This is a genomic window from Allobosea minatitlanensis (assembly GCF_964020775.1).
This window is the reverse complement of the sequence record NZ_OZ224509.1, coordinates 3,173,883-3,228,570: the sequence shown is the minus strand read 5'-3', so window position 1 is coordinate 3,228,570 and position 54,688 is coordinate 3,173,883. Positions and strand designations below refer to the sequence as shown.

The window sequence follows — 54,688 nt, the reverse complement described above, 5'->3', positions numbered from 1 at the left end:
TCCAACTGCTGGAAGCGACCTTCGGCGAAAGCGAGCCGGCCCGCCCTCCGCAGCCGCCGGAGACGTGAGTCCGCCGGCGGCTTTTCCCTGGCGCGAGGCGATGGCCTTCGGGCTCGGCCGCCTCGGCTGGCCGCCGGAGCATTTCTGGGCGGCGACGCCGCGCGAGCTCGCCGCGGCGCTGCGGGCCTGGCGGCGCGAGGCGCCCGGCGGCGCGATCGAGCGCTCCGCCTTCGAGGCGCTGATGGCCGCTTGTCCAGACCGCTGACGAAGCAATCGCAACCCCATTCCGAAGAGGACGGCCATGGCCGACGAAAGCCTCACCGACAGCCTGCGTCTCTCCGACCTGCGGACGATGGATACGCTGACGCAATCGCTCAACCGTTCCTCGGAGAGCTTCGGCAAGTCGATCGTCACCGCCTTCTCGCGCGGCGTTATCGAGGGCAAGCGCTTCGAGGACGTCCTGCGCAGCGTCGGCCGGTCGATGACCGACAGCCTGCTCAAGACGGCGCTGAAGCCGCTGCAGACCGGCCTCTCCAACCTGCTCGGAACCGGGATCAAGAGCCTGAGCGGGCTGCTCAGCGGGGGGCTCGGCTCGCTGGCGGGCGGCGGCGCCTCCCTCTCCGTCGCCCCCTTCGCCGAGGGCGGGATCGTCGCCTCGCCCGCCTATTTCCCGACCGGGCGCGGCCTCGGCCTGATGGGCGAGCGCGGCGCCGAGGCGATCATGCCGCTTTCGCGCGGCCCCGACGGGCGCCTGGGCGTGCGCGCGGCCGGCAGCCCGGCCCGGCCGCTCAGCGTCACGGTCCAGGTCGCGACGCCCGATGCCGAGAGCTTCCGCCGCTCCGAGGCGCAGGTCTCGGCCGCCATCGCCCGCGCCGTCGCGCGCGGCAGCCGGGCGCTCTGAGGAGGGTTGCGATGAGCGATTTCCACGAGGTCCGCTTCCCGATCGACGTGGCGCGCGGCGCGCGCGGCGGCCCGCAGCGCCAGACCCAGATCGTCACCCTGGCCTCCGGCCGCGAGGTCCGCAACAGCCGCTGGGCCGATTCGCGCCGGCGCTACGACGCCGGCCTCGGCGTGCGCTCCTTCGACGCGCTCGCCGCCGTCGTCGCCTTCTTCGAGGAGCGGCGCGGCCGGCTCTACGGCTTCCGCTGGCGCGATCAGCTCGACTGGAAGAGCGGGCCGCCCTCGCGGGCGCCGGCCGCGAGCGACCAAGTGATCGGCATCGGCGACGGCTTCAATGCCGGGTTCCAGCTCTGCAAGGATTACGGCGAGGGCGCCTCGGCCTATCGGCGCCTCGTCGCCAAGCCCCAGGCGGGCAGCGTGCTGGTCGCGGTCGATGGCGTGGCGCAGGCGCCCGAGGCCTTTTCCTGCGAGGCGACGACCGGGCGCGTGACCTTCGCGCCCGATCATCTTCCTCCGCCCGGTGCCGTGGTCACGGCCGGCTTTGCCTTCGACGTTCCCGTCCGCTTCGACACCGATGCGATCGAGCTCGACCTGTCCGCCTTCGAGGCCGGCGAGATTCCGCACATCCCGGTCGTCGAGATCCTGCCCTGAGGCCGCTATGCGCGCGATTCCCCCGATCTGGCCGTCCATCTCGAAGGCGGCGCCACGACCCTGTGCCGCTGCTGGAGCCTGACGCGCCGCGACGGAGTCGTCCTCGGCTTCACCGACCATGACAGGCCGCTGGAGCTCGAAGGCATCGCCTTCGCCGCCGTCACCGGGCTCGAGGCGGCCGAGGCCACGGCCGAGCTCGGCTTCGCGACGGGAGGCGGCGACGTTGCCGGTGCGCTCGCCGCCACCGGGCTGAACGAGGCCGATCTGGCGCGGGGCCTTTACGACGACGCCCGCCTGCGCATCTGGCTGGTGAACTGGGCCGAGCCGGGCCAGCACGTGCTGCTGGACGAGGGCTTCGTCGGCGAGGTCAGGCGCGGCGAGAGCGGCTTCACCGCCGAGGTGAGGAGCTTCGCCAAGGCGTTCGACGAGGAGCGCGGCCGGCTCTATCTGCGCGCCTGCTCGGCCGATCTCGGCGACGCGCGCTGCGGCGTCGCAGTGAGCGCGGCGGCGGCGGTCGTGGCCGCGAGCGACGGGCGCCTCGCCCTCTCGGCCGCGGGGCTGGAGGGCCATGCCGACGGGCATTTCACCGGAGGCCGGCTGGTTTTTACGGCCGGGGCCAATGCCGGCTTCGCCAGCGAGGTCAAGCGCCACGGGCGCGAGGGCGCTCTGGCGGTCTTTCAGCTCTGGCAGGCCGCTCCGCTGCCGATCGCGCCCGGCGACGCCTTCGGCGTGACGCCGGGCTGCGACAAGAGCTTCGCGACCTGCCGGGCGAAATTCGGCAATGGCGTCAATTTCCGCGGCTTCCCGCATATGCCGACCTCCGATTTCATCATCGGCGGCGTCCGGCCCGGCGATGGCGCGCTCGACGGCGGGAGCCTGTTCCGATGAGGCGCGCCGAGATCGTCGCGGCGGCGCGCGAATGGCTCGGCACGCCCTACCACCACCAGGCTTCCCTGCGCGGCGTCGGCTGCGACTGCCTCGGGCTGGTGCGCGGGCTCTGGCGCGAACTCTGCGGGCCGGAGCCCGAGGCGCCGCCGCCCTATTCGCCGCACTGGGCTGAAAGCCTGGGGCAGGAGACCCTGGCGCTGGCGGCGCTGCGCCATCTCGCCCCGGTCCCGCCGGCCGAGGCCAAGCCCGGGGACGTGCTGCTCTTCCGCTGGCGCGAGCACCTGCCGGCGAAGCATTGCGCCGTGCTGAGCGCGCCCGACCGCATCATCCACGCCCATGACGGCGCCGCCGTCGCCGAGGTCGCCTTCACCGGCTGGTGGCGGCGCCATCTCAGCCATGCCTTTTCCTTTCCCGGAGCAACCGACTGATGGCGACGCTTCTTCTGCAGGTGGCGGGCGCGGCCCTCGGCACGGCGCTGGGCGGGCCGCTGGGCGGGGCCGTCGGCCAGGCGCTCGGCGGCCTCGCCGGCGCGACCATCGACCAGGCCTGGCTCGGCGGCGCCGGCGGCAACAAGGTGGTCGAAGGCCCGCGGCTGAAGGAGGTCAACGGGCTGGCATCGACGGAGGGAGCGGCGATTGCGCGCCTCTATGGCCGGGCGCGGCTCGGCGGCCAGCTCATCTGGGCGACGCGCTTCGAGGAGGAGATCCAGCTCTCGATCACCCGCACCAAGAGCGGCGGCAAGGGCGGGCGCTCGCAGAAGACCTACGAGACCAGCTACAGCTACCACGCCAATCTCGCGATCGGCCTCTGCGAGGGGCCGATCGCCTTCATCCGCCGCATCTGGGTCGACGGCCGAGAGCTCGACGTGAACACCGTCGCGATGCGCGTCCATCACGGCGACGAAGCGCAGGAGCCCGACCCGCTGATCCTCGCCAAGGAAGCGGGCGAGGCGCCGGCCTATCGCGGGCTCGCCTATGTCGTCTTCGAGCGCTTTCCGCTGGCGGATTACGGCAACCGGGTCCCGCAGTTCGATTTCGAGGTGGTGCGCGCCGTCGAGGGGCTGGGCGCCATGATCCGCGCCGTGGCGCTGACGCCGGGCGCCGGCGAGTTCGTCTACGACATCCGGCCGGTCAGCCACGAGCCGGAGGCCGGCGTCACCGAAAGCCTGACCCGCCACCAGCTCTATGGCGGCGCGGATGTCGATACCGCGCTCGGCCACCTCGTCGCGCTCTGCCCGAACCTGCGGAGCGTCTCGCTGGTGCTGTCCTGGTTCGGGGACGATCTGCGCGTCGGCTCCTGCAGCGTCGCGCCGCGCGTCGAAGTTTCGCACAAGCCGACGCTCGGCGCCGCATGGTCGGTGGCGGGCCTGAGCCGCGCCGCCGCCCGGCCGGTCAGCCAGATCGACGGCCGCCCAGCCTTCGGCGGCACGCCCTCCGACGAGAGCATCGTCGCGCTGATCCGGCGCCTGCGCTTCGACTACGGGCTGGAGGTGGTGCTCTACCCCTTCCTGATGATGGACATTCCCGCCGGGAACGGACTTCCCGACCCCCATTCGGGCAACTCCGGCCAGCCGCGCTATCCCTGGCGCGGCCGCATCACCTGCGATCCGGCGCCGGGCCGCCCCGGCAGCCCGGAAGGCGGCCCGGGCCTCGCGGCCCAGCTCGCGGCTTTCGTCGGCACCGTGTCGCCGGCCGATATGAGCGCGGTCGGCGGCACGATCCTCTGCGCCCGGCCGGAGGAGTGGTCCTATCGCCGGCAGGTGATGCATTGCGCCATGCTGGCGCAGGCGGCGGGCGGCGTCGAAGGCTTCGTCATCGGTTCGGAGCTGCTCGGGCTGACGCGTCTGCGCGGCGCGGGAGGCGGCTATCCGATGGTCGATCACCTCGTCGCCGTCGCCGCCGATGTCCGCGCGATCCTGCCGGCGGCGACGCTGACCTACGCCGCCGACTGGACCGAATACGGCGCCGATGCCCGCGACGGCGGCGCCGATATCGACTTCCCGCTCGATCCGCTCTGGGCCTCGCCCGCGATCGGGGCGATCGGCATCGACTATTACCCGCCGCTCTCGGACTGGCGGGATTCCGCCGGGCATGCCGACGCCGCGCTGGCTCGCGGGCCGGCCGATCTCGCCTATCTGCGCGAAAGGCTGATGTCGGGTGAAGCCTATGACTGGTATTATGCCGACGAGGCCGGCCGGAGCGCGCAGGAGCGGCTGCCGATCGGCGACGGCGCCTATGGCAAGCCATGGCTGTTCCGCCCGAAGGATCTCGCCGGCTGGTGGAGCAATCCGCATATCCGCCGCAGCGGTGGGGTCGAGACCGGCGCCACCGCCTTCGTACCCGGGGCCAAGCCGATCTGGCTGACCGAGATCGGCGTGCCGGCCGTCGACAAGGGCGCGAATGCGCCGAACGTCTTCCCGGACCTGAAGTCGGACGAGGGCGGGGTGCCGCCCTTTTCGAGCGGCGCCCGCGACGACCTCGTTCAGGCCCGCGCGCTGGAGGCCATCCTGTCGGGCTTTGATCCGGCCCGCGCCGGCTTCGAGGCGGCGCGCAACCCGGTTCACCCGGCCACCGGCATCCGCATGGTCGATCCGGCGCATGTCTTCGTCTGGAACTGGGACGCCCGGCCTTTTCCCGCCTTCCCCGACCTTTCCGGCATCTGGGCTGACGGCAGCAATTTCGAGGCCGGCCACTGGCTCAACGGGCGCCTGGAAGGCACGCCGGTCGACCGGCTCGTGGCGAAGCTGCTCGCCGATTTCGGCCTGCCGCCGGCCGACCGCATCGCCGTCGACGGCTTCCTCGACGGCTATCTGCTCGACCGGCCGCTCTCGGCCAGGCAGGCGCTGGAGCCGCTCGCCCAGGCCTTCGGCTTCGACGCCACCATGAGTTCCGGCGCCCTGCGCTTCGAGGGGCGGGGCGGGTCGGTCTCGTACCGGCTCGGTTCGGACGACCTGGTTCTCGACGGCGACGGAGAGCCGTTCAGCCTGCGCCGCATGCAGGAAACCGAGCTGCCCCTCGAATTGCGGCTGGGCTTCGGCGATGCCGAGAACGACTATCGCAACGCCGCGGCCCGCTCGCGCCGCCTGGCCGGTGCGGCGCGCCGCGAGGTGGCCGTCGAAACCGCGATCGTCACGCGCATGGCCGAGGGGCAGCGCCTCGCCGACCAGCGCCTGCAGGAGGCCTGGGCCGCGCGCGAGACGCTCGAATGCGAGGTCTCGCCCCGCTGCCTCGCCCTCGAGCCGGGCGACGTCGTGGCCCTGCCGGTGCAGGGCGCCGACCGGCTGTTCCGCATCACGCGGATCGCCGACGGGCCGACGCGGCGCCTGTCGGGGCGGCTGGTCGAGCCGGCGATCTACCGGAGCACGGGCATCAAGGGCGGCGAGCGGCCGCCCCGCCTCCCGCCGGCGGTGCCCGGGCGGCCCCTGGCGGTGCCGCTCGCCTTGCCGATCGTCACGGGCCAGCCTCCGGCCCTGCTTTCGCTGGCGGGCTTCGCCGCGCCATGGCCCGGCACCCTGGCGGTCTGGCGCGCGGGAGACAGCGGCCTCTTCGATCTCGCCGGCTTCGTCGAGGCGCCTTCGATCGTCGGCGAGACCTTGACCGACTTCCCCCCGGGGCCGCTCTGGCGCAGCGACCGGAGGGCGGTGCTGGAGGTGAGGCTGCGCGGCGGGGTGCTGTCCTCCGTGCCGGAGGAGCGGGCCCTGGCCGGGGCCAATGCGCTGGCCCTCGTCGACGCCGCCGGCGTCATCGAGCTCGTCACCGTCGCGGAGGCCGAGCTGATCGGCCCGCAGAGCTTCCGCCTTTCGGGCTTCCTGCGCGGGCTGGGCGGTTCGGAAGCGGCCGCGGGGCGGCTCCTGCCGGCCGGGGCGCGCGTCGTCGTGCTCGACGGCGCGGCGGTGACGCTGACGAGCGATCTCTCCGATCTCGGCCGGTCCCTGCGCTACAGGGTCGGCCCGGTGCGGCAGGATGTCGGGGACCCGGCGATGGCGGAGTTCGCCGTCACGGTCGCCGCCCCGGCGCTGCTTCCGCTCGCGCCGGTGCGGGTGAAGGCGCGCCGGGGCGAGGCCGGCATCGCCCTGAGCTGGATCCGCCGCACGCGCATCGACGGCGATTCCTGGGATCTGGCCGAAGTGCCCCTCGGGGAGGAGAGCGAGCGCTACGAGGTCGCGATCCTCGACGGTTCCGCTGCCGTGGACAGAGCGATCGTGAACGAACCCGCATGGATCTATCCGGCGGCGCGCGAGATCCTCGCTTTCGGCGCTGCCCAGTCCGAGATCGCGGTGTCGCTGCGCCAGCGCAGCGCGACGGTCGGCGCCGGGCAGGAATGGCGCGGCCGGGTCGCCGTCGCCTGACCCGGCCGCCGGCCGGGCCTGTGGACGGGGCGGCATGTTCATGGCGTATTCACGCATGCGGGGCTAAGCCATGACGATGTCGCCGGTCGAACCCATCCTTGCGCTCGCGCTCCTGGCTTCCGCGCCGGCTCCCATCCTTCGCGTCGACAATCCGGCGCCGATGTCCTGCCTTTCCTCCGACGAAACGCGGTCGGTGGTCGCCGAGGGCCGCGTCATCCAGCCGGCCGATGCCTCGCGCCATGCCCGCCGCGCCGCGCCGGGCGAGGTCGTGCGCATCCGCCTCTGTCGGCAGGGCGAGGATTTCGTGTATGTGGTGACGACGCTGAAGCGCGACGGCAAGGTCGCGCGCGTGACGCTGGAAGGACAGTCCGGCAAGGTGGCCACCATCCGGTGACGCCGGATTCGAGAACGGAGCGAACCGACCGTGAGACTGCTCGTCGTCGAGGACGACAAGGACCTCAACCGCCAGATCGTCACGGCGCTCGAGAATGCGGGCTACGCCGTCGACAAGGCATTCGACGGCGAGGAAGGGCTCTTCCTCGGCGAGACCGAGCCCTATGACGCGGTGATCCTCGATCTCGGCCTGCCGAAGGTCGACGGCGTCGCGGTGCTGCAGGGCTGGCGCAGGGCCGGCAAGACCATGCCCGTGCTGATCCTGACCGCGCGCGATCGCTGGAGCGACAAGGTCGGGGGCTTCGACGCCGGCGCCGACGACTATGTCGTCAAGCCCTTCCATGTCGAGGAGCTGCTGGCGCGGGTGCGCGCCCTTCTGCGCCGTGCCGCCGGCCATGCCACCTCCGAGCTCGTCTGCGGGCCGGTCCGGCTCGATACGCGCGCCAGCCGCGTCGTGGTCGACGGCAACCCGGTGAAGCTGACCTCCCACGAATACCGTCTCCTCTCCTATCTGATGCACCATCAGGGCCGTGTGGTCTCGCGCACCGAGCTCGTCGAGCATCTCTACGATCAGGATTTCGACCGCGATTCGAACACGATCGAGGTCTTCGTCGGCCGTTTGCGCAAGAAGCTCGGCGTTGAGATCATCGAGACCGTCAGGGGGCTCGGCTATATCGCCGCGGCGCCGGAAAAGGTCTGACCCGGGCTCATGCCGTTCAGGTCCCATCGCTTCTCGCTGGGCGCGCGGCTGTTCCTCTCGGCGGCTTTCTGCTGCGTGCTGATCCTCGTCCTGGCCGGCGTGGGCCTGACCACCTTCTACCGCCGCTCCGCCGAGCGGGGCTTCGACGAGCGCCTTTCGGTCTACATCAAGCAGCTCGTCGCCGATCTCGCCGCGCCGCCCGAGACCGAGCGCCAGACGGTGGGCGACCTCGGCGAGCCGCGCTTCGACCTGCCGCTGACCGGCTGGTACTGGCAGATCGTACGGCTGGACGGCGAGCGGCCGACGATCCGCTCCTCACGCTCGCTGGTCGGCGGCCAGCTTCCCAAGCTGCTCGACCAGGACATCGCGCCGAACAGCCGGGGCCTGCGCGAGAGCTATGTCTCCGGGCCGGACGACCGCCTGCTGCGCATCCTCGAACGCGAGATCGATGTCGGCGAGGACGGGCGCTTCACGGTCGCGGTCGCCGCGCCCGCCGACGAGATCGAGGGCGACATCCAGGATTTCCGCTTCGCGCTGACGATGACCTTCGTGCTGCTCGGCCTGATCCTGGTGGCCTCGACGCTGGTGCAGGTCCGCTTCGGCCTGCGTCCGCTGGTGCGGCTGCGGGCGGCGGTCGGGACCGTGCGCACGGGCGAGGCCCCGCGCATCCTCGGCGACTACCCGCCCGACCTCGCCCCGCTCGCCGGCGAGCTCAACCAGCTCATCGACACCAATCGCGAGATCCTGGAGCGGGCGCGCACCCAGGTCGGCAACCTCGCCCATGCGCTCAAGACCCCGCTCAGCGTGATGATGAACGAGGCGGCGGCCGGCTCCGGCGAGGCGCATCTGGCGCAGACGGTGAAGGCGCAGACGGCGGTGATGCGCGACCAGGTCCAGTATTATCTCGACCGGGCGCGGGCCGCGGCGCTCTCCGGGGCGCTGGGCGGGGTGACCGAGGTCGCGCCCTCGCTGGAGGCCCTGCTGCGCACCTTCATGAAGATCTCGCAGGAGCGCGGCATCCGCGGCAGCCATACCGTGCCCGGCCGCCTGCGCTTCCGCGGCGAGAAGCAGGATTTCGAGGAAATGCTCGGCAACCTGCTCGACAACGCCTTCAAATGGGCGGGCACCCGGGTCGAGGTCTCGCTGGAGCCGGGGACGGGCAACCCCGGCGAGCCTCTGGCCCTGCTCATCGACGATGACGGGCCGGGCCTGCCGGAAGCGGCCATGGCCGAGGTGTTGAAGCGCGGCCGCCGCCTCGACGAGTCCACGCCGGGCTCCGGCCTCGGCTTGTCGATCGTCGTCGATCTCGCCAAGCTTTATGGCGGAGAGCTGGCGTTGTATCGCTCGCCGCTCGGCGGCCTGCGGGCGCGCCTGGTCCTTCCCTCGGTCTAGCCGGGCCGCGTGACCCTTTGTCACCATGAACCGGCGGAGCCGATTGATTATGAACACGCGATGATGATCTGGGCGGTTTTTGCGGCGATGACGGGAGCGGCGATTTTCGCCTTGCTCTGGCCGCTGAGCCGCGTCTCGCTGCAGGGCTTCGCCGATACGGCCGATGCCCGCAGCCTCTATCGCTCGCAGCTCGGCGAGATCGACCGGGATGTCGCCCGCGGCCTGATCGCCGCGGAGGAGGCGGATGCCGCGCGCGTCGAGGCCGGCCGGCGCCTGCTGCGCGCCGCGGGAGACGAGGTCTCCCCGGCCGGCGAGACGGAGCCCTCGCTGCGCCGCCGCCGCGCCAGCTCGGCCCTGATGCTGTCGCTGGTGCCCCTCCTGGCCCTGCTCGTCTACGGCAGCTACGGATCGCCCGATGCGCCCGATCAGCCGCTGGCCGCGCGGCTGGCGAAGGCGGGAGCGCAGCAGGATTTCGCGGTGATCTTCGCGCGCATGGAGGCGCATCTGGCCGCCCATCCGGCCGATGCCAGGGGCTGGACGCTGATCGCGCCGATCTATCTGCGCCAGGGGCGCTACGACGACGCGGCCAACGCCTTCGCCTCCGCCCTGCGCCATGGCAGGGCGAGCGCCGAACTGTGGTCCGGCCTCGGCGAGGCCCGGACGCTGGCGGCCGAGGGCGTCGTCACGGCGGCCGCCCGCGAAGCCTTTTCCGACGCGCTGAAGCTCGACCCGCGCAATCCGCAGGCGCGCTATTATCTCGCTCTGGCGCAGGAGCAGGACGGCGACACGCAGGGCGCGGCCGGCTCGCTGAAGCGGCTTCTGGCCGATACGCCGCCCGACGCCCCCTGGGCGGCGCCGGTGCGGGACCGGCTCGCGCGCCTGGAGGGGGCGGCAGGGGGCGAGGCGATCGCCGCCTTGCCCGAGGCCGAGCGCCAGCAGGCGATCCGGGGCATGGTCGAGGGCCTGGCCGGGCGGCTGGAGGCCGGCGGCGGGACGCTGGCCGAATGGACGCGCCTGATCCGCGCCCGCGCCGTGCTCGGCCAGAAGGAAGAGGCCCGGCAGGCCGTGAAGACGGCCCGCGAAAGGCTGGCCGGGGACGCATCCGCCCTTGCGGCGATCGAGGCGCTGGCCCATGAACTGGCCTTGAAGGAGGCCGCGCCATGACGGCTGCCCAGACGACACGGCAATGGCCCGCCAAGCGGCGCATGACGCGCAAGCAGCGCCGGCTGAGCATGATCGCCGCCGCCGGCGCGGTTCTGGCGCTCGCCGCCGGGCTGGTGCTCTTCGCCATGCGCGACAGCATCGTCTTCTTCTACGGTCCCACCGAGATCGCCGAGAAGGGCGTCGCGCCCGGGACCCGGATGCGGCTGGGCGGGCTGGTGGAGACGGGCTCCGTGCAACGCGGCCCGGGCCAGCGCGTCGCCTTCGCCGTGACCGACGGCAGGAGCACGGTGAAGGTGAGCTATGACGGGCTGCTGCCCGACCTGTTCCGCGAGGGGCAGGGCGTCGTGACCGAAGGCATCTTCGAGGGCGCCGGGCGCTTCAAGGCGGATTCCGTGCTGGCCAAGCACGACGAGACCTATATGCCGCGCGAGGTCGCCGACACCCTCAAGAAGCAGGGGCACTGGCAGGGCGAGGCGGGCGCCGCCGCCCCCGCCAAGCCGTGAGCCGGGCATGATCGTCGAGATCGGACATTATGCGCTGGCGCTGGCGCTCGGGGTTTCCGTCATCCAGGCGCTGGTGCCGCTCTGGGGCCTGTCGCGGCAGGACCGGGCGCTCGCGGCCGTCGGCACCAGCGCGGCGCTGATCGGCTTCGCCCTGGTGGCGCTGTCCTTCGCGGCGCTGGTCGCATCCTATGTCCGCTCCGATTTCTCGGTCGCCAACGTCTTCGAGAACTCGCATTCGGCCCAGCCGCTCCTCTACAAATTCACCTCCGTCTGGGGCAACCACGAAGGCTCGCTGCTGCTCTGGGTGCTGATCCTGACCCTGTTCGGGGCGCTGGTGGCGCTGTCGCACCGTTCGCTGCCGCCGCGCCTGCGCGCCGGCGCGCTGGCGGCGCAGGGGCTGGTCGCGGCGGCCTTCCTCGCCTTCACCCTGTTCACCTCGAACCCGTTCCGGCGGCTTTCGCCCGCGCCGGCCGAGGGGCAGGACCTCAACCCGATCCTTCAGGATCTCGGCCTCGCGATCCATCCGCCGCTGCTCTATATCGGCTATGTCGGCTTCTCGATGACCTACGCCTTCGCGGTCGCCGCGCTGATCGACGGGCGCATCGACGCGATGTGGGCGCGCGCCGTCCGCCCCTGGACGCTGCTCGCCTGGACCTTCCTGACGCTGGGCATCGCCATGGGCTCCTACTGGGCCTATTACGAGCTCGGCTGGGGCGGCTGGTGGTTCTGGGACCCGGTCGAGAACGCCTCCTTCATGCCCTGGCTCGCCGGCACGGCGCTGATCCATTCGACCGTGGTGATGGAGAAGCGCGACGCGCTCAAGGTCTGGACGATCCTGCTCGCGATCCTGACCTTCTCGCTCTCGCTGCTCGGCACCTTCGTCGTCCGCTCCGGTGTGCTGACCTCGGTGCATTCCTTCGCCACCGACCCGGCGCGCGGCCTGTTCATCCTGCTGATCCTGGTCTTCTTCGTCGGCGGCTCGCTCGCGCTCTTCGCCTGGCGGGCGCCGCTCCTGCGCCAGGGCGGCCTGTTCGCGCCGGTCTCGCGCGAGAGCGCGCTGGTCGTGAACAACATCTTCCTCGCCACCGCCTGCGCCACCGTCTTCGTCGGCACGCTCTATCCGCTCGCGCTGGAGATGCTGACCGGCGACAAGATCTCGGTCGGCGCGCCCTTCTTCAACGCGACCTTCGTGCCGGTCGTCGTGCCGCTGCTGCTTTTGCTCCCGATCGGCCAGTCGCTCGCCTGGAAGCGCGGCGACCTGCTCGGCGCGGCCCAGCGCAACGCCGCCGCCTTCGCCATCGCGGCCGTCGCGGCGCTGGCGCTGATCGCCTTCACGCGCGGCGGCCCGGTCCTGGCGCCGCTCGGCGTGGGGCTCGGGCTCTTCCTCGTGCTCGGAGCCGGCTTCGACCTGGCCGAGCGCGTCGTCGCCCGCGCCAGCGGCTGGCCGGCGATGCTGTCGCGGGCGCGGGGGCTGCCGCGCTCGGCCTGGGGCACGGCGCTGGCGCATGCCGGCATCGGGCTCAGCATCATCGGCATCGCGGCGGCCGCCTGGAGCAGCGAGGCGATCGCGGTGCTGAAGCCCGGCGAGCGCCTGACCGCGGGGCGCTATACCGTCGTCCTCGAATCCGTCCTGCCGCGCACCGGCCCGAATTTCCGGGCCGAGGTGGCGCGCTTCCAGCTCTTCTCCGGCGACCGGGAGCTGGCGCCGCTCGAAGCCTCGAAGCGGGTCTACACCGCCCGCGCCATGCCGACCACGGAAGCCGGCATCCATACGGACTGGCTGAGCCAGGCCTATGTCAGCCTAGGCGAGGGCCAGGATGGCGGCCTCGCCGTCCGGCTCTACGACAAGCCGCTGATCCTGCTGATCTGGATCGGCGCGATCGTCATGGCCTTCGGCGGCGCCCTGTCGCTGACGGATCGCCGCTTCCGCCTGGCGGCGCCGCGCCGGGCCGCGCCGGCCGCGGCGGCGCAGCCGGCGGAGTGAGGCGCATGCGCCGCCTGCTCCTGGCCCTGGCCTTCCTCGCTCTCGCCCTGCCGGCCGCCCATGCGGTGCAGCCGGACGAGGTCCTCAAGGATCCGGTCCTCGAGCAGCGGGCGCGCGCGATCTCGAGCGGCCTGCGCTGCCTGGTCTGCCAGAACCAGTCGATCGACGATTCCAACGCGCCGCTGGCGCGCGACCTGCGGCTGCTCGTGCGCGAGCGCCTGACGGCCGGCGACAGCGACAAGGCGGTGCTCGACTTCGTCGTCGCCCGCTATGGCGACTTCGTCCTGCTGCGCCCGCCCTTCAACGCGCATACGGTCCTGCTCTGGAGCGCGCCCTTCCTGATCCTGCTGGGGGGCGCCGCCTTCGCCTGGCGCCGGCGCCGCGGCCCGGCGACGCCCGGGGCGGCCGCGCCCCTGACCGCCGAGGAGCAGCGGCGCCTCGAAGGGCTGCTCAGGGAAAAGCAGGACTGAAGCGTCGGCGCCGCGAAGCCGCTTCAGGCGCCGCCTCTGCGCCCCGCCGGGGCGGCGGAAACCTTACGAAATCGTCATCTTCAGGCCAAAACCGCGTAAGGCGCCCGGCTTCATGGTGATCCTCACGAGCAGGGGACGACAACCCTGTCGCTCCAAGAGGTTCTCATCATGACGACACAAAACACGAACCGGAAGTCCTTCCTGCGGCGCGGCACCCTTCTCGCCGGCACCGCCATCCTCGGCATCGGCCTCGTCGCCGGCATCGCCGACACCGCCTTCATGCAGAACGACCGGGCCTATGCCCAGCCGATCGAGCTCTCGGGCACCCAGACCCAGCTTCCCTCCTTCGCCGACCTGGTCGACAAGGTGAAGCCGGCCGTCGTCTCGGTGCGCGTCAAGACCGAGGTCGCCTCGACCTCCGACCAGCAGAATCTCGACGACCTGCCGCCGCAGCTTCGCCGCTTCTTCCGCGAGTTCGGCGGCGAGGAGGGCGGCCGCATGGGGCGTCCGAAACCGCAGATCGGCATGGCCCAGGGCTCCGGCTTCTTCGTCAGCCAGGACGGCTACGTCGTGACCAACAACCATGTCGTCGAGCATGCGGTCGACGTCCAGCTCGTCACCGACGCCGGCAAGACCCTGGAGGCCAAGGTCATCGGCACGGATCCGCGCTCGGACCTCGCCCTGCTCAAGGTCAAGGACGGCGGCAGCTTCCCCTATGTGAAGCTCGCCGACGCCAAGCCGCGCATCGGCGACTGGGTGCTGGCGATCGGCAACCCCTTCGGGCTCGGCGGCACGGTCACGGCCGGCATCGTCTCGGCGCAGGGGCGCGACATCGGCTCCGGCCCCTATGACGACTTCCTGCAGATCGACGCGCCGATCAACCGCGGCAATTCGGGCGGCCCGACCTTCAACGGCAATGGCGAGGTCGTCGGCGTCAACACCGCGATCTACTCGCCCTCGGGCGGCAATGTCGGCATCGCCTTCGCGATCCCGGCCTCGACCGTCAAGCAGGTCGTCGACCAGCTCAAGAAGGACGGCAAGGTGGCGCGCGGCTTCATCGGCGTGCAGATCCAGCCGGTGACCCGCGAGATGGCCGACGCGATCGGCCTCAAGGAGGCGAAGGGCGCGCTCGTCGCCGAGGCGCAGAGCAACGGTCCGGCCGCCAAGGCGGGCATCCGCCGCGGCGACACCATCACCGCCGTCAACGGCGAGGAGATCAAGGACGCCCGCGACCTGTCGCGCAAGATCGCGAACTTCGCGCCCGGCACCAAGGCCACGATCACCCTCTACCGCGAAGGTCATTCCCGCGACGTGACCTTCGAGGTCGGCCGCCAGCCCGCGGCCTGAGCGTAGCTGGCTGGTCTCCCGGTTTCCTGTCGCCCCAGCCGGGAAGACCAGCCGTCGCGGCGGCAGGCCGGATGCGTATCGTCCGGCCTGCCGTTTTTTGTTTTTGGCGAGCGAGATGAGCGGGCTACACGGAAATGCATCGTCATTCCGGGGCAAGCCGGAGGCCCGAGCCCGGAACCCGGAACCGATGCCTTGTGAGATAAGGGCGATAAGTGATCGCTCATGGCCGCAAGGGGCGCCGGTTCCGGGTTCCGGGCTCTTCGCTACGCGAAGCCCCGGAATGACGGCTGTATTTCCGATCGACCGGAAAGGTTCTAGTTTCGAGCCATGCGACTCCTGATCGTCGAAGATGATGCCGAGGCTGCGGCCTATCTGACGAAAGCCTTCCGCGAGGTCGGCCATGTCGCCGATCATGCGCCCGACGGGCTCGAAGGCTATGCCATGGCCGAGGGCGGCGGCTACGACGTGCTGGTCATCGACCGCATGCTGCCCCGCCTCGACGGCCTGTCGCTGATCCGCTCCCTGCGCGAGCAGAAGGACGAGACGCCGGCGCTGATCCTTTCGGCTCTGGCCCAGGTCGACGACCGCGTGAAGGGCCTGCGCGCCGGCGGCGACGACTATCTGCCCAAGCCCTATGCCTTCTCCGAGCTGCTCGCCCGCGTCGAGGTGCTGGCGCGCCGCCGCGGCGCCCCGGCGGCCGAGCCCACGACCTATCGCGTCGGCGAATTGCTGCTCGACCGGCTGGCCCATCGCGTCACGCGCGAGGGACAGGAGATCGTGCTCCAGCCGCGCGAGTTCCGTCTGCTCGAATATCTGATGAAGCATGCCGGACAGGTCGTGACCCGCACCATGCTGCTGGAGAACGTCTGGGACTATCACTTCGACCCCCAGACCAACGTCATCGACGTGCATGTCAGCCGCCTGCGCTCGAAGATCGACAAGGGTTTCGAGCATCCGATGATCCACACCATCCGCGGCGCGGGATACATGGTCCGTGACGGCACCCTTTGAGGCTCCCCAGCGCAAGCGCTCGAAATTCCTGCCGACGCTGTTCCGCACCACGGCGTTCAAGCTGACGGCGGTCTATCTCGTCATCTTCGCGCTCTTCGCCGCCTTCGTGCTCGGCTATGTCGCCTGGAACGCGCAGCGCCTGCTGAGCGACCAGATCCGCTCGATCATTGACGCCGAGATCCAGGGCCTGGCCGAGCAGGCGCGCCAGGGCGGCATCCGCCGGCTGGTCAACATCGTCGAGCGCCGCTCGCGCGCGCCGGGGGCCTCGCTCTATCTGGTGACGACGCCGGTCGGCGAGCGTGTCGCCGGCAATGTCGAGGCGATCCCGCCCGGCACGCTCGACAAGACCGGCGAGAGCGAGATCGAATACGCCCGCACCAGCGAAACCATCGACACGCCGAGCCATGCGATCGTGCGCGTCTTCGTGCTGCCGGCCGGCTTCCGCCTGCTGGTCGGGCGCGACGTCGAGGAGCGCGACCGGCTCGGCGCGGTGATCCGCCGGGCCATCGGCTGGTCCTTCGCGCTGATCTTCGTGCTCGGCTGCTTCGCGAGCTGGTTCGTGGCCCGGCGGGTGCTCCGGCGCATCGACGGCATGACCGAAACCGCCCACGGCATCATGGAGGGCGACCTCAAGGGCCGGCTCGCCATCGCCGGCACCGGCGACGAGCTCGACCGCCTCGCCCTCAACCTCAACGCCATGCTCGACCGCATCGGCGAGCTGATGGCGGGCATGCAGCAGGTCACCGACAACATCGCCCACGACCTCAAGACCCCGCTGACGCGCCTGCGCAACCGGGCCGAGGAGGCGCTGCGCACCGCCAAGTCGCCCGACGCATTGCGCGCGGCGCTCGACGGCGCGATCGAGGAGGCCGACAACCTCATCCGCGTCTTCAACGCGCTGCTGATGATCGCCCGGCTCGAGGCCGGCCGGGTCAGCGACACCATGGCCGATCTCGATCTCTCGGAGATCGTCTCCGGGGTGGCCGAGCTCTACGAACCGCTGGCGGAGGAGGCGGGGCTCGCGCTCGTCGGCGACGTCGCGCCCGGCCTCCACATCGTCGGCAATCGCGAATTGATCGGCCAGGCCCTGGCGAATCTGATCGACAACGCCCTGAAATACGGCCGCCCGCAGGATGGCGGCGAGGCTGCGGTCACCGTCGCCGCGCGGCGCGTCGGCGAGGAGATCGAGCTGTCGGTCGCCGATCGCGGCGCCGGCATCCCAGAGGCCGATCGCGGCCGGGTGCTGGACCGTTTCGTCAGGCTCGACGACAGCCGCAGCCAGCCCGGTTTCGGGCTGGGGCTGTCGATGGTGGCCGGCGTGGTGCGCCTGCATGGCGGCACGCTCCGGCTGGAGGACAACGCGCCGGGGCTGCGGGCCGTGATCGCGCTGCCGGCGGCCCGGCCCAAGCCTGTGGAAACGCTGCCTCCGCCCGGCTCCGAAAGCTCGACAGCCGCGCCAAACCCTGCTGGCGTGCCATCCCTCTGACGGGAGTGGCGGATATGACGGGGCAGCTCTGTGACAGGCTGGCGGCGGCGCCGGTCCTGCCGGCGAAGGCCAGGGCCGAGGCGCTGCTGGAGCGGGAGCTGATCGAACGCCTCCATGACGAGGAGGCGGCCGCGGCTCTGCAGGCGCATCTGGCGGCGCATCCCCGCTCGGCGGCGCTGGTCGCCGGCGTGCTCGCCCATTCGCCCTTCCTGACGCAGGTGATGCGCTTCGATCCCGAGGGCCTGCTCGCCAGCCTGACGCAGGCGCCGGAGGCGCGCCGCGACGCGCTGCTCGCCGGCATCGCCGCCTTCGGCGCAAGCGGCTGCGAGACCGCCGATCTGATGCGGGAATTGCGCCGCTTCCGCCGCGCCATGGCGCTGCTGATCGCGCTCGCCGATATCGGCGGCGTCTGGGACGTCGAGACGGTCACGGCGGCGCTGACCGCGATGGCCGACATGGGGGTGCGCCTGGCTACCGACCATGTGCTGCGCCAGGCCGCCGATCTCGGGCGGATCACGCTCGCCGATCCGGCCGATCCCGGCCCGGGCTCCGGCCTCGTCGTGCTGGCGCTCGGCAAGCACGGCGCCGGCGAGCTCAATTATTCCTCCGACATCGACATCGTCGTCTTCTTCGACCCCGAGGTGGCGGAGGCGGCCGGCGTCGGCGAGCCGTCGAGCTTCTTCGTCAAGCTGACGCAGCAAATCGCCCGCATCATCCAGGAGCGCACGCCGGACGGCTATGTCTTCCGCGTCGATCTGCGCCTGCGGCCGGACCCGGCCTCGACCCATGTCGCGATCGCGCTGCCCAGCGCCTATTCCTATTACGAGACCGTCGGCCAGAACTGGGAGCGCGCCGCCATGATCAAGGCCCGCCCGATCGCCGGCGACGCCGCGCTCGGCCGGCGCTTCCTCAAGGATCTCTCGCCCTTCATCTGGCGCAAATATTTCGACTTCGCCACCATCGCCGACATCCATGCGATGAAGCGCCAGATCCAGACGGTGAAAGGCCACGAGACCATCGCGGTGGCCGGCCACAATGTGAAGCTCGGCCGCGGGGGCATCCGCGAGATCGAGTTCTTCGTCCAGACCCAGCAGCTCGTCTTCGGAGGCAGGCGTCCGGCCCTACGGGGTCCGCGCACGCTCGACATGCTGAAGGAATTGACGAACGAGGGCTGGATCACGCCGCAGGCGCGCGACGAGCTGTCGGAATCCTATCGCTGGCTGCGCACGATCGAGCACCGCCTGCAGATGCGCGACGACGAGCAGACCCAGACCCTGCCCAGGGCGGCCGGCGAGCTCGACGCCTTCGCCCGCTTCTGCGGCTATGCCAATGCCGCCGCCTTCGGCAAGGAACTGACCGCCCATGCGAAGCGTATCGAAGGCCATTACGCCCTGCTGTTCGAGGAGGGGCCGAGCCTCGCCTCGGAAGCCGGGACGCTGAGCTTCACCGGCTCCGAGCCCGACCCCGAGACGGTCGAGACTTTGGGCAAGCTCGGCTTCCGCGACGGCATGACCGCGGCGGAGACGGTGCGCGGCTGGCATTTCGGCCGCCGTCCCGCCGTCACCGGCGCCCGCGCCCGCGAGGTGCTGACGGAGCTGACCCCGGCGCTCTTGGTCGCGCTCGGCCGCACCGCCGATCCCGACGGCGCGCTCGCCCATCTCGACAACGCCTTCGTCCGCATGCCGGCGGCGGTCGAGCTGCTGACGCTGCTGCGTTCGCATGACTCCCTGCTGACGCTCTTCGCCGAAATCCTCGGCAGCGCGCCGCGCCTCGCCAAGGTGGCCGCGCTGCATCCGCATGTGCTCGACGGGGTCATCGATCCGGCCTTCGGCCAGGCGGTGCTCGACGTCGCCGCGCTGGAAAAGCGCATCCGCACCTATGTCGGCGCGCCGCCGCCGAGCGTCGAGGACGGGCTCGACCGTCTGCGCGATGCCGCCCGGCAGGAGAATTTCCTGGTAGGCGCCCGGCTGCTCTCCGGCGTCTATCCGGCGCAGGGGGCAGGGCAGGCTTATTGCGCCGTGGCCGAAGCCTGCCTGCGCGTCGCCTTCGCCGACACGCGCGCGGCCTTCGCCGCCGATCACGGCATCGTCGCGGGCGCCGAGGCCGTGGTTCTCGGCCTCGGCCGGCTGGGCGCCGGCGAGCTGACGCCGTCCTCCGACCTCGACCTCATCCTGCTCTACGACCGGCCGGAGGAGGCCGGCGGCAGCGACGGCGCCCGCAGCCTCGACCCCGTCACCTGGCATGTCCGCTTCACCCAGCGGCTCGTCGCGGCGCTGACGGTGCCGACGCGGCGCGGCACGCTCTATCAGGTCGACATGCGCCTGCGGCCTTCCGGCAACAAGAGCCCGGCGGCGACGCAATTCGCCAGCTTCGAGGCCTACCATGCCGGCGAGGCCGAGATCTGGGAGGAGATGGCGCTGACGCGGGCCCGCGTCGTCGCCGGCGACGCCGGGCTGGCGGAGCGGGTCGGGGCCTCGATCCGCGCCATCCTCGCCCGCCGGCGCGATCCGGCCCGCGTGGCGGCCGCGGTCGCGCAGATGCGCGCCCTCATCGCCAGGGAGAAGGGCGAGAAGGACCCCTGGGACCTGAAGCTCGCCGCCGGCGGCCTCACCGATCTCGATTTCCTCGCCCAGTTCCTGCTGCTCGCCCATGCGAGCGGGCACCCGTCGCTGATCGTCAACGACACGGCCTCCGTCTTCGCGGCGGCGCGTGCGTCGGGGCTGCTTTCGGAGGCCGATGCCTCGGCTTTGCTGGAGGCGCATCGCCTGATCGGCGACGTCCAGCTCTGGCAGCGCTTCACGGTCGAGGAGGCCTTCGACCCCAAGGCCGTGCCGCCCCGCGTGCTGCAGCGGATCGCCACCGCGGTAGGGCGCCCGGACGTGAAGGTGCTGAAGGCGGAGCTCGACGAGGTCCGCGCCGGCGTCCGCGCGATCTTCACCCGCGTGCTGGGTGAAGCGAGGCCGAGGGGGTAGGCGTCATTCCGGGCTCGCGCCTGCGGCGCGCCCCGGAATGACGGAGAGGTTTCCGGGGCTACGCCGCCTGCGCCGTGACCCGCCCCGCGCCGCCGTCGAGCGGCAGATGCACCATGACGACGGTTCCGGCGCCCATGGCGGAGCGCAGTCGCAGCGAGCCGCCATGCAGTTCGGTGAGCGAGCGGGCGATGGCGAGGCCGAGTCCCGAGCCCTTGTAGCTGCGCACCAGATCGCCCTCGACCTGCTCGAAGGGGCGGCCGACGCGCTCGATCTTCTCCTTCGGAATGCCGATGCCGGTATCCTCGATGAAGATGTTGATGGCGCCCGGCACATGGCGCGTGCGCACCGCGATGCGCCCGCCTTCCGGCGTGAACTTGACTGCGTTGTCGAGCAGATTGCCGAGGATCTGGTAGAGCGCGTGCGGATCGGCGTCGATATGGGTGTCGGTCGGTCCCTCGACCGAGAAGGCGAGCCGCTTGCGCTCCATCTCCGGCTGGACCTTGCGGACGGCCTCGTCCAGCACCGGCCCGAGCGCGATCTCGCTGCGCTCCAGCCGCATCTTGCCGGATTCGATGCGCGACATGTCGAGGATGTCGTCGATGATGCCGAGCAGGTAGCCGCCGCTGGAGCGGATGTCGCGGACGTAATCGGTGTATTTCTCGCCGAGCGGGCCGAACAGCTCGCCCTCCATGATCTCGGAGAAGCCGATGATGGCGTTGAGCGGCGTGCGCAGCTCATGGCTCATATTGGCGAGGAATTCGGACTTGGCGCGGTTGGCGCTCTCGGCGACGGCCTTCTGCTCCAGATAGCGCTCGGCGAGTTCGGCGAGCTGCTGCGCCTGCGCCTCCAGCTTCTGGCGCGAGGCCTTGAGGTCGGTGACATGCATCAGGAGCTGGTGCTCGGACTGGGTCAGCCGCTCCTCCTGCTGCTTGAGCTTGGTGATGTCGGTGCCGACCGAGACCGAGCCGCCGTCCTTGGTGCGGCGGCCGTTGATCTGGAGCCAGCGCCCGTCCGAGAGGCGGGCCTCGTAGGAGGCCGAGCCGCGCAGCGCCCGCGCCGGCTCGCGGTCGATATGGGGCTGGGCGCTCAGCGCCATGATCTCGTCATGGCTGGTGCCGGTGAGCAGCAGGTCGGGCGCGAGCTGGTGGAGCTGCTGGTACTTGGCGTTGCAGAGCACCAGCCGGTTTTCCGAATCCCACAGCACGAAGGCCTCCGAGATCGCCTCGACCGCGTCGCGCAGGCGGGCATCGGCCGTGGCGGTGCGCTCGGCCATGCGGCGCTGCTCGGAGATGTCGACGACGATGCCGACGAGGTGGTGCGACTGGGTGCGGCGGTCGACGACGAGCTCGGCGCGGGCCTTGAGCCAGATCCACTCGTCATCGGCGTTGCGGACGCGGAAATCCTGGTCGATATGGCTGGTCTCGCCGCGGCTGATCGCATCGGCCAGGGCGTAGAGATCGACGTCCTCGTGGTGGATGAAGCTCATCACCTCGCCGAAGGACATGTATTCGCCGCGGCGGTCGTAGCCGAGCAGAGCGTACATCGAATCCGACCAGTAGATCCGGCCGCGGGCGAGGTCCCAGTCCCAGAGCCCGCAATGGCCGCGGTTGAGCGCGGTGTCGATGCGCTCGCGCACGCAGTCGCAATCCTCGTCGGCGGCGCTGGCGCGCTTCGATTGCAGCATGAAGGCGAGCGTCGTCATCGCCAGCACGGCCCCGGCCGCGCCGAACAGGATGCCGAGGCTGGTGCGCCGGTCCTGCCAGAGCGAGAGCGCCCGCGAGACGGGCTGGAGCACCGCGACCTGACCGAGCGGATTGGCGAGGTTGCGGACGATGGCGAGAACCTCGGGACCGCCGGGCAGGGTGATGCGCATCACCCCGGCGCGGTCGCCGAAGACGGTGAGGGGCTGGGCCTGGCCGAGGAAATCGACCAGGGTGCGCGGAGTCTGGCCGATGGCGGGCTCGCTGGCGACCACCCGGCCGTCCGCGCCGCTGATATGGACGATGCGGCCATGCGAGGCGAGGTGCTTCGCGGCGATGGTCGCGAGGATGGCGGCCGGCTCCTTGCCGGCCTGCGTGCCGTTGTCGAGCTCGCGGGCGATCAGCGCCGAGATCACCTCCATGTCGCCGGTGGCGTCGAGGAGGGCGTCCTCGCGCAGCGCCGCCGTCTGGATCGCGGCGCCGGCGCTCAGAATGACGATGAAGAGGCCGACGAGCACGGGGATCGCCGTGCGGAAAGCCGGCTCGAAGCTCTCGAAACGCTGATACAACGGATGGGTGAGCGAGCGCGCTACACCCAGAATCGTATCGGCGCGCACGGATGCGCACTCCGCGTTGGCACGCGACATGCCCGGTCCCCCTTCGGAACTTTACCGTCAGTAAGATCGGGAGACGTGCCGCATCCCCGCGAATCATCGTCAGTTGAATCCCGGCGACTCGGTTTGTCCAGCCTTGAGTTGAGTCAACCGCGCAGAATGCCCTCCAAGGTTGTACCGATCCCTCGAATGAATCCTGTGCGGGTAATGGAACGTTAACGATTTCGGTCGGCGCCCGTTAACGAGTCGGGCGGGCCGCGCCTCGACGCCGCTCCGGGAGCCCGAGCGAACGACCCGCAGGCCCTCGTCGCGAAGGAGGCTGCGCTGGCCCGCTTCGTCTCAGGCCAGCGCCCGTTCGGCGATGTCGGAGACGTCGCGGGAGAGGTTCGGCGTGCGGGCCACCAGGCCGAGCGCCTCCTGGGCCTGCCGCCTGCGGCCGGGCTCCAGCATGCGCCAGCTCTTGAACGAGCCGAGCAGCCGCGAGGCGACCTGCGGATTGGTCCGGTCGAGCGCGATGACGATGTCGGCGACGAAGCCGTAGCCCGCGCCGTCGGCCCGGTTGAACTGGGTCAGGTTGGCGGCGAAGCCGCCGATCAGCGCCCGCACCCGGTTCGGATTGCCGAGCGAGAAGGCGGGGTGGCGCATCAGCTCCCTGACCCGCTCCAGCGTCGCCGGCTCGGCGATGAGGGCCTGCGCCATCAGCCATTTGTCGAGCACCAGCGGCTCGCCGGCATAGGCTTCCGCGAAACGGGCGATCAGCCGCTCGCGCCGCTCGCCGGGGATGAGCGTCATCGCCGCCAGCGCCGCCAGCCGGTCGGTCAGGTTGTCGCCGGTCTCGAACTGCTGCTCGCACAGCGCCGCGCCGTCCGCCGGCGCGGCCAGCGCGGCGAGGCCGAGCAATTCGTTGCGCAGCGCCCGGCGGCCGGCCGAGGCCGAATCCGCCCGGTACGGGCCCTTCGTCTCCAGGGCCTGCCGCAGGCCGGAAAGCCGGGGCAGAAGCGCGCTTCCGATGGCGGTGGAGAGGGCGCGATGGGCGGCGAAGATCGCATCGGGATCGACGGCCTTGCCGATCTCGCGGGCGATGTCGGCCGGGGCTGGCAGGCGCAGCACCTGCGCCGCGAAGGCGGGGTCGGCCAGCGCATCGGCCGCGAGGAAGCCGTCCAGCGCCCGGCCGAGCTCGGCGGCCGTCGCGCCGAGGGCTCCGGAATCGGCGCCCGGGCGGCCGGCTGCGACGAGGGCGCGGGTGGCGATGCTCTGCAGGGCCTGCCAGCGGTTGAAGGAATCGCTGTCGCGGGTGAACTGCCGCAGGAGATCGGCTTCGGACAGGTCGAGCTCCAGCCGAGCCGGCGCCGAGAAGCCGCGCAGCAGCGAGGGGATCGGCGGCTCCGTCACGCCCTCGAAGGCGATCGAGAGCGAAGGGCCGTCGAGCACGACGAGCCCGTCGCCGGCATAGGCGTTGGACTGCGTCCTGAGCGGCAGGTCGCCCTCCGTGCCGACGAGGCCGAGCCTGACCGGCAGCACCATCGGCTCCTTCTCGGCCTGCCCGGGGGTCGGCGGCGTGCTCTGCGCCAGGTCGAGCGTGTAGCGCTGTTCTGCGGCGTCGTAGCGGCCCGAGGCGACGATGGCCGGCGTGCCGGCCTGCTCGTACCAGCGGGCGAAATGCGACAGGTCCCGGCCCGAGCTTTCCGCGAAGCAGGCGAGGAATTCCTCGATCGTCGCGGCGGTGCCGTCGCAGCGCTCGAAATAGAGGTCCATGCCGCGCTTGAAGGCGTCGTCGCCGATCAGCACCTTGAGCATGCGGATCACCTCCGCGCCCTTCTCGTAGACGGTCGGCGTGTAGAAGTTGTTGATCTCCTTGTAGGCGCGCGGCCGGACCGGATGGGCGAGGGGGCCGGCATCCTCCGAGAACTGGGTCGAGCGCAGGGTGCGGACATCGGCGATGCGCTTCACCGGGCGCGAGCGCTCGTCGGAGGAGAATTCCTGGTCGCGGAAGACGGTGAGGCCTTCCTTCAGGCAGAGCTGGAACCAGTCGCGGCAGGTGATGCGGTTGCCGGTCCAGTTGTGGAAATACTCATGCGCGATGATCGCCTCGATCGAGGCGTAGTCGCCGTCGGTCGCGGTCTGCGGATCGGCGAGGACGTATTTGTCGTTGAAGATGTTGAGGCCCTTGTTCTCCATCGCCCCCATGTTGAAGTCGGACACGGCGACGACGTTGAACACGTCGAGATCGTAGTTGCGGCCGAAGACCTTCTCGTCCCAGCGCATGCAGCGCACCAGCGAATCCAGCGCCCAGCCGGCGCGGCCCGCCTTGCCCGGCTCGACATAGACGGCGAGCTCGACCTTGCGGCCGTCGGCGGTGACGTAGTCCTGCCGGACATGGTCGAGCGCGCCGCCGACCAAGGCGAAGAGATAGGCCGGCTTCGGATGCGGATCGTGCCAGAGGGCGAAATGCCGGTCGCTGCCCGGCACCTCGCCGGTGGCGACGAGATTGCCGTTGGAGAGCAGCACCGGCGCCTCCGCCTTCGCCGCCTCGAGCCTGACCGTGTAGACGCTCATCACGTCCGGCCGGTCGAGGAAATAGGTGATGCGGCGGAAGCCGTCCGCCTCGCATTGCGTGCAGTAGACCCGCGAGGAGCGGTAGAGCCCCATCAGCTTGGTGTTGGCCGCGGGGTCGATCTCGGTCTCGATGGTCAGGGTGAAGCCGCGCCGCGGCGGCGCGTGGAGCGTCAGCCCCTGCGGGCCGGCCGCATAGGCGGATGCGTCGAGCGGCTCGCCGTCGAGGCTGAGCGCCTTGAGCGCCAATTCGTCGCCGTCGAGCACGAGCGGCGCATCGGTCTGGCCGGCGGGGTTGGGCCGCAGCGCCAGCAGGGAGCGCACGCGCGTCTGCGTCGGATGCAGGCTGATGTCGAGATCGACCGTGTCGATCAGCCAGTCGGACGGGCGGTAATCCTCGAGGCGGATCAGCGGAGCATCGTCGGTACGCATGGTTCGTCTCTAAAGCCTCTTGGCCGTCATGGCGAGCGGAGCGATCCGAAGGACGGCCCGAGCGTCTCGCCCGATCCTGCCCGAACGCTTCGTCGCCTCGTTTCCGGCCATGACGGTCGAAGCGCTATGAGGAGGCTACCGCCGGCTCGGCATGGCTGACGAGCCGGCAGACCTGCGGCCGCGCGATCCGCACCGCGCGCTCGATCGCGTCGACGGCCGCATGGACGGCGGCGACGTCCAGCGCCGGGTCGACCCGGCAATGATAGTTCACCACCAGCCCCCTGGCGGTCTGGCGCACGCGCACGCTGTGGATGTCGTGGATCGGCCCGGAGAGCCTGGAGGCTTCGCCGGCCAGCGCCTTGCCGATGTCCTCGACCGTTTCCCAGGCGGCGTTGTGGCCGGCGGGCTGGCCGGTCTCCATCGGCTCGATATGGGTCTCGACCTCGGTCTCGCCGCCGAATTCGGCCCGGATGGCGCTTTCCAGCCGCGTCGCGATCTCATGCGCCTCGCCGAGCGGCAGGCCGTGGTCGACCTCCATGTCGAGGCTGACCGAAAGCTTGTCGCCGATCGAGTGGACGGTGACGTGATGCACCGGGATCTTGAGCTTGAGCGCGATCAGCAGCACCCGCTCCAGCGCGGTCTCGTCGTCGACCTGCACCGGATCGGCGGTGATGGTGATCTCCGAGCCGGGCTCGGCCGCCGCGAGCGCCGCGGCGAGCTCGGCCTTGATGGCGGTGACGCGGTCGAGCGGCAGGGTGCGCGAGACGCCGATGCCGATCTCGCCATGGATACGCCCGCCGGCCGGCCTGACGCGCAGCCAGTTGATGCCGACCACGCCGGGTACCCGGCGGGCGGCCTCGCGCAGCTTCTCGCTGACGCCTTCGGGGGCCGTGTCCATCAGCGTGTCGAGGGTGCGCCGCGCCAGCCTGTAGGCCGAATAGGCGGTGTAGGCCGCGATGGCGAAGGCGGCGACCGTGTCGGCCCGCTCGACGCCGTACCAGACGCCGACCAGGCCGAGCAGGACCAGCGCCGAGCCGATGAAATCGGCCGAGAAATGCGTGGCCTCGCCGGCCAGCGCCTCGCTGCCGGTCTCCCTGGCGACCTTGGTCAGCGAGCGCCAGCGGATGGCGTCGACCGTCATCGAGAGCAGCATCACGCCGATGACCAGCGGCGTCACCGCGACATGCTCGACCAGATTGTTCCACAGCCGGTTGCCGGCTTCCCAGAGGATCGCGCCGGCGAGGGTGAACAGGATCGCGGTCTCGACCAGCGCGGCCAGCGCCTCGACCTTGCCGTGGCCGTAGTGATGCTCCTCGTCGGCCGGCTTGTCGGAGGCGCGCACGGCGAACCAGGTGAACAGCGTCGAGCCGACATCGACCAGCCCCTGCAGCGCGTCGGTCAGCAGCGCGAGCGAGCCCGAGATCAGCGCCCCGACGATCTTCGCCGCCGTCAGCAGGATCGTCGCCATCACCGAGAGGATGGCGGCGCGCTGCTTGATCTGCGCGATCTGGGCGGGCGTGGCGCGCTCAGGCGGGGCCGTCGCCGGTCCGTCTTGCGTTGTCGTCATGGCTCGTCCTGTATGGCGTCCCTTGGAACGGCGAAGCTCTTGCCCGATTTAGGGGCCGGATCAACCCTGTTCCCGATCAGCGAGGACGACAGATGCGATATCTCCACACCATGGTCCGTGTGACCGATCTCGATCAGGCGCTGGATTTCTACGTCAACAAGTTCGGGCTAGTCGAAACCCGCCGCATCGAGAACGAGAAGGGCCGCTTCACCCTGGTCTTCCTTGCCGCCCCGGACGACCTGGCCGAAGCCGAGGCCGGCGGCTCGCGCGGCCGCCCGACGCTGGAGCTGACCTATAACTGGGACCCGGAGACCTATACCGGCGGCCGCAATTTCGGCCATCTCGCCTATGAGGTCGACGACATCTACGCGACCTGCGACAAGCTGATGAAGGCCGGCGTCACCATCAACCGCCCGCCGCGCGACGGCAACATGGCCTTCGTCCGCTCGCCTGACAACATCTCGATCGAGCTGCTCCAGAAGGGCGATCCGAAGCCGCCGGCGGAGCCCTGGGCGAGCATGCCGAACACGGGCGCTTGGTGAGCCGGCGGCGGCGGTATTGGGCCGAGGACGGCCTCCATGATATCATCCAGTGATATCATGGAGGCCGCGATGAGCATTCTCGTCCGCGATCCGAAGATCGACCGCATGGTCCGCGAATTGGCGGAGCGTGACGGCATCAGCTTGCAGGCGGCGATCGGCATGGCCGTGGAGCGGGAGCTGAAGCGCCGCGAGGAGCGGCGCCGGCAGATCGAAGAGGCGACCCGCAAGGCGCAGGAGCGGCTGGCGGCCTATCCGACGGTCGATGACGGGATGACGCATAAGGAGTTCTTCGATCGCGAATATGGCGACGCCTGATGTTCCTGGATGCATCGGTCATCGTCGCCAATCTGCTCGAGGAGGCCGAGGCCGTCGCGATCAGGGAGGCTCTGCTCGCCGAAAGCGAGCTGGTCACGTCGCCGCTTGCGATGTTCGAGGCTTCGACACGGCTTGCAGCCGTGAAACGTTTCAGCATTGACGACGGATATCAGGTGGTCAGGGCTTTCCTGGAGGATGCGGACATCCGCATCGTCGCGATCGATGAGGAGGTGGGCCGGATCGCCCACCGCTGCGCCGGCTCCTATCATCATTCGACAGGTCATCCCGCCCGTCTCAACATGGGTGATTGCTTCGCCTATGCCTCCGCCCGCGCCGCGGATGTGAAGCTCGCCTATAAGGGCGATGATTTCATCCATACCGACATCGAGGGCCGGCAATTTGGCTCCTGAAACTGTTCGCGCCGGCGTCTTCTGCCTCGGCATCGCGACGCTCGACTATGTCTACAGCGTCGAGACCCTGCCGACCCGCGGCGAGAAATACCGTTCGCGCGGCCTCGCCGTGGTCGGGGGCGGCTGCGCCGGCAACGCTTCCGTCGCCATCGCCCGGCTCGGCGGCGCCTGCTGGCTGGCGACGCGCCTCGCCGACGACTTCACCGGCGATCGCATCGTCACCGATCTGAACCGCGAGGGCGTCGACACCCGTTTCGCCCGCCGGGTCGCCGGGCTGACCTCGCCGGTCTCGGCCATCCTGGTCGATGCGCAGGGCGAGCGCATGGTGATCTCCCATTCCGACCCGGCGATGCCGGAGGATGCCGGCTGGCTGCCGCGGGAGCTGCCCGCGGGAGCCGGCGCCGTCCTCGCGGATACGCGCTGGGGCGAGGGCGCCCTGGCGGCGCTGCGGCTGGCGCGCGAAGCCGGCGTTCCGGGCGTGCTCGACGGCGACCGCATGCCGCCGCATCCCGACCTCGTCGCCACGGCGAGCCATGTCGCCTTCAGCCAGCAGGCGCTGCGCGAGGTCTCGGGCGAGGAGGATCCGCGCGCCGGGCTCGCCAGGATCACCCGCGGCGGCGCGACCTGGCTTGCGGTGACGCTCGGCAAGGCGGGCGTGCTCCACTGGGACGGCGAGGTCCGCCACAGCCCGGCCTTCGCGGTCGAGACCGTCGACACGCTGGGGGCCGGCGACGTCTGGCACGGGGCCTTCGCCCTGGCGCTGGCGGAAGGGCGGGGCGAGATCGAGGCCATCCGCTTCGCCTCGGCGGCGGCGGCGCTCAAATGCACCCGTTTCGGCGGCCGCGAGGGGGCGCCGGGCCGCGAGGAGGTGGAACGTTTCCTCGCCGGCCGGCGTTGAGTGGGAGCGCTTGCGGGCGTCGTGCAGTCGTCACGCGGTTCGGGCATCTGACCGGGCATGCGCTGCCGCGCATCTGGTCAACCTCAAGGAGAGCCGCATGCTGCCGATCCAGGGTTTGAAGTGCATCTACGACACCACCGGCCGGGGCTGGTCGATCGAGCTCGTGCTCAAGGCCGAGGGCGAGACCGTGCTGCGCCGCTTCGAGGTCGACGGGCCGGACGATGTGGAAATGCTGATCGAGGCGTTCGAGGATTCCTCCGTCAGCGCCTTCGACCCGCAGACCGGCGAGATCGTCTTCGGCTACGAATATCTCGACCTCGACGACGAGGACGATCTCGCCGACGAGGACGAGGATTCCGAGGAGGATTCGGATGAAGACGAATCCACGAAAGCCGAGGACGCGAAGTCCTGAGGCCGGCGCGTCTCGCGGGACGCGGCCGCCGGACCATCGGATTGCGGCGAGAAAACCACTTTTCGGCGAAAATCCGATGCCATAACAAGATTCCGGATCGCGCCGTGCCCGATGGGCCGCGGAGGGGTCCGGCGACGCAGACCACGGCTCCGGCCGGAACGCAGAAGGTCCCGTGTGAACGATAGACCCGACGACAGGCACGACATGTCGGCTCTCGACATTCCGCCGGTGCCGCCGCCCTTCGAGATGCCGGCGGCGACGGTCGGCACCAGCCGCAAGCGCGGCGTCTGCGCGATCAGCGGGCAGGAGATGGCGCGCAAGAACCTCGTCGAGATCGGGACCCTGCGCCCGGCGCTGGTCGAGCACATCCGCAACGACTTCCCGGACCTGCCCGACGATGCGCTGATCAGCCTGAAGGAGCTGGCGCGCTACCGGACGCGCTATGTCGAGGAGATCCTGCGCGAGGAGCACGGCGAATATTCGGACCTCGACCGCGAGGTCGCCGAGAGCATCGCCCGGCAGGAGACCATCGCCGAGAACGTCGAGGACGATTTCGAGGAGCACCGCACGCTGGGCGAGCGCCTCTCCGACAACCTCGCGAGCTTCGGCGGCTCCTGGGCCTTCCTGATCAGCTTCGGCGTCGTCCTGCTCGGCTGGATGGCGCTCAACGTCGCGATGGCGGCGAGCGCCTTCGATCCCTATCCCTTCATCCTGCTCAATCTCGTGCTCTCCTGCCTCGCGGCCGTGCAGGCGCCGATCATCATGATGAGCCAGAAGCGCCAGGAATCGAAGGACAGGCTGCGTTCGGCCAACGACTATCAGGTCAATCTCAAGGCCGAGCTCGAGATCCGCCACCTGCACGAGAAGATGGACCATCTGATCACCCGGCAATGGCAGCGCCTCGCCGAGATCCAGCAGGTCCAGCTCGAGATGCTGCAGGACCAGCAGGCGCGCCTGCCGCGGCCGAAGGTGGTGGTCAAGAAGATCAAGAAGAAGCCGAAGCCCGCCGCCAAGGCGGCCAAGGCGGCCAAGGCCGGCCCCGGCGAGGACGGCCCCGCCGCTTCGCCCTCTCCGGCCGACGCGGCCGAGGGGTGACGGGCGGGGCATCGCCGCTGCACCATTGACAGGGCCCGCGGCAGCCGCTCTCTAGTCGGCAAAAGACCTGACCCGGGAGACCAGCATGATCCGCCACCGACTGCCCCGCCTGCTCGCGGGAGCGGCCTTCGCCGCGACACTGGCCGGAGCGGCGGCTCCCGCCTTCGCCCAGGGCCAGGTCACCGTCTACTGCTCGATCCTCGAGGAGCAGTGCCGCGAGGGCGCGGCGATGTTCGAGAAGGCGACCGGCATCAAGGTCGCGATGGTGCGCAAGAGCACCGGCGAGGTCTATGCGCAGGTCAAGGCCGAGGCCACCAATCCGCGCGGCGACGTCTGGTGGGGCGGGCCGGGCGAGCCGCATCTCCAGGCGGCGGCGGAGGGCCTGCTCGACGTGTACAAGTCGCCGAAGCTGCCGGAACTGCATGACTGGGCGCAGCGCCATGCCGAGCAGGCGAAGTTCCGCACCAATGCGATCTATCTCGGCGCGCTCGGCATCGGCTACAACAGCGACGTCCTGAAGAAGCGCGGCATCGCCGCCCCGAAATGCTGGGCCGACCTGCTCGACGCCAAGTTCCGCGACGAGGTCCAGATCGCCGATCCCGGCTCGTCCGGCACGGCCTATGTCTTCCTGGCGACGACGGTGCAGCGCCTCGGCGAGGAGAAGGGCTTCGACTTCCTCAAGAGCCTGCACAGGAACATCAGCCAGTACACCAAATCCGGCATCGCCCCGGTCAAGGCCACCGCGCTCGGCGAGACGGCCGTCGGCATCGCCTTCATCCACGACATGCTGACGCAGAAGCTCCAGGGCGCGCCGATCGAGACCGTGGCGCCCTGCGAGGGCACCGGCTACGAGACCGGCTCGGTCTCGGTGATCAAGGGCGGCAAGAACCCGGAAGCGGCGCGCAAGTTCGTCGATTTCACCCTCTCGCCCGACGCCCAGAACATCAACGCGAAGCTGAAGATCAACTCGATCCCCTCCAACCGGAATTCGGCGCTCTCGCCGGATGCGCCGAAATTCTCGGAGATCAAGCTGATCGACTACGACACGCCGCGCTGGGGCGCGCCGGAGGAGCGCTCGCGCCTCCTCAAGAAGTTCGACGCCGAGGTCAAGGCGCTGCCGCGCTGAGCGGAACGAGGTTGCGGTTGCGTCGGAGCGCCGCGGCTTCGCGAGCCCGGTAGCACGGCCGCCGCATTGTGCTACTAAGCTGCGATCCGGGCCCGGAGCCTCCGCTCCGGCCCCAGCCATGGGATCGCCGCAGATGCTTCGCGCCACTTCCGTCCTCCGCAAGGCCGCCGTCCGCCCCGAGCGCGTCGCCGATACGCTCGGCCTCGCCCATCGCGACCGCAACCGCGACGGCGTCACCGCCACGACTGCCGGCGGGCTCGACATCGCGATCGCGCTCGACCGGCCGGCGGCGCTGAACGACGGCGACGCGCTGAAGCTGGAGGATGGCCGCCTCGTCCAGATCAGGGCCCTGCCGGAAAGCCTCCTGGAGGTCCGCGCCGAGAATCCGTTGCGGCTGACGCGTCTCGCCTGGCATCTCGGCGGCCATCACGTCCCGGCCGAGATGACGGCCGAGGCGCTCTATGTCCCGAACGATCCGGCGCTGGCCGAGCTGGTGCGCGGGCAGGGCTGCGCCATGACGCCGGTCGAGCGCCCCTTCCAGCCGGAGCCGGAGGTGCACCACCACGCCCATGGCGACGCCTGCGGCTGCGGCCACGACCATCATCATGACCACGAGCATCATCATCACGGCCATGAGCACGGGCACGAGCATCATCATGCCCATCACGGTCAGGAGCAGGCGCATGGGCACGAGCATCACCACGCCCATGGCGATGCTTGCGGTTGCGGGCATGACCACGACCACCACGGGCACAGCCATCACGATCATGGCCACGGCCACGGCACGGCGCATGGCCATAAGGGCCACTCCCACGATCACTGAGACATTCGTCGGTAAGCTCAGGCGCCTCGGGGAACCCTCTCCCATAGGGAGAGGGCAGGGTGTGAGGGGTAGGCCGCTCACCGTATTTGCTGCGAGATGGTCGCTGCTGTATTGAGGCTAGCGCTTTGCTGGTCCAGCGGCCGACACCTCACCCCTACCCCTCTCCTTACAGGAGAGGGGATTCCGCGCTCTGCCGTGCGAAGGTGCAGCCGTCTCTCAGGCGTCGTAGCCCTTGACCTCCGCCAGTGCCGCCATGACGCCGCGCAGCTCAGCCAGCCCGCGCAGCCGGCCGACAGCCGGATAGCCGGGGAAGCTGCCCTTGCCGACGTCGTCGAGCAGTTCGTGGCCGTGGTCGGGCCGCATCGGGATGCGCCAATGCGGGATGCCGGCCGCCTTGCGGCGCTGCTCCTCCGCCATCAGGACATCCACCAGCGCCACCATGTCGGTATCGCCGCCGAGATGCTCGGCCTCCATGAAGGAGCCGTCCGGGTCCTTGGCGACGTTGCGCAGATGCGCGAACCAGATCCTGTCGGCGAAGCGGCGCGCGATCTGCGGCACGTCGTTCTTCGGATTGGCGCCGAGCGAGCCGGAGCACAGCGTCAGCCCGTTCGCCGGGGAATCGACGGCGCCGAGGATATAGGCGATGTCCTCCTCGTCCGAGCAGATGCGCGGCAGGCCGAAGAGAGGCCGCGGCGGGTCGTCGGGATGGATGCACATCCGGATGCCGACGTCCTCCGCCGTCGGGATGATCGCCTCGAGGAAGCGCTTGAGGTTTTCGCGCAGCTTCGCATGCGTCATGCCGGCATAGCGCTCGAGGATGCGGGCGAGGCCGGGCAGGTCGTAGCGGTCGAAGGCGCCGGGCAGGCCGGCCATCACGCTCGACAGCAGCCGGTCGCGGTCGGCCTGGCTGGAGTTCTCGAACCAGGCCCTGGCCCGGTCCATGACCTCGGCGGAATGGCCCTCATCGGCGCCCTTGCGCTTCAGCATGAAATGGTCGAGCGCGACATATTCGTGCAGGTTGAAGCGCAGCGCCGTGCCGCCGCCGGGGAGCTTGTGGGCGAGCTCGGTGCGGGTCCAGTCCAGCACCGGCATGAAGTTGTAGCAGATCACCTTGAGCCCGCAGGCGGCGAGGTTGCGCATCGACTGGCGGTAGTTCTCGAACACGGTTTCGAGATCGCCTTCGCCGATCTTGACGCTCTCATGGATCGGCAGGCTCTCGACCACCTTCCATTCCAGGCCGAGGCTCCCGTCGCCGCGCACGATGGCCTGGCGCTTCTCGATCTCCTCGACGCTCCAGACCACGCCATAGGGAATCTGGTGCAGCGAATTGACGATGCCGGTGGCGCCGGCCTGCCTCGCCTGGGCCAGAGTCACGACGTCGTCCGGCCCGAACCAGCGCCAGCATTGTTCCATGGTCTGATATCCTTCGAGAAGTATCGCTGCTTGGGGGCGGGGAGGTCAGGAGGCGCCGTGGACGAGACCGGAATTGTCGAAGGCGTCCGCATGGTCCTTCGCGATCTTGTCGATCGTCGCGAAGACGGTGCGCAGATGCGCGCGCATCGCCGCCTCGGCGCCGTTCTCGTCATGGCGCATGATGCAGTCGGCGATGATCCGGTGCTCGTTCAGGATCACCTCGGACCAGGACGGCGTTTCGAGCGAGAGGCAGCGCACCCGGTCCATCTGGGCCTTGACGCCCTCGATCATGCTCCAAACGGCGCGATGCCCGGCGATGCGCGAGATTTCGGCATGGAAGACCTCGTCGAGGCGGAAGATCTCGGGCCGGTCCTGCCGCCGGACCGCCTGCGCCTGCTCCTCCACCTGCGCCTCGAGCCGGCGCCGGTCGGCCTCGCCGATGCGCTGCGCGGCGAGCACCACGGTGCGGCATTCCAGCGTCTCGCGGACGAACTGGCTGTCATGGACGGCGGCGAGGTCGATCGGCGCGACGAAGGTGCCGACCTGGGGCACCGCGACCAGGAAGCCTTCCTCGACCAGCCGCTTGAACGCCTCCCGGACCGGGGTGCGGCTGACGCCGAAGCGCAGCGCCATCCGCGCCTCGGACATCGCCTCGCGCGGCTTCAGCGCGCCGCTGATGATGTCGGTGCGCAGCACGCTGTAGATCTGGTCCGTGCTGTGACGGGCTGCGGGATGGGCCATTGCCAAGCTCTCGACGACTAGTATACTAGGATACCGATCATCCGGGGGCTGCGTCAACTTGGCAGGTTCCGCGGATCGAGGGGCGGGCACCGGATGGCGGCGGCCGGGCCGGCACGAGGCGAAGCAACAAGCGGGCATCCGCAGCGGGAGGAGACATCATGGTTCACGACAGCATCAACCGGCGCCATTTCATCGGCGGCGTGGCGGGCCTGGGCATGGTCGCGCAGGCGCCGGGCGTCTTCGCGCAGCAGCCCAAGCAGCCTTCGTCTCCCGTCACGATCAGCGTGGTCGATGTCGGCGGCGCCCTGGCGCTGGTGCAGACGCCGCTCGAAAACTATCCCAAGATGAAGCCCAAGATGGCTTCGCGCATGGTCTTCACCAAGGCGCCGGCGCCCGAGCTGCCGTCGAAGGTCAAGGCCCAGCAGAATGCCGGCCGCCTCGATATCGACCTCGTCATCGGCGGTCTCGACGTGCTGTCGGCCGGCATCGACCAGAAGCTCTGGGTCGAATTGCTGCCCCAGTTCGCCTCGGAGCTGCCGAAGCCCGAGGACATCTACCTCAAGCCGGCGCTCGCCATGCATAACCTCGGTTCGGGGCAGGGGATGGCGATGGTCTACTATCCCTCCGGGCCGCTGCTCGAATACATGCCGGACCGCGTGAAGCAGGTGCCGACCACGGCCGAGGAGCTGCTTGCCTGGAGCAAGCAGAATCCCGGCCGCTTCCTCTATCCGCGCCCGGCCAATTCCGGCCCCGGCCGCACCTGGATCATGGGGCTGCCCTATCTCCTCGGCGACAAGGACCCCAAGGACCCGGAAAAGGGCTGGGACAAGACCTGGGCCTATCTCAAGGCGCTCGGCGAGAACGTCGAGTACTATCCCGGCGGGACGGGGCAGGCGATGAAGGAGCTCGGCGACGGCACGCGCGACATCATCGTCAGCACCACCGGCTGGGACATCAATCCGCGCGTTCTGGGCATCGTGCCGAAGGAAGCCAAGGTCCAGGCCCTGAAGGGCTTCCACTGGGTTACCGACGCCCAGTACATGATGATCCCGAAGGGTGTCTCGGACGAGAAGCTCGCGGTCCTGCTCGACCTGATCCGTCACATGCTGACGCCGCAGCAGCAGGCCTATACCTATGACGAGGGCTATTTCTATCCCGGCCCGGCGGTGAAGGACGTTCCGCTCTCGATGGCTCCGGAGTCGAGCCAGAAGGCCATCGCCGAATTCGGCCGCCCCGAATACGAGAAGCTGATCGCGGACAATCCCATGGAAACGCCGCTGACCCCCGACAAGATGGTGATCGCCTTCCGCATCTGGGACGAGCAGGTCGGCGGCGCCAAGAAGAAGTAAGGATTGACCGGCGGCGGGCTTCGCGATCCATGTGAAGCTCGCTGTCCGCCATCATTCGACACCGCTCTCACGACCTGGAAGCCATGACGATCAACGCAGCCTCTTTCCGCGAGCTTCGGCTCGACCGCCTGAGCCGTGACTTCGGCAGCCACAACGCGCTCAAGGACGTCTCGCTGACGATCGGCAAGGGCGAGTTCATCGCCCTTCTCGGCCCGTCGGGCTGCGGCAAGTCGACGACGCTGAACCTGATCGCGGGGCTGCTTCCGGCGACGGGGGGCGGGATCTGGCTGGACGACAAGCGCATCGACCCGCTGCGGCCGGAGGAGCGCGGCTTCGGCATGGTGTTCCAGAACTATGCGCTCTTCCCGCATATGAGCGTGAACAGGAACATCGGCTTCGGCCTGAAGATGCGCGGCGTGCCCCGGGCCGAGATCGACCGGCGCGTGGCGGAAGCCGCCGCGCTGGTGCGGCTGCAGGGCCAGACCGAGAAGCTGCCCGGCCAGCTCTCGGGCGGCCAGCAGCAGCGCGTCGCCATCGCGCGGGCCATCGTGGTCGAGCCGCCGCTGGTGCTGATGGACGAGCCGCTCTCGAATCTCGACGCCAAGCTGCGCCTGGAGATGCGCGCCGAGATCCGCCGCATCCACAACACGCTGGGCGCCACCACGATCTACGTCACCCACGACCAGGAGGAGGCGCTCTCGCTCGCCGACCGCATTGTCGTGCTGCGCGACGGCGTGGTCCGTCAGGTCGGCACGCCGGAGGATCTGTTCTCCCGGCCCGACCATCTCGACGTCGCCGAGTTCATGGGCTTCCGCAACAAGGTGAAGGGCCAGGTCGCGAGCGCTGCCGAGGGCCGCGCCACGGTCGCGGTCGGCGAGGCGCAGATCGCGGGCCGCACCCGCAATGCGGTGACGGCCGGCGCCGAGGCCTGGCTCGCCATCCGTCCGGAGGATCTGCACCCGGTCGCGGCCGGCCAGCCCGGCCTCACGGCGCAGGTGGTCTCGACCGAGTTCCGCGGTCGGGAATTCGTCGGCTTCGCCCGCATGGCCGACGGCACGGACCTCTCCTTCCTCGCCCATGACAAGCTCTCGCCGGGCGAGACGGTGACGCTCGCCGCCGAGCCCGATCGCGTCCTCGTCTATGGAGGCGCGGCGTGAGCACGGACGTCTCCATCCCGCTGAAGCAGCGGCTGGCGGCGCGCGGGCTCGACGGGCTGACGCTGCTCGTCGTCCCGGCCGTCCTGTTCCTGCTGGCGCTGTTCATCTACCCGTTCCTCTACGGGCTTTTCCTCTCCTTCGAGCCGAAGCAGGGCGGCGTCTTCGCCAACTACCAGCGCTTCTTCTCCGATTCCTTCCTCTACGGGACGATCGGCACCACGCTCTGGCTCGCGCTGCCGGTGACGATCGCGACGCTGGCGCTGGCGATCCCGATCGCCTTCCGCGTCCGGCTGATGCGCAACCAGCGCCTTCTGACCACGATCCTGGTGATCCCGATCACGCTCGGCACGGTGCTCGTCGCCGAGGGCCTGCTGAACTATCTCGGCCCACAGGGCTGGTTCAACCGGACCCTGATGACGCTCGGCCTCATCTCCTCGCCGGTGAAGCTGCTGCACAACTACTGGGGCGTGATGCTCTCGCTGGTGATCACCGGCTTTCCCTTCACCTTCCTGCTGACGCTGTCCTATCTCTCCGGCATCGACCCGGCGCTGGAGCAGGCGGGCGCGACGCTGGGGGCGGGGCCGTGGGAGCGCTTCAAGCACATCCTCTTCCCGCTCCTGCTGCCGGGGCTCGCCATCACCTTCTGCCTGAGCTTCGTGCAGGCCTTCTCGGTCTTCCCCTCGGCGGTGCTGCTCGGCGCGCCGGCGGGGCCGACCCGCGTGATCTCGATCGCGGCCTATCAGGCGGCCTTCGAGGAATACGACTACTCGATGGCCTCGGCGGTCGCGATGATCATGGCGCTGGTGCAGCTTGCCATCGTCGTCGCGGTGCTGGCGGCGCGCGGCCTGCTCTATCGCGGCCCGGCCGGTGGCGGAAAGGGCTGAGCCATGGTCAAGGACACCCGCATCTCGACGAAGCTCTGGGCGGCCGCCAACTGGACGCTGATCGGCTTCTTCATCGTCAACCTCCTCGCCATGATCGCGACGGTGGTGACCTCCTCCTTCGCCACGCGCTGGCTCGGCACCTGGCTGCCGGCCGGCTGGACGACGCGCTGGTACTCCGCCGCCTGGTCGGAGTTCCAGCTCCATGACGTGCTGCTCGTCACCTTCCAGATCGTCTTCCTGGTGGTGGTCCTGTCGGGGCTGATCGGCGTGCCGGCGGCCTATGCGCTGGCGCGGCGCGACTTCCCGGGCAAGAAGCTGGTCATGCTGCTCTTCCTGCTGCCCTTGCTGGTGCCGCCGATCACCTTCGGCATCCCGCTGGCGACGGTGCTCTACCAGACCGGCTTCGCCGGGCAGATGTCGGGCGTGGTGCTGGCCAATCTGGTGCCGACGGTGCCCTTCGTCATCCTGGTGATGATCCCCTTCATCGAGCAGATCGATACCAAGATCGAGCAGGCGGCGCGCGTCTTCGGCGCCAACACCTTCAAGCTCTTCGTGCATGTGCTGCTGCCGCTGCTCATGCCCGGCATCCTGGCGGCGCTGCTGCTCGTGCTGGTGCGCACGCTCGCCATGTTCGAATTGACCTTCCTCACCGCCGGCCCGACCAGCCAGACGCTGGTCGTCGCGCTCTACTACGCCGTCTTCGCCTCCGGCGTGCGCGCCGTCCAGTCGATCGACGCCATGGCCGTCATCTACATGGTCACCACATTGATCTGGCTCGTCATCGCGCTCCGCTTCGTCAACCCGACACAGATCGTCGCCCGCGCGAAGAAGTGAGGGCGGCCGGCGCCGGACGTGCAAAACCGGGCCGGATGATATAGGGAGCGGCCATGATCCCGCCGCTCCCGAACATGCGCTTCTCCGTCGCGCCGATGATGGACTGGACGGATTCCGCCTGCCGGCGGATCCATCGCCTGATGTCGCGCCATGCGCTGCTCTATACCGAGATGGTGACGGCGCAGGCGGTGATCCACGGCGATCGCGAGCGCCTGATCGGCTTCGACGCCATGGAGCATCCGGTCGCGCTCCAGCTCGGCGGCAACGATCCGAAGCTGCTGGCACAGGCCGCGCGGATCGGCGCCGATTTCGGCTATGACGAGATCAACCTGAATTGCGGCTGCCCGTCCGACCGCGTGCAGGGCGGGTCCTTCGGCGCCTGCCTGATGCGCGAGCCGGAGCGGGTCGGCGATTGCGTCGCGGCGATGAAGGCGGCGCTCGCCATTCCCGTCACGGTGAAGTGCCGCATCGGCGTCGACGACCAGGACCCCGAAGCGGCGCTCGACGCGCTGACAGCCGCGGTGCGCGCCGCGGGCGTCGACGCCCTGATCGTCCATGCCCGCAAGGCCTGGCTGCAGGGCCTCTCGCCCAAGGAGAACCGGGAGGTTCCGCCGCTCGACTATGAGCGCGCCTATCGTCTCAAGGCCGCCAATCCCGATTTGCCGGTCGCGATCAATGGCGGCATCAAGGCACCGGCCGAATGGCTGGCGCATCTGCAAAGGCTCGACGGCGTCATGGTTGGCCGCGAGGCCTATCAGAACCCCGAGATCCTGCTCGGGGTCGATCCGCTGCTCTTCGGCGAGGCGGCTCCCGTCCCGGACGCCTTCGCGATGCTGGAGGCGCTGGAGCCGGTCATCGCCGCGCATCTGGAGCGGGGCGGGCGGCTACACGCCTTCACGCGCCATCTCGTCGGCCTGTTCCCCGGCCGTCCGGGAGCGCGGCTGTTCCGCCGCCATCTCGCCGAGCATTGCGTGCAGCCGGGCGCCGGGCTCGCCGATCTGCGCGCCGCCACCGCCCATGTCTCGCGGCATCAGCCGGACGCCGCCGCGGCCTGATCCCCCGCGCCGCTCTCCGGCCGGTTGGCGGCGGGGCGACGGCTGCCGCTTCAGCCCGAAACCGCCAGCGTCGCGAATTCCTTGCCGAAATTGGCGAAGAACTGCCCGGCGAGCTTGCGCGAGGTCGAGTCGATCAGGCGGCTGCCGAGCTGGGCGATCTTGCCGCCGACATCGGCCTTGACGGTATAGGCCAGGACTGTCGCCTGCGGCCCGTCCTCGGTCAGCGAGACGTTGGCACCGCCCTTGGCGAAGCCGGCGATGCCGCCCTTGCCTTCTCCCTGCGCCGGCCCCGGAGGCGCGCGCCGCCGCCGCCCGAAGGGAGGGCGGCTCCGCCGGGCATGGCGGGGCTGCCCCGAAGCCCTTGCCCCGGCTGGCGAAATCGCCGAGAGGGGAAGGGCTGGCCCACCGGAGCCCTTTCCATGCTCGCAGGCATTCCCCTCGGCGACCTCGCCTTTCTCGCCGTCTCTCTCGTGCTGGCCGGGGCCGTGACGGGCCTTCTGGCCGGCGTCTTCGGCGTCGGCGGCGGCGCGGTCATCGTGCCGGTTCTCTACGAGGTCTTCCGCGTCATCGGCGTGGCGGAGGAGGTCCGCATGCCGCTCAGCGTCGGCACCTCGCTCGCCGTCATCATCCCGACCTCGATCCGCTCCTTCAACGCCCACCGCGCCAAGGGGCTGGTCGACCTCTCGATCCTCAAGGTCTGGGCCGTGCCCGTCGTGCTCGGCGTGATCGTCGGCAGCTATATCGCCCGCTACGCCCCGGCCGACCTGTTCAAGATCGTCTTCATCGCGGTCGCGACGATCTCGGCCATCCGGCTGCTCTTCGCCGCCGATCGCTGGAAGTTCGGCGAGGAGATGCCGTGCAAGCCGCTGATGGTGGCCTATGGCGGCGTCATCGGCGTGCTGTCGGCGCTGATGGGCATCGGCGGCGGCCAGCTCTCCAGCCTGTTCATGACCTTCTACGGCCGGCCGATCCACCAGGCGGTCGCGACCTCCTCGGGGCTCGGCGTGCTGATCTCGATCCCCGGCGCGCTCGGTTTCATCTATGCCGGTTGGCCGAAGATGGACATCCTGCCGCCGCTCTCGCTCGGCTATGTCTCGCTGATCGGCATGATCCTGTTCATCCCGACCTCGATCTGGACGGCGCCGATCGGCGCGAGCCTGGCGCATCGGCTGTCGAAGCGGCGGCTCGAAGTGGCCTTCGGGCTGTTCCTGCTCTTCGTCGCCGGGCGCTTCGTCTGGTCGCTGCTGCACTGAGGCTGCGGAGCCCGGCGATGAGCGAGGTCGCGATCCGCCTGCTGCAGCCGGCCGACCATCCGGCGCTGGCGGCGCTGATGGTCGAGATGCAGGGCCATTACGCCGTGCCGTGCCCGCCCTTGCGGGACATCCAGGCGGGCCTCGCCGCTCTCCCGGCCGGGGTGGAGATCCTCGTCGCGGTCGCGGGCAAGGCGATTCTCGGCTTCGCCTCCGCCTGCAATCTCTATCCGGGGCCGGGGCTGAAGAGTGGCTTCTTCCTGAAGGAGATCTATGTCGCCGATGCCGCCCGCGGCAAAGGGCTGGGCCGCGCGCTGATGACGGCGCTGGCGAAGCTCGCGGTCGAGCGCGGCCACAAGCGCCTCGACTGGACGGCCGACGCCGAAAATCCCGCGCTGCTGGGCTTCTACGAAAGCCTCGGCGCCGTCGCGCAGACGAAGAAAGTGTTCTACCGGCTGACCGGCGCGGCGCTGGAGGCGGCCGCCGAGGCCAGCGAATAGGGTTCTTTCAGATCGCGTCCCGGTCATCCCGGGCGGAGCGAAGCGCAGACCCGGGATCCATGCCAGAGCCTCGATTGGTGACGCTCCGGCATGGATCCCGGATCGCCGCCGCTCACGCGGCTTGTCCGGGATGACTCAGTTGTTCCAGGGCTTCAGCCGGCGCCGTCGCTCGGGCAGCCTGGCCATGATCGCCAGCCGCTCGGCCTCGCTCAACCGCGACCATTGCGCGATTTCCGTGAGTGTGCGGCCGCAGCCCTCGCAGAGTCGGCTCGCCGGGTCGATGATGCAGATCTTCACGCAGGGCGTCGAGACGGCGCTCACCGCCCGGCCCATCCCAGTGTGAGCGCCAGCCCGAGATAGACCGCGATCTCGGCGAATTGCTGGGCCGCGCCGAGGATGTCGCCGGTCTGCCCGCCGATCAGCCGGCGCGCCAGCCGGGCCAGCGCCGCGGCGGCGCCATGCGCCAGCGCGAAGCCGAGCAGCAGGCCGGCCAGCGGCAGATGCGCGGCGAGGCAGAGCCCGGCCGCCAGAACGAGGCTGAGAGCGAGCGCGATCCGCGCCGTCGCGAGGCCGGGCCGGCCCACCGCGGCGGCGGCGCCGATGCTGCGGGCCGGCGGCTGCGTGGCGAGCAGGAGCAGCCCTTCGGCCCGCGACCACGGCGCCGCGGCGAGCACGGCCGCGGCCGCGCCCCAGGCATTGCTGCGGTCGAGGATCGTCGCGATCAGGCTGGCCCGCAGCAGCAGCGAGAGCCCCAGCGCCATCGTGCCATAGGAGCCGATGCGGCTGTCCTTCATGATCTCCAGCCGCCGTTCCGGCGTATGCCCGCCGAACAGCCCGTCGGCGCTGTCGGCGAGGCCGTCCTCGTGGAAGGCCCCGGTGCTCAGCGCCAGCGCCGCCAGCACGAGGGCGCCGGTCGCCGTCCCGCTGAGCCCGGCGAGGCCGGCGGCCAGCGCGACGAGCGCGGCGGGCAGCGCGATGATCAGCGCCGCGAAGGGCAGGGCGCGCGGCACCGTCCTGAAATCGGGCACGCCGTGCAGGTCGCCTTCGCCCGGCAGCCGCGGCACGGGCAGGCGCGAATAGAAGCGGATGCAGATCGCCGTCGCGATCGCCCAGCCCGGCCAGGCGGGGCGTTCCGCCGCCGTCGCTTCGCTGCTGGTCTCCGCCTCGGCCATGCCGGCCTCCCGCCCCCGTCGATTGTCTTCCGCCGGCCGAGCCTATAGCAGCAACGGCAATCCTGCCGCCATGGCGATGCGCCTGGCGCCGCCTCTTTTCGACGGACTTGACCATGGCCGCTTCCGCTTTGCCCTTCGACGATATCCGCGAGCTCATCGCCGCCATGCCCGGCCCCGACATGGCGGCGGCGAACGCGGTGCGCGCCCGCGACGCCAACCTGACCAAGCCGGCCGGCAGCCTCGGCCGGATGGAGGAGATCGCCGAATGGCTCGCCGCCTGGCAGGGCAAGGCGCCGCCGGCGGTGAACCGACCGCTGGTCTGCGTCTTCGCCGGCAATCACGGCGTGGTGGCGCAGGGCGTCTCGGCCTATCCGCAGGCGGTGACGCGCCAGATGCTGGAGAATTTCGCCGCCGGCGGCGCCGCGATCAACCAGATCTGCGCCGCCTTCGATCTCGGCTTCAAGGTCTTCGACCTGGCGCTCGACCTGCCGACCGGCGACTTCACGCAGGAGGATGCGCTCGACGAGCGCGCCTGCGTCGCCACCATGGCCTTCGGCATGGAGGCGCTGGCCGGCGGCGCCGATCTGCTCTGCCTCGGCGAGATGGGCATCGGCAACACCACCTCGGCGGCGGCGATCTATGCCGGGCTCTATGGCGGCGACGCCGCGCGCTGGTGCGGCCGCGGCACCGGCGTCGACGATGAAGGCTTCAGGCGCAAGGTCGCGGCGGTGGAGGCCGGGCTTTCCCTGCATCGCGCCCATCTCAAGGACCCGCTGGAGGTGCTGCGCCGCCTCGGCGGGCGCGAGATCGCGGCGATCTGCGGGGCGATCATCGCGGCCCGCTCGCAGCGCATTCCGGTGATCCTCGACGGCTATGTCGTCACCGCCGCGGCGGCGATCCTGCACGCCATCGAGCCTTCGGCGATCGACCACTGCCTTGCCGGCCATCTCTCGGCCGAGGGCGCGCATGCCGAGGTGCTGGCGCGGCTCGGCAAGGTGCCGCTGCTGGCGCTCGACATGCGGCTGGGGGAGGGGACGGGCGCGGCGCTCGCGGCGGGGCTGGTCAAGGCCGCGGCGGCCGTCCATTCCGGCATGGCGACCTTCGAGCAGGCCCAGGTGGCGCGGAAGGATTAGTTGCCGCCGCATTCTCATCGTAACGCGCGGTCATCCCGGATGCAGCGAAGCGGAGATCCGGGATCCATGCCTGAACCTTTGCCGGAAACGCTCCGGCATGGATCCCGGGTCAAGCCCGGGATGACCGCGTGTTTCAGCGCAAAGTCGGCAGACTGAGGATCTACCCCTCGTAATCGGTCTTCAGCGCCGCCCGCTCTGCGTGGCGCTCCAGCGCGAGCTCGATCAGCCGCGTGATCAGCGCGGGATAGGCCAGGCCCGAGGCCTCCATCATCTTGGGATACATGCTGATGGCAGTGAAGCCGGGGAGCGTGTTGATCTCGTTAAAATAGAATTCGCCGCTCTGCCGGTCGAGGAAGAAGTCGACGCGGGCGAGCCCGCTGCATTCGAGCGCGACGAAGGCGGTCCTCGCCAGTTCGCGCACGCGCTCCATCTGCGCCGGCGCGAGCTTCGCCGGCAGGTCGACGGTGGCGCCGTCCTGGTCGATATACTTCGCCTCGTAGGAGTAGAATTCGTGCCTGGGATCGGCGTTGAGCTCGCTCGCCAGGCTGACGAAGGGCGGATCGCCGTCGAGCACCGCGACCTCGATCTCGCGGGCGTCGATGCCCTGCTCGATCAGCACACGCGTATCGTAGCGGAAGGCGTCGGCGAGGGCGGCGTCGAGGTCCTCCCAGCGCTTGACCTTATGGACGCCGACGCTGGAGCCCATGTTGCAGGGCTTGATGAACACCGGCAGCGTCAGCGTCGCCTGCGCCGCCGCGGCCGTCGCCGCCGGTTCGCGCGCATAGTCGCGCCGGTTCGCCATGACATAGGGCGCGACCGGCAGGCCGGCGAGTGCCGCGAGGCGCTTGGCCATGTCCTTGTGCATGCCGATGGCGGAGGCGAGCACGCCCGAGCCGACATAGGCCGCCCCGCTCAGCTCCAGCAGGCCCTGCACGGCGCCGTCCTCGCAGAGCGGGCCGTGGATCACCGGAAACACCACGTCGATGCCGCCATCCATCGCGCTGCCGTCGAGCGCGGCGACCGCGAGCCCGCCGGCGCCGTCGTTGGCCAGGCGGATTTCCGGCGCATCGGCATGGATCGGCAGGCTCTCGTCGTTCCATTCCGCCAGGCGCCTGGGGTCCTGCCTCTGCCAGCGGCCCTGCTTGTCGATGCTGATCGGGATCAGCTCGAAGCGCTCCCGGTCGAGATGGCGCACCACCGAGGCCCCGGATTTCAGCGAGACCTCGTGTTCGCCCGACTTGCCGCCATAGAGCACCGCGACGCGGGTTTTTCCGTTCATGTTCCGATGGTCCCAAGGTTCGGCGGAGGCGAAGCGCGCCGCGGCGCGGAAGGCGGTCTGTGCCGGCCGATGGCGGCGTAATGATGGTGTTCAGGCGGCGCGCACCCGCGGCTCCGGCAGGGCGGGGAGGGCATCCATGACGCGCGCGGCCGGCAGGGTGATCGTCACCTCGGTACCGGCGCGCGGCTTCGACTTGAGGTGGAAGCCGCCGCCATGCAGCTCGATCAGCCCCTTGACGATCGGCAGGCCGAGGCCCGAGCCCTGCTCGGCGGTCTTGATCGCCAGCGAGCCGCGCCCGAAGCTCTGCATCACGATCGGGATCTCGTTCTCCGGAATGCCCGGGCCGGTGTCGGTGACGCTGACATATTGGCCGCCCGCCGCCGTCCAGCCGATCTTGATGGTGATCTCGCCGCCCTGGGGCGTGAACTTGATCGCGTTGGAGAGGATGTTGAGCACCACCTGCCGGATGGCGCGCTCGTCGGCCCAGACGCGCGGCAGTTCCGGCTCCGCCAGCTCGCGGATGGTCTGGCCCTTGGCCTTGGCGCGCATCGCCAGCATGTGCCGGCAGTCGTCGACCACCCCGGTCAGCGAGAGCGCCTCCTCGTTCAGCTCGTATTTGCCGGCCTCGATGCGCGAGAGGTCGAGGATCTCGTTGATCAGGTTGAGCAGATGCTGGCCCGAGCCGTGGATGTCGGAGGAATACTCCTTGTAGGCGGCGTTGGCATGCGTGCCGAAGATCTCGTTCTTCATCACCTCGGAGAAGCCGAGGATGGCGTTGAGCGGGGTGCGCAGCTCATGGCTCATCGTGGCGAGGAAGCGCGACTTGGCGAGATTGGCCTCCTCGGCCTTGCGCCGGGCCTCGTCGGAATTGGCGTTGGCCGTTTCCAGCTCCGCGATCAGCGCATCCTTCTCGGCCCGGAAGCGGATGGTCGCGACCGAGCTGGCATAGAGCCTGTTGGCGAGGAAGATGAAGAAGAGCTGAGCCGAGGCCGCCATCAGCGCCATGGTGACGCTGTCGATGTCGCGCTTGTCCCAGAAGAACAGCATGATGCCGAGGATGATCGGGCTCAGGCCCGCATAGACCGCGATCGGGATCGAGGCCGAGAGCATCACGGTCAGCGCGCTGACGATCAGCAGCATCGTGGTCACGAAGATCTTGGCGCCGGCCGCGTCGACCTGGGCGAAGAGGACGAGCAGCGCGGCCCAGCTCAGGCCCTGCAGGCCTTCCGCCAGCGCGAACAGCCGCCGCCAGCGCCTCCGCCGGATATCCTCCGGCCGCTTCGCCAGATAGCGGCGCGACAGGGCGACGATCAGCAGCGAGCTCGCCAGGACCAGCCCGCACCAGGAGGCGGCGAGATAGACCGGCAGCCACAGCGAGGCGGCGGCGGCCGCGGCGAGCGCGAGCACCATCGTGCCGACCGAGCCGGAGATCCGGTATTGCGCGAAGCTGCGCAGCAACTCGTTGTCGAAGGCGCGCTCGAGGCCGGTCGAGGAGGTCAGCCGCTCGCGCACCGTCTTCACCTCGCGGGTGAGCAGCTTGCGGCGCGCGACGGCGGCCGGGTCCGGCCCCCGCCCGCGCTGCACCTGTTCGGCCGTCACTTCCGCCATGATAACGCGTACGCACCCTCGTTCGGCCGCGCAGGCTGCACGGCCGGCTCGCCATCATGGACACCAAATCGTTAAGCTCTTCCTGATGGCGCGTTTCGGATTCGGTCGGTCCCGGTTCGGCATGCTCGGCTGGCGTCGCGTCGGCCGGCTGACCGACCTCGTCGTCGCGCTCGGCATTCTCGGCTTTCTGGCGCTGGCGGGCGCGGTGCTGCAATACCGTCTCGGCCCGGCCCGCCTGCTCACCGGCCCGGCGCAGGCGATCGACGGCGATTCGATCCGCCTGCTCGGCGAGGAATTGCGGCTCGAGGGGCTGGACGCGCCGGAATACCGCCAGAGCTGCACCGACGCCCGCGGCCGCAGCCTCGCCTGCGGGCGGGAGGCGCATCGGGCCTTGCAGGCACTGCTGGCGCGCGGGCTCACCACCTGCGAGATCGGCAAGACCGACCGCTATGGCCGCGGCCTCGCCCGCTGCCGGCAGGGGGACGAGGACCTCAACGCGACGATGGTGCGGAGCGGGCAGGCGGTCTCCTACGGCGCCTATCGGGCCGAGGAGGCCGAGGCGCGGGCCGCCGGGCGGGGCATCTGGGCCCTGCGCTTCGAGCGGCCGGAGGCCTGGCGCCGCGGCCATCCGCGCTGACGGGCGTGGCCGCCGACCGTGCCATCCTCGCGTCAAGAAGCGCGCCGATACGGTTGACCGTCCGGGGCCGGCCGTGATCCGGTGCGGCCGGAGACGGAGATGGTTCGATGAAGCTCTATGATGGCGGGCGCGCGCCCAATCCGCGTCGGGTCCGCATCTTCTTCGCCGAGAAGGGGCTGGCCCTGCCGGAGCTGGTGCCGGTCGACATCGCCAGGAAGGAGCACAAGAGCGAGGCCTTCACCCGGCTCAACCCGTCGCAGCGCCTGCCCGTGCTGGAGCTCGACGACGGCACCGCCCTGGCCGAGACCATGGCGATCTGCCGCTATGTCGAGAGCCTGCATCCGCATCCGCCGCTGTTCGGCCGGGAAGCGAAGGAGCAGGCCCTGATCGAGATGTGGAACCGCCGGATCGAGCTCGGCCTGTTCGGCAGCGTCGCCGCCGTCTTCCGCCACAGCCACCCGTCGATGGCCGAGCTGGAGACGCAGATCCCGGAATGGGCCGAGGCCAATCGCGACCGGATCGACGACCATCTCTGGGTGCTCGAGCTGCAGCTCGCCGCCAACCCCTTCGTTTGCGGCGAGGCCCTGACGGTCGCCGACATCACCGCCGGCATCGCCATCGATTTCATGAAGCCGTCGCGCGTCCCGCTGCCGGAGGATTTCGTCCATATCCGCCGCTGGCACGGCGAGGTCTCGGCGCGCCCGAGCTGGAAGGCGTGATGCGGATTTTCGCCTTCCTCCTGCTGATGCTGGCCGCCCTGCCGGCGCCGGCCCGGGCCGCCGAAAGGCTCAATGGCGAGCAGATCCAGCGCGCCTTCGAGGGCAATACCGTGACCGGGCGCTACACCAATGGCGGTTTCTTCACCGAGTACCACGCCGCCGACGGGCGCGCCCTCGGTCATAATGGCTGGCAGCCCAACACCGATGCCTGCTGGATCACCAGGCGCGACCAGGTCTGCTATTATTACGGCCCGCCCGAGGACCGCACGGTGCATTGCTTCACCGTCGAGATGAGCGGCGACCTCTATGTCCTGCGCAACAGCGGCAACGGCCTGGTCAACGCCCTCGCCAAGATCGAGCCCGGCAATCCCCGCAACCACACCGACAACGGCAAGCCCTGGTATTGCGACGGGCTGATCTCGCGGGCGCCGGAGCCCCCGATGAGCCGAAGGCTGGCGCAGCGATGAGGCCGGCCGCCTTCCGGATCGCCGCCTTCGCGCTCGGGCTGCTCGCCGCCGGACCGGCCGGCGCGGCCGAACGCCTGACCGGCCCGCAGATCCGCCAGGCCTTCGAGGGCAACACCGTGACCGGGCTCTATTCCGGCTCCAACCTGCCGTTCAGCGAATATCACCACCGCGACGGCCGCGCGCTCGGGCACAACCGCAACCTGCCGAACACCGACGCCTGCTGGACCACGACAGAGGACGCCGTCTGCTATTATTACGGCCCGCACGACAAGCGCCGCACCTATTGCTTCACCATCGAGACCAGCGGCGCGCTCTATGTCATCCGCAGCCGCCCGAGCGGGCGCATCAACGGGCTGGCGCGCATCGAGCCGGGCGATCCGCACGACTTCGTCAAAACCTCCGAGAACTGGTTCTGCGACGGGCTGATCTCGCGGGCGCCCGGCCGCGGGAAGCTCGCCGGCATGCTCCGGGGCGAGGCCGGCGGCGGCCCGCATCAAGGCGCTGCGGCGACGCAAGACGCCCGGCGATGACGGCGGGCGAAAGGCTCGACGCGGTCCTGCACGATCTGCGGGCCTGCCGGATCTGCCGCGATGCGCCGCGCTACCTGCCGCCGCTGCCGCATCAGCCGCGCCCGGTGATCCAGGCCTCGACGACGGCGCGGCTGTGCATTGCCGGCCAGGCGCCGGGCACGCGCGTCCATGCCAGCGGCCGGCCCTTCACCGATCCCTCCGGCGTCCGCCTGCGGCGCTGGCTCGGCATCGACGAGACGGTGTTCTACGACCGGGCCAGGGTCGCGGTCGTGCCGATGGGCTTCTGCTTTCCCGGCCAGGACGCCAAGGGCGGCGACCTGCCGCCGCGGCGCGAATGCGCGCCGACCTGGCATGAGCGCGTCTTCGCGGCGATGCCGCAGATCGAGCTCGTGCTGGCGATCGGCCGCTACGCCCAGGACTGGCATCTCGGTGCGCCGAAGGGGCGCGGCCTGACCGAAACGGTGGCCGACTGGCGCGGATTGCTGGCGCGCCCGGCCCGCCCGCGCGTCCTGCCGCTGCCGCATCCCTCCTGGCGCAACAATGCCTGGCTGCGGCAGAATCCCTGGTTCGAGGCCGAGCTCGTGCCGGTGCTCCGGCAGGAGGTCGCCCGGCTGATCGGCTAGAACGCGCCGATTCGACGCGGAAACGCCGGGGCCGTCCCGGATCGTCCGGCACGGCCCGCGTTTCCACGCCAATGCAGCGGGCTCTAGTTTCCGGCCGCCGCGTCGGGAGCGGCATCGGCGAGGCTGGCGCGCGCCTGCGCGATCGCCTCCGGCTCGTCGGCCGCGAGCGCCATCGGATAGGGCGAGGCCTTGGCGCGGCCGGGGAGGCTCGCCGCCATCTCGGCGCGTTCGGCGGCGTCCGCGATGATGAAGATCGTGACGCGCACCCAGCGGCCGAGCTCGGCCTTGCGCACCTTCATCCACAGGATCATCGGTTTGCCCGCCGGCGGGAGCGGGCGGTCCCCGGCCTGCACGATCACGGCGAAGGGGCGCTCGCGCTGCAGCAGCGCGTCGTATTCGGCGACCCAGTCCCTGCCGTCCTGCTCCGTCGCCAGGACGCCTTTCGAGACCAGGATGCCGGGTTCGGCTTCGTGGAAGAACTTCATGCGCGGAACTCCTCTCGGGCAGGGCCCTGCGGCGGGGATGGGCGGGAAAGACGGCGCTCGCGCCATTGGTCGAGGCCGAGCATGGCGGCGGCGAGCAGGGCGAGCAGCCCGGCGATGGCGACGGCGGCGGCGAAACCGTCCGCCGACGCCCCGCGCAGCAGCCCGGTGAAGGCCTCGGGCGTCAGGGGCAGCCCCGCCGGCATCCGGTGCCGCTGCACCGCCTCGGCGGCGGCGGTCGCGGCATCGGCCACGCCGGTCCCGGCCAGCCGCTCGCCGAGCCTGGCCACGGCCCGCCCGGCCATGACGGTGCCGAGCAGCGCGATGCCGATGGTCATGCCGCTCTGGCGCAGGGCGTTCATGGTGGCGGAGGCGACGCCGCTGCGCTCGCGCGGCGCGGCCTGCATCGCGGCCGCCCCGGTGGCGGGCACGGCCAGCCCCATGCCGATGCCGAGCAGGGCGAACAGGGCCGCAACGGCGGCATAGGGCGTCGTCGGCGTGAAGCCGGCCATGGCGAGCATGGCGACGCCGATCAGCAGGTACCCGGCGAGCATCATCGGGCGCAGGCCGAAGCGGCCGGCGACCCGCCCGAAGGCGGTGGCCGCGAGCGCCATGGCGATGAAGACCGGCGTCAGGCGCCAGCCGGTCTGTGCCGCCGACCAGCCCTGGATCTGCTGCAGGAACAGCGAGAACAGGAACAGGCTGCTATAGGCGGTGAAGCCGAGCACGAAGGAGGCGAGATTGGCCAGCGCGAACTCGCCGTTCCTGAACAGCGCGATCGGCAAGGCCGGATGGGCCGCCCGCCGCTCGACCAGGACGAAGGCGGCGAGGCCGGCGCCGCACAGGCCGAAGGCCGCCAGCACCGGCCCGGCGCCCCAGCCCATCGGGCCGGCGCCGATCAGTGCATAGGTCAGGCTGCCCAGGATGACGGCGCTGAGCGCCTGTCCCGCCGGGTCGAGCCCCGTCACGTTGGGGTCGGCGCTTTCGGCGATGCCGAGGCTGCCGAGCAAAAAGGCCGCTAGCCCGACCGGCAGGTTGATCAGGAAGATGCTCGGCCAGCCGACATGCTCGACCAGGAGCCCGCCGAGCATCGGGCCGAGCACCAGCGAGACGGCGCTGAACGAGGACCAGCCGCCGATGACCCGCGCGCGCGCCTGCGGATCGGGAAAGGCCTGCGTCAGGATGGCGAGCGCGCCCGGGATCACCAGGGCGCCGGCGAGGCCCTGCACCGCGCCGCCCGCGATCAGGAAGGGCAGGGACGACGCCGTGGCCGAGATCGCGGAGCCGGCCATGAACAGGCCGACGCCGGCGAGCCAGACGCGCTTGCGCCCGAAGCGGTCGCCGATCGGGCCGGCGGAGAGCATGAAGGCCGAGAGGCACAGGGCATAGCTGCCGACGACCCACTGGATCTGCGCCAGCTCCGCGCCGAGCGCGGACTGGATCGCCGGCAGCGCCACATTGACGATGCTGATCGCGATCGTCGCCATCATCGTCCCGAGATAGACGGCGGCGACCGTAAGGCGCGTCCGGGAGCGGCCCCGCGCCGGAAGCGGCCTGCCATCGCGGCGCTCGGGCATGGCGGCGGCGGGTGAAAAGCTGGGGGCGGGGTCGGGCATGCGCGCTTCTCCGGTCGACGGAACAGCGGATAGCAAATTGACCGACGGTCGGTCAATAATCTAAGTAGTTGTGAGCGTTTCTAAATATGGCATAGTGAGAATCGAGGGTAGGAGGTGTGTCGCGGTGCCGGCGTCGGAACGAGGAATGCAGAGCGCCGCGGCCCGGCCGGCCGGGCGGCGGCGGCGCGTGCTGCCGGCGGAGGTCCGGGTCGAGAATCTGATGGCCGCGGCGGCGGGGCTCTTCATCGCGCGCGGCATCGACGGCACCACCATCGAAGACATCGTCGCCAAGGCCGGCGTCGCCAAGGGCAGCTTCTACCACTATTTCGCGACGAAGGGGGATGTCGTGCTGGCGTTGCGCGCCCGCTTCTCGCAGGATTTCGCGGCGCAGGTCGCGGACGCTGTCGGGCGCTGCGCCCCGGACGACCATCCCTCGCGCCTCTCCGCCTGGCTACGCGCGGCGATCGGCGCCTATCTGGGGAATTACGCGCTGCACGACGTGGTCTTCCATGATTTCAGGCACAGCCAGCGCCGCTCGGCCGAGAAGGACCTCGTGCTGGCGCCGCTCGAGGCGCTGCTGGGCGCCGGGCGCGATGCGGGCTGTTGGTCTTTTCCCGATGCCCGCTCCGCGGCGCTGGTCGTCTTCGACGGCATGCATGGCGTGGTCGACGACGCGATCGCGGCGGGCCACCACGATCCCGAGCCGCTTTGCGCGGGACTGGAGGCGATGTTCGCTCGCATGCTCGCCAGGCCGGGGGCGGCTGAGGCGTGCTCCCGCAAAAATGAAGCAGGCGCCGAGGGGAAGGCTCAGTAGCGGAACGGGGCCGAATCGAGGCCGCGATCGATTCCGCCGCGGACGCTGATGACGGAGCGGACCGGCCCCAGCGCCGTCTGTCCGCGGCTTTCGAGATAGACCATGCCGTCGGCCCGCCTGCCATAGCCGCTGCGCGAACTCTTGCCGAACTCCGCCCGCACCGCGCCGCCGACGCGCACGCACAGGCTCGACCCTTCCAGCCGCACGAAGCCGGGCCCGTATTCGGGGCAGGGGCGGGCTCCCTTGGCCGTCGCCGGGGCGGGCCTGCTGTAGGATTCGCGCGGCTGGGCCCGGCCGGGCAGGGCTTCCCCGATCGACTGGGCCATGGCGGCGCCGGACAGGCAGGTCGCGAGCAGGAGGGCGGCGAGACGAAGCATGGCTGACTCCCTTAGCACGATCCCGCGCTAGCGTTGAGACAAGGCGTGGATATGGCGGCGGGGCCCAGGGCCGCGCCGGCTGCGGCCCGACGAAAAAAGCCCGGCGGGGAGCCGGGCTTTCGGGGCGAAGCGGGATGCGGCGGCCCGCAGGCCGTTCAGCGGGCGCGGGTACGTACCTGGAAGACGTCGAAGGTGAGTTCGGCGATCTGCCACCACAGATACTGGTCGGAGCGGAAGGCGGCCATCGTCTCGATCGCCTTCTTGAAGTCGGGGTTCTTGGCCGAGATCTCGGCATAGAGCTCGTTCGCGGCCTTGAGGCTCGCCTCCATCACGTCCTGCGGGAAGGGGCGCAACTGCGTACCGGCCGCCACGAGGCGCTTCAGCGCCGGCGGGTTCACCACGTCGTAGCGCGCCGCCATCTGCGTGTTGGCATAGGTGCAGGCGGCGGTCAGCGCGGCCTGGTAGGATTTCGGCAGGGCGTTCCACTTCTCCAGGTTGATGAAGGCATGGACCGTCGGGCCGCCTTCCCAGAAGCCCGGATAGTAGTAGTAGGGCGCGACCTTGGCGAAGCCGAGCTTCTCGTCGTCATAGGGGCCGACCCATTCGGCGCCGTCGATGGTGCCCTTCTCGAGCGCCGGGTAGATGTCGCCGCCGCCGAGCTGCTGCGGCACCAGGCCGAGCTTCTGCAGCACCGAGCCGGCGATGCCGCCGATGCGCATCTTCAGGCCCTGGATGTCGGCGACCGACTTGATTTCCTTGCGGAACCAGCCGCCCATCTGCGCGCCGGTGTTGCCGCAGGGAATGCCGTAGACGCTGAACTTCTTGTAGAACTCGTTGAACAGCTCGTTGCCGCCATGCTGGAACAGCCAGGCGTTCTGCATGCGGGCATTGAGGCCGAAGGGGACCGAGGCGGCGATGGCGAAGGTCGGGTCCTTGCCGACATAGTAGTAGGAGACGGTGTGGGCCATCTCGACGGTGTTGTTCGAGACCGCGTCGAGCGCCTGCAGGGCGGGCACGATCTCGCCGGCGGCGAAGACCTGGATCTGGAACTTCCCGTCGGTCAGCTCGGAGACCATCTTGGCCATGATCTCGGCGCCGGCATAGATCGTGTCGAGCGATTTCGGGAAGGAGGAGGCGAGGCGCCACTTCACCTCGGGGTTCGACTGCGCCACCGCCGGCATGGCGACTGCGCTCGCAGCAGCGCCGGCCGCAGCGGTCTGGATGAACTGACGACGCTTCATGGAACATCTCCTCGGGACGGCATTCGATTGATTCGAATTTGTACTGCTGCGACGGCGGCACATGCCGAGCATGCGTCGGGGTTCTAGCCGAAGGCTGCATGAATCGCGAGC

Annotated in this window: 53 protein-coding genes and 1 pseudogene (1 of these 54 running past the window's edge); 40 read left to right on the top strand and 14 right to left on the bottom strand. The window is 70.2% G+C overall.

The window, feature by feature from the left end:
• The 18 genes from ACWH43_RS16035 to ACWH43_RS15950 form a co-directional block, all read left to right on the top strand.
• On the top strand, positions 1-68 hold the final stretch of the coding sequence (locus tag ACWH43_RS16035) for a gene transfer agent family protein (protein WP_158447048.1). 277 nt of this gene lie to the left of the window's left edge; the window shows 68 of its 345 coding nt (coding positions 278-345); the start codon falls outside the window, past its left edge; the stop codon is at positions 66-68.
• Complete coding sequence (locus ACWH43_RS16030) at positions 65-265, top strand: phage tail assembly chaperone (RefSeq protein WP_158447049.1); 201 nt, start codon at positions 65-67, stop codon at positions 263-265. Before ACWH43_RS16035 ends, ACWH43_RS16030 begins: the two co-directional genes overlap by 4 nt.
• Positions 266-301: 36 nt before the next feature.
• Positions 302-901, top strand: coding sequence for a phage tail tape measure protein (locus ACWH43_RS16025; protein ID WP_158448284.1), 600 nt, complete (start codon positions 302-304; stop codon positions 899-901).
• Between the two features lie 11 nt (positions 902-912).
• Positions 913-1,551 (top strand): DUF2460 domain-containing protein, encoded by a 639-nt coding sequence (locus ACWH43_RS16020; protein ID WP_158448283.1) that lies wholly within the window; start codon positions 913-915, stop codon positions 1,549-1,551.
• A gap of 27 nt (positions 1,552-1,578) precedes the next feature.
• The gene (locus ACWH43_RS16015) at positions 1,579-2,439 is read left to right on the top strand and encodes a DUF2163 domain-containing protein (protein WP_448153664.1); all 861 of its coding nucleotides are present in this window, start codon (positions 1,579-1,581) and stop codon (positions 2,437-2,439) included.
• A complete protein-coding gene (locus tag ACWH43_RS16010; protein ID WP_158448281.1) occupies positions 2,436-2,867 on the top strand; it encodes an NlpC/P60 family protein in 432 nt (143 codons plus the stop codon). Before ACWH43_RS16015 ends, ACWH43_RS16010 begins: the two co-directional genes overlap by 4 nt.
• Positions 2,867-6,787 (top strand): baseplate multidomain protein megatron, encoded by a 3,921-nt coding sequence (locus ACWH43_RS16005; RefSeq protein WP_260348022.1) that lies wholly within the window; start codon positions 2,867-2,869, stop codon positions 6,785-6,787. The genes ACWH43_RS16010 and ACWH43_RS16005 overlap by 1 nt, the downstream gene beginning before the upstream one ends.
• 70 nt (positions 6,788-6,857) lie before the next feature.
• Positions 6,858-7,181, top strand: a complete 324-nt coding sequence (locus ACWH43_RS16000; protein WP_158448279.1) for a PepSY domain-containing protein — start codon at positions 6,858-6,860, stop codon at positions 7,179-7,181.
• Positions 7,182-7,211: 30 nt separating this feature from the next.
• The gene (locus ACWH43_RS15995; RefSeq protein ID WP_089176282.1) at positions 7,212-7,880 is read left to right on the top strand and encodes a response regulator transcription factor; all 669 of its coding nucleotides are present in this window, start codon (positions 7,212-7,214) and stop codon (positions 7,878-7,880) included.
• A gap of 9 nt (positions 7,881-7,889) precedes the next feature.
• Positions 7,890-9,272 carry an ATP-binding protein gene (locus ACWH43_RS15990; protein ID WP_158447007.1) on the top strand — a complete coding sequence of 461 codons (1,383 nt, stop codon included), beginning with the start codon at positions 7,890-7,892 and terminating at the stop codon, positions 9,270-9,272.
• Between the two features lie 60 nt (positions 9,273-9,332).
• Positions 9,333-10,436, top strand: coding sequence for a c-type cytochrome biogenesis protein CcmI (gene ccmI, locus ACWH43_RS15985; RefSeq protein WP_158447008.1), 1,104 nt, complete (start codon positions 9,333-9,335; stop codon positions 10,434-10,436).
• Between the two features lie 41 nt (positions 10,437-10,477).
• Complete coding sequence (gene ccmE, locus ACWH43_RS15980; RefSeq protein WP_158448291.1) at positions 10,478-10,939, top strand: cytochrome c maturation protein CcmE; 462 nt, start codon at positions 10,478-10,480, stop codon at positions 10,937-10,939.
• Positions 10,940-10,946: 7 nt separating this feature from the next.
• Entirely contained in the window at positions 10,947-12,923 is a 1,977-nt protein-coding gene (locus tag ACWH43_RS15975) for a heme lyase CcmF/NrfE family subunit (protein ID WP_158448278.1), read from the top strand.
• Between the two features lie 5 nt (positions 12,924-12,928).
• Positions 12,929-13,393 (top strand): cytochrome c-type biogenesis protein, encoded by a 465-nt coding sequence (locus tag ACWH43_RS15970; protein ID WP_158446233.1) that lies wholly within the window; start codon positions 12,929-12,931, stop codon positions 13,391-13,393.
• A 168-nt stretch (positions 13,394-13,561) separates the two neighbouring features.
• Positions 13,562-14,740, top strand: a complete 1,179-nt coding sequence (locus ACWH43_RS15965) for a S1C family serine protease (protein WP_158446234.1) — start codon at positions 13,562-13,564, stop codon at positions 14,738-14,740.
• A gap of 327 nt (positions 14,741-15,067) precedes the next feature.
• The gene (locus ACWH43_RS15960; RefSeq protein WP_158446235.1) at positions 15,068-15,751 is read left to right on the top strand and encodes a response regulator transcription factor; all 684 of its coding nucleotides are present in this window, start codon (positions 15,068-15,070) and stop codon (positions 15,749-15,751) included.
• Positions 15,735-17,237, top strand: a complete 1,503-nt coding sequence (locus ACWH43_RS15955; RefSeq protein ID WP_158446236.1) for a sensor histidine kinase — start codon at positions 15,735-15,737, stop codon at positions 17,235-17,237. Before ACWH43_RS15960 ends, ACWH43_RS15955 begins: the two co-directional genes overlap by 17 nt.
• Before the next feature lie 14 nt (positions 17,238-17,251).
• On the top strand, positions 17,252-20,209 hold the full coding sequence (locus tag ACWH43_RS15950) for a bifunctional [glutamine synthetase] adenylyltransferase/[glutamine synthetase]-adenylyl-L-tyrosine phosphorylase (protein WP_158446237.1): 2,958 nt from the start codon (positions 17,252-17,254) through the stop codon (positions 20,207-20,209).
• Between the two features lie 58 nt (positions 20,210-20,267).
• Here ACWH43_RS15950 and ACWH43_RS15945 read toward each other — a convergent pair whose 3' ends face one another.
• The 3 genes from ACWH43_RS15945 to ACWH43_RS15935 all read right to left on the bottom strand — a co-directional run bounded on the left by ACWH43_RS15945 (position 20,268) and on the right by ACWH43_RS15935 (position 27,075).
• A complete protein-coding gene (locus ACWH43_RS15945; RefSeq protein ID WP_260348019.1) occupies positions 20,268-22,526 on the bottom strand; it encodes a PAS domain-containing sensor histidine kinase in 2,259 nt (752 codons plus the stop codon).
• A 336-nt stretch (positions 22,527-22,862) separates the two neighbouring features.
• Positions 22,863-25,508, bottom strand: a complete 2,646-nt coding sequence (gene pepN, locus ACWH43_RS15940) for an aminopeptidase N (RefSeq protein WP_158471771.1) — start codon at positions 25,506-25,508, stop codon at positions 22,863-22,865.
• A gap of 124 nt (positions 25,509-25,632) precedes the next feature.
• Positions 25,633-27,075 (bottom strand): cation diffusion facilitator family transporter, encoded by a 1,443-nt coding sequence (locus ACWH43_RS15935; RefSeq protein WP_158445623.1) that lies wholly within the window; start codon positions 27,073-27,075, stop codon positions 25,633-25,635.
• Between the two features lie 92 nt (positions 27,076-27,167).
• Here ACWH43_RS15935 and ACWH43_RS15930 point away from each other — a divergent pair, with 92 nt between their 5' ends.
• The 8 genes from ACWH43_RS15930 (at position 27,168) to ACWH43_RS15895 (ending at position 32,696) form a co-directional block, all read left to right on the top strand.
• Entirely contained in the window at positions 27,168-27,617 is a 450-nt protein-coding gene (locus tag ACWH43_RS15930) for a VOC family protein (RefSeq protein ID WP_158445624.1), read from the top strand.
• A gap of 69 nt (positions 27,618-27,686) precedes the next feature.
• Positions 27,687-27,932, top strand: coding sequence for a type II toxin-antitoxin system VapB family antitoxin (locus tag ACWH43_RS15925; RefSeq protein WP_260348018.1), 246 nt, complete (start codon positions 27,687-27,689; stop codon positions 27,930-27,932).
• Entirely contained in the window at positions 27,932-28,342 is a 411-nt protein-coding gene (locus ACWH43_RS15920; protein ID WP_158445626.1) for a type II toxin-antitoxin system VapC family toxin, read from the top strand. The genes ACWH43_RS15925 and ACWH43_RS15920 overlap by 1 nt, the downstream gene beginning before the upstream one ends.
• Entirely contained in the window at positions 28,332-29,240 is a 909-nt protein-coding gene (locus ACWH43_RS15915) for a PfkB family carbohydrate kinase (protein WP_260348017.1), read from the top strand. The genes ACWH43_RS15920 and ACWH43_RS15915 overlap by 11 nt, the downstream gene beginning before the upstream one ends.
• 97 nt (positions 29,241-29,337) lie before the next feature.
• Positions 29,338-29,652: a hypothetical protein gene (locus ACWH43_RS15910; protein WP_158445628.1), complete on the top strand. Its 315-nt coding sequence runs from the start codon at positions 29,338-29,340 to the stop codon at positions 29,650-29,652.
• A 174-nt stretch (positions 29,653-29,826) separates the two neighbouring features.
• Positions 29,827-30,747 (top strand): DUF1003 domain-containing protein, encoded by a 921-nt coding sequence (locus ACWH43_RS15905; protein ID WP_375796994.1) that lies wholly within the window; start codon positions 29,827-29,829, stop codon positions 30,745-30,747.
• Positions 30,748-30,832: 85 nt separating this feature from the next.
• A complete protein-coding gene (locus tag ACWH43_RS15900; protein ID WP_158445629.1) occupies positions 30,833-31,873 on the top strand; it encodes an ABC transporter substrate-binding protein in 1,041 nt (346 codons plus the stop codon).
• A gap of 133 nt (positions 31,874-32,006) precedes the next feature.
• The gene (locus ACWH43_RS15895) at positions 32,007-32,696 is read left to right on the top strand and encodes an urease accessory protein UreE (protein ID WP_158445630.1); all 690 of its coding nucleotides are present in this window, start codon (positions 32,007-32,009) and stop codon (positions 32,694-32,696) included.
• Between the two features lie 216 nt (positions 32,697-32,912).
• Here the strand turns inward: ACWH43_RS15895 and uxuA are convergent, their stop codons facing one another.
• Both uxuA and ACWH43_RS15885 read right to left on the bottom strand, forming a co-directional pair.
• Entirely contained in the window at positions 32,913-34,109 is a 1,197-nt protein-coding gene (gene uxuA / locus ACWH43_RS15890; RefSeq protein WP_158445631.1) for a mannonate dehydratase, read from the bottom strand.
• Between the two features lie 45 nt (positions 34,110-34,154).
• Positions 34,155-34,850 carry a GntR family transcriptional regulator gene (locus tag ACWH43_RS15885; protein ID WP_158445632.1) on the bottom strand — a complete coding sequence of 232 codons (696 nt, stop codon included), beginning with the start codon at positions 34,848-34,850 and terminating at the stop codon, positions 34,155-34,157.
• 158 nt (positions 34,851-35,008) lie between these two features.
• Between ACWH43_RS15885 and ACWH43_RS15880 the strand changes: the two genes are divergently transcribed.
• From ACWH43_RS15880 to dusA, 5 genes are all read left to right on the top strand, one after another.
• On the top strand, positions 35,009-36,199 hold the full coding sequence (locus ACWH43_RS15880) for an ABC transporter substrate-binding protein (protein ID WP_158445633.1): 1,191 nt from the start codon (positions 35,009-35,011) through the stop codon (positions 36,197-36,199).
• A gap of 89 nt (positions 36,200-36,288) precedes the next feature.
• On the top strand, positions 36,289-37,356 hold the full coding sequence (locus ACWH43_RS15875; protein WP_158445642.1) for an ABC transporter ATP-binding protein: 1,068 nt from the start codon (positions 36,289-36,291) through the stop codon (positions 37,354-37,356).
• On the top strand, positions 37,353-38,240 hold the full coding sequence (locus tag ACWH43_RS15870) for an ABC transporter permease (RefSeq protein WP_260348016.1): 888 nt from the start codon (positions 37,353-37,355) through the stop codon (positions 38,238-38,240). Before ACWH43_RS15875 ends, ACWH43_RS15870 begins: the two co-directional genes overlap by 4 nt.
• A gap of 3 nt (positions 38,241-38,243) precedes the next feature.
• Positions 38,244-39,074, top strand: coding sequence for an ABC transporter permease (locus ACWH43_RS15865; protein ID WP_158445634.1), 831 nt, complete (start codon positions 38,244-38,246; stop codon positions 39,072-39,074).
• Positions 39,075-39,127: 53 nt separating this feature from the next.
• Positions 39,128-40,129: a tRNA dihydrouridine(20/20a) synthase DusA gene (gene dusA, locus ACWH43_RS15860; protein ID WP_158445635.1), complete on the top strand. Its 1,002-nt coding sequence runs from the start codon at positions 39,128-39,130 to the stop codon at positions 40,127-40,129.
• A gap of 50 nt (positions 40,130-40,179) precedes the next feature.
• Here dusA and ACWH43_RS15855 read toward each other — a convergent pair.
• Positions 40,180-40,410: pseudogene (locus tag ACWH43_RS15855) on the bottom strand (CoxG family protein); the annotation flags it as partial.
• A 138-nt stretch (positions 40,411-40,548) separates the two neighbouring features.
• On the opposite strand from ACWH43_RS15855, the gene ACWH43_RS15850 reads away from it, so the two are divergent.
• Positions 40,549-41,382 carry a sulfite exporter TauE/SafE family protein gene (locus tag ACWH43_RS15850; protein ID WP_158445636.1) on the top strand — a complete coding sequence of 278 codons (834 nt, stop codon included), beginning with the start codon at positions 40,549-40,551 and terminating at the stop codon, positions 41,380-41,382.
• A gap of 17 nt (positions 41,383-41,399) precedes the next feature.
• Positions 41,400-41,879 (top strand): GNAT family N-acetyltransferase, encoded by a 480-nt coding sequence (locus ACWH43_RS15845; RefSeq protein WP_158445637.1) that lies wholly within the window; start codon positions 41,400-41,402, stop codon positions 41,877-41,879.
• Positions 41,880-42,014: 135 nt separating this feature from the next.
• Here the strand turns inward: ACWH43_RS15845 and ACWH43_RS15840 are convergent, their stop codons facing one another.
• Together ACWH43_RS15840 and ACWH43_RS15835 are read right to left on the bottom strand one after the other, a co-directional pair.
• Positions 42,015-42,200 (bottom strand): DUF1289 domain-containing protein, encoded by a 186-nt coding sequence (locus ACWH43_RS15840; protein ID WP_260348015.1) that lies wholly within the window; start codon positions 42,198-42,200, stop codon positions 42,015-42,017.
• Positions 42,197-43,051 carry an adenosylcobinamide-GDP ribazoletransferase gene (locus tag ACWH43_RS15835; protein ID WP_158445639.1) on the bottom strand — a complete coding sequence of 285 codons (855 nt, stop codon included), beginning with the start codon at positions 43,049-43,051 and terminating at the stop codon, positions 42,197-42,199. The genes ACWH43_RS15840 and ACWH43_RS15835 overlap by 4 nt, the downstream gene beginning before the upstream one ends.
• 113 nt (positions 43,052-43,164) lie before the next feature.
• On the opposite strand from ACWH43_RS15835, the gene cobT reads away from it, so the two are divergent.
• Entirely contained in the window at positions 43,165-44,184 is a 1,020-nt protein-coding gene (gene cobT, locus ACWH43_RS15830; RefSeq protein ID WP_158448448.1) for a nicotinate-nucleotide--dimethylbenzimidazole phosphoribosyltransferase, read from the top strand.
• 160 nt (positions 44,185-44,344) lie between these two features.
• Here the strand turns inward: cobT and ACWH43_RS15825 are convergent, their stop codons facing one another.
• Together ACWH43_RS15825 and ACWH43_RS15820 are read right to left on the bottom strand one after the other, a co-directional pair.
• Positions 44,345-45,463, bottom strand: coding sequence for a D-alanine--D-alanine ligase family protein (locus tag ACWH43_RS15825; protein ID WP_158446603.1), 1,119 nt, complete (start codon positions 45,461-45,463; stop codon positions 44,345-44,347).
• Positions 45,464-45,553: 90 nt separating this feature from the next.
• Positions 45,554-47,071 carry a sensor histidine kinase gene (locus tag ACWH43_RS15820; protein ID WP_158446604.1) on the bottom strand — a complete coding sequence of 506 codons (1,518 nt, stop codon included), beginning with the start codon at positions 47,069-47,071 and terminating at the stop codon, positions 45,554-45,556.
• Between the two features lie 121 nt (positions 47,072-47,192).
• Here ACWH43_RS15820 and ACWH43_RS15815 point away from each other — a divergent pair, with 121 nt between their 5' ends.
• From ACWH43_RS15815 to ACWH43_RS15795, 5 genes are all read left to right on the top strand, one after another.
• Entirely contained in the window at positions 47,193-47,708 is a 516-nt protein-coding gene (locus ACWH43_RS15815) for a thermonuclease family protein (RefSeq protein ID WP_260348014.1), read from the top strand.
• A gap of 107 nt (positions 47,709-47,815) precedes the next feature.
• Positions 47,816-48,427 (top strand): glutathione S-transferase family protein, encoded by a 612-nt coding sequence (locus tag ACWH43_RS15810; RefSeq protein ID WP_158446606.1) that lies wholly within the window; start codon positions 47,816-47,818, stop codon positions 48,425-48,427.
• Positions 48,427-48,894: a hypothetical protein gene (locus ACWH43_RS15805; RefSeq protein WP_158446607.1), complete on the top strand. Its 468-nt coding sequence runs from the start codon at positions 48,427-48,429 to the stop codon at positions 48,892-48,894. The genes ACWH43_RS15810 and ACWH43_RS15805 overlap by 1 nt, the downstream gene beginning before the upstream one ends.
• Positions 48,891-49,424 carry a hypothetical protein gene (locus ACWH43_RS15800; protein ID WP_158446608.1) on the top strand — a complete coding sequence of 178 codons (534 nt, stop codon included), beginning with the start codon at positions 48,891-48,893 and terminating at the stop codon, positions 49,422-49,424. The genes ACWH43_RS15805 and ACWH43_RS15800 overlap by 4 nt, the downstream gene beginning before the upstream one ends.
• The gene (locus ACWH43_RS15795) at positions 49,421-50,047 is read left to right on the top strand and encodes a uracil-DNA glycosylase family protein (protein ID WP_158446609.1); all 627 of its coding nucleotides are present in this window, start codon (positions 49,421-49,423) and stop codon (positions 50,045-50,047) included. The genes ACWH43_RS15800 and ACWH43_RS15795 overlap by 4 nt, the downstream gene beginning before the upstream one ends.
• Positions 50,048-50,130: 83 nt before the next feature.
• On the opposite strand, the gene ACWH43_RS15790 is transcribed toward ACWH43_RS15795, so the two are convergent.
• Both ACWH43_RS15790 and ACWH43_RS15785 read right to left on the bottom strand, forming a co-directional pair.
• Positions 50,131-50,532, bottom strand: a complete 402-nt coding sequence (locus ACWH43_RS15790) for a hypothetical protein (RefSeq protein WP_158446610.1) — start codon at positions 50,530-50,532, stop codon at positions 50,131-50,133.
• Positions 50,529-52,145 carry an MFS transporter gene (locus tag ACWH43_RS15785; RefSeq protein WP_448153542.1) on the bottom strand — a complete coding sequence of 539 codons (1,617 nt, stop codon included), beginning with the start codon at positions 52,143-52,145 and terminating at the stop codon, positions 50,529-50,531. The genes ACWH43_RS15790 and ACWH43_RS15785 overlap by 4 nt, the downstream gene beginning before the upstream one ends.
• A 145-nt stretch (positions 52,146-52,290) precedes the next feature.
• Between ACWH43_RS15785 and ACWH43_RS15780 the strand changes: the two genes are divergently transcribed.
• Positions 52,291-52,959 carry a TetR/AcrR family transcriptional regulator gene (locus ACWH43_RS15780; protein ID WP_158446611.1) on the top strand — a complete coding sequence of 223 codons (669 nt, stop codon included), beginning with the start codon at positions 52,291-52,293 and terminating at the stop codon, positions 52,957-52,959.
• Here ACWH43_RS15780 and ACWH43_RS15775 read toward each other — a convergent pair.
• Both ACWH43_RS15775 and ACWH43_RS15770 read right to left on the bottom strand, forming a co-directional pair.
• A complete protein-coding gene (locus tag ACWH43_RS15775; RefSeq protein WP_158448396.1) occupies positions 52,953-53,336 on the bottom strand; it encodes a hypothetical protein in 384 nt (127 codons plus the stop codon). The two genes, ACWH43_RS15780 and ACWH43_RS15775, sit on opposite strands and share 7 nt — an antisense overlap.
• Positions 53,337-53,491: 155 nt before the next feature.
• The gene (locus ACWH43_RS15770; RefSeq protein ID WP_158471862.1) at positions 53,492-54,577 is read right to left on the bottom strand and encodes a TRAP transporter substrate-binding protein; all 1,086 of its coding nucleotides are present in this window, start codon (positions 54,575-54,577) and stop codon (positions 53,492-53,494) included.
• Positions 54,578-54,688 lie beyond the last annotated feature (111 nt).

What these genes read in the sequence shown, in the direction of transcription:
- ACWH43_RS15810 (WP_158446606.1), top strand. Translation starts at nt 47,816, where the DNA reads ATGAAGCTCTATGATGGCGGGCGCGCGCCCAATCCGCGTCGGGTCCGC.
- ACWH43_RS15970 (WP_158446233.1), top strand. Translation starts at nt 12,929, where the DNA reads ATGCGCCGCCTGCTCCTGGCCCTGGCCTTCCTCGCTCTCGCCCTGCCG.
- ACWH43_RS15885 (WP_158445632.1), bottom strand. Translation starts at nt 34,850, where the DNA reads ATGGCCCATCCCGCAGCCCGTCACAGCACGGACCAGATCTACAGCGTG.
- ACWH43_RS15835 (WP_158445639.1), bottom strand. Translation starts at nt 43,051, where the DNA reads ATGGCCGAGGCGGAGACCAGCAGCGAAGCGACGGCGGCGGAACGCCCC.
- ccmE (WP_158448291.1), top strand. Translation starts at nt 10,478, where the DNA reads ATGACGCGCAAGCAGCGCCGGCTGAGCATGATCGCCGCCGCCGGCGCG.
- ACWH43_RS15820 (WP_158446604.1), bottom strand. Translation starts at nt 47,071, where the DNA reads ATGGCGGAAGTGACGGCCGAACAGGTGCAGCGCGGGCGGGGGCCGGAC.
- ACWH43_RS15815 (WP_260348014.1), top strand. Translation starts at nt 47,193, where the DNA reads ATGCTCGGCTGGCGTCGCGTCGGCCGGCTGACCGACCTCGTCGTCGCG.
- ACWH43_RS15895 (WP_158445630.1), top strand. Translation starts at nt 32,007, where the DNA reads ATGCTTCGCGCCACTTCCGTCCTCCGCAAGGCCGCCGTCCGCCCCGAG.
- ACWH43_RS15790 (WP_158446610.1), bottom strand. Translation starts at nt 50,532, where the DNA reads ATGAAGTTCTTCCACGAAGCCGAACCCGGCATCCTGGTCTCGAAAGGC.
- ACWH43_RS15865 (WP_158445634.1), top strand. Translation starts at nt 38,244, where the DNA reads ATGGTCAAGGACACCCGCATCTCGACGAAGCTCTGGGCGGCCGCCAAC.
- ACWH43_RS15950 (WP_158446237.1), top strand. Translation starts at nt 17,252, where the DNA reads ATGACGGGGCAGCTCTGTGACAGGCTGGCGGCGGCGCCGGTCCTGCCG.
- ACWH43_RS15930 (WP_158445624.1), top strand. Translation starts at nt 27,168, where the DNA reads ATGCGATATCTCCACACCATGGTCCGTGTGACCGATCTCGATCAGGCG.
- ACWH43_RS15775 (WP_158448396.1), bottom strand. Translation starts at nt 53,336, where the DNA reads ATGCTTCGTCTCGCCGCCCTCCTGCTCGCGACCTGCCTGTCCGGCGCC.
- ACWH43_RS16020 (WP_158448283.1), top strand. Translation starts at nt 913, where the DNA reads ATGAGCGATTTCCACGAGGTCCGCTTCCCGATCGACGTGGCGCGCGGC.
- ACWH43_RS15910 (WP_158445628.1), top strand. Translation starts at nt 29,338, where the DNA reads ATGCTGCCGATCCAGGGTTTGAAGTGCATCTACGACACCACCGGCCGG.
- ACWH43_RS16000 (WP_158448279.1), top strand. Translation starts at nt 6,858, where the DNA reads ATGACGATGTCGCCGGTCGAACCCATCCTTGCGCTCGCGCTCCTGGCT.
- ACWH43_RS15900 (WP_158445629.1), top strand. Translation starts at nt 30,833, where the DNA reads ATGATCCGCCACCGACTGCCCCGCCTGCTCGCGGGAGCGGCCTTCGCC.
- uxuA (WP_158445631.1), bottom strand. Translation starts at nt 34,109, where the DNA reads ATGGAACAATGCTGGCGCTGGTTCGGGCCGGACGACGTCGTGACTCTG.
- ACWH43_RS15960 (WP_158446235.1), top strand. Translation starts at nt 15,068, where the DNA reads ATGCGACTCCTGATCGTCGAAGATGATGCCGAGGCTGCGGCCTATCTG.
- ACWH43_RS15780 (WP_158446611.1), top strand. Translation starts at nt 52,291, where the DNA reads ATGCAGAGCGCCGCGGCCCGGCCGGCCGGGCGGCGGCGGCGCGTGCTG.
- ACWH43_RS15925 (WP_260348018.1), top strand. Translation starts at nt 27,687, where the DNA reads ATGAGCATTCTCGTCCGCGATCCGAAGATCGACCGCATGGTCCGCGAA.
- ACWH43_RS15800 (WP_158446608.1), top strand. Translation starts at nt 48,891, where the DNA reads ATGAGGCCGGCCGCCTTCCGGATCGCCGCCTTCGCGCTCGGGCTGCTC.
- cobT (WP_158448448.1), top strand. Translation starts at nt 43,165, where the DNA reads ATGGCCGCTTCCGCTTTGCCCTTCGACGATATCCGCGAGCTCATCGCC.
- ACWH43_RS15920 (WP_158445626.1), top strand. Translation starts at nt 27,932, where the DNA reads ATGTTCCTGGATGCATCGGTCATCGTCGCCAATCTGCTCGAGGAGGCC.
- ACWH43_RS15825 (WP_158446603.1), bottom strand. Translation starts at nt 45,463, where the DNA reads ATGAACGGAAAAACCCGCGTCGCGGTGCTCTATGGCGGCAAGTCGGGC.
- ACWH43_RS15845 (WP_158445637.1), top strand. Translation starts at nt 41,400, where the DNA reads ATGAGCGAGGTCGCGATCCGCCTGCTGCAGCCGGCCGACCATCCGGCG.
- ACWH43_RS15990 (WP_158447007.1), top strand. Translation starts at nt 7,890, where the DNA reads ATGCCGTTCAGGTCCCATCGCTTCTCGCTGGGCGCGCGGCTGTTCCTC.
- ACWH43_RS15770 (WP_158471862.1), bottom strand. Translation starts at nt 54,577, where the DNA reads ATGAAGCGTCGTCAGTTCATCCAGACCGCTGCGGCCGGCGCTGCTGCG.
- ACWH43_RS15975 (WP_158448278.1), top strand. Translation starts at nt 10,947, where the DNA reads ATGATCGTCGAGATCGGACATTATGCGCTGGCGCTGGCGCTCGGGGTT.
- ccmI (WP_158447008.1), top strand. Translation starts at nt 9,333, where the DNA reads ATGATGATCTGGGCGGTTTTTGCGGCGATGACGGGAGCGGCGATTTTC.
- ACWH43_RS16005 (WP_260348022.1), top strand. Translation starts at nt 2,867, where the DNA reads ATGGCGACGCTTCTTCTGCAGGTGGCGGGCGCGGCCCTCGGCACGGCG.
- ACWH43_RS15880 (WP_158445633.1), top strand. Translation starts at nt 35,009, where the DNA reads ATGGTTCACGACAGCATCAACCGGCGCCATTTCATCGGCGGCGTGGCG.
- ACWH43_RS16025 (WP_158448284.1), top strand. Translation starts at nt 302, where the DNA reads ATGGCCGACGAAAGCCTCACCGACAGCCTGCGTCTCTCCGACCTGCGG.
- ACWH43_RS15850 (WP_158445636.1), top strand. Translation starts at nt 40,549, where the DNA reads ATGCTCGCAGGCATTCCCCTCGGCGACCTCGCCTTTCTCGCCGTCTCT.
- ACWH43_RS15965 (WP_158446234.1), top strand. Translation starts at nt 13,562, where the DNA reads ATGACGACACAAAACACGAACCGGAAGTCCTTCCTGCGGCGCGGCACC.
- pepN (WP_158471771.1), bottom strand. Translation starts at nt 25,508, where the DNA reads ATGCGTACCGACGATGCTCCGCTGATCCGCCTCGAGGATTACCGCCCG.
- ACWH43_RS15795 (WP_158446609.1), top strand. Translation starts at nt 49,421, where the DNA reads ATGACGGCGGGCGAAAGGCTCGACGCGGTCCTGCACGATCTGCGGGCC.
- ACWH43_RS15785 (WP_448153542.1), bottom strand. Translation starts at nt 52,145, where the DNA reads ATGCCCGACCCCGCCCCCAGCTTTTCACCCGCCGCCGCCATGCCCGAG.
- ACWH43_RS15805 (WP_158446607.1), top strand. Translation starts at nt 48,427, where the DNA reads ATGCGGATTTTCGCCTTCCTCCTGCTGATGCTGGCCGCCCTGCCGGCG.
- ACWH43_RS16010 (WP_158448281.1), top strand. Translation starts at nt 2,436, where the DNA reads ATGAGGCGCGCCGAGATCGTCGCGGCGGCGCGCGAATGGCTCGGCACG.
- ACWH43_RS15935 (WP_158445623.1), bottom strand. Translation starts at nt 27,075, where the DNA reads ATGACGACAACGCAAGACGGACCGGCGACGGCCCCGCCTGAGCGCGCC.
- dusA (WP_158445635.1), top strand. Translation starts at nt 39,128, where the DNA reads ATGATCCCGCCGCTCCCGAACATGCGCTTCTCCGTCGCGCCGATGATG.